Here is a 57,671-nt window from a genome sequence, read left to right as displayed (position 1 = left end):
GCCAGGCCGCGACGAACGGTTCCCGCGCGTTGATCCGGCGGTCGACGTCCCTGGCGACGGCGTCGCTGCCGGGCAGCCGGGTCAGCGGGCTGAGGGAGACGGCTTCCTCGACCTTCGCCTCCGCGACCCCGCGGACGACCTCGTTTACCAGCACCACGCCGAGGCAGCGGCCGCGGTCGTCGACCACCACGACGTCGTCACCGGTCCGGCTCCAATCCGCGTCGGTGACCAGTTCGAGGAACTCCAGCGCGCTCGCGTCGACGTGGATCGTGTGCGGCTGGTCGGCGAGCCGCGACGCGGGCCGTTTGGCGTGCAGGGCGTGCCCGTACAACCCGGTCACCGCGACCAGGAACCGCGTCCGGTCGATCGACCACTGTGGACGGTGCCGGTCGTCGATGCCGACGATGCCGCTCGGCCCGTCGGCGGCGGCCAGCACCTCGCGCACGTCGTCGCACGTCGCGTCTTCCGGCAGCGTGGTCGCGGGCCGGAGGAAGTCCCCGACGCGGCGCGCGCGGGCGGTGCCGGGGATGAACGGGCCGGGCGCGTCCGGTGCGGGCAGTGGCGCGTGGTTGCCGTCCGGCGGCGCGAGCAGGTTGCCCTGCGCGATCCGCACGCCGAGTTTGCGCGCGGACTCCAGCTGTTCGGTGGTTTCGAGCCCGGTGGCGACCAGCCGGTTGTCCGTCCGCGACGCGAAATGCAGCACCGACTCGACCACCGCGACGGCGGCTGGGTCGTGCGGCAGGCCGCGTAGCACGCTGCGGTCCAGTTTCACCAGGTCGATCGGCGCCGAGGCGAGCAGCGTGAGCGGGAGGTCGCCGCGGCCGAGGCCGTCGAGGGCGAGCCGGAAGCCGAGCTCGGTGAGCCGCCGCATTCCGCTGAGCAGCTGGTCGGCGGGTACCTGGGAGAAGGGCGGTCCGATCTCCAGCACGACGTCCCTCGTCCGGCGGCCGGACAGGCCGAGCGCGTCGGTCAGCGGCTCGAACCGCGACGGCGGCGCGGCCAGCGTCCGCGCGGACAGGTTCAGGTGCAGGGGAAGCGTGGTCTGCGGTTCGTTCTGCTGACGGACGGCTTCGGCGGCCAGGCCGATGTCGACCTCGGCCAGCCTGCCGCTGCGCCGGGCGTCGGCGAGCAGTTCGTGGGCGGTGCCGCGGCCCGGCCGTGCCAGGGCTTCGAACGCGACGACGCCACCGGTGTGCAGGCTGTACAACGGCTGGTAAGCGAAGCGGACCGCGATCTGCAACGTCACAAACGAATGTTCGCTGGAGATGTCGGGAAACGAAACACGTGTCAACTGATGTTCATCGTCAAGGCACCAGGGTTACCTAGAACGGCGTAGTGCATGCCACCCGATCAGGTGTTTCTTTACTCGCCATGGCGCTATTCGGAAAAGTGCCGACATCGCTTCGGCGGTACCCGAAACATCGTCGTGACCGGACGTGAAAGCCCGTTGGAGTCCAGTGGGCAAGGTGAAAAACAGCTCGAAGAACACCGGGACCAGTTCGGGCGGCATCCCGCACAACGCCCGCAGCCCGTGCCGCCGCAACCCGTGCACGATGCGGGCCGAGGACGGCCACAGCGCCCGGTGAGCGGCTGACGCGGCTTCCGCGGGCCCTCGCTCCCAGGACCGGGCGACGGCGTCGGCGACCGGATCCGCGAGCCGCACCGACGTCGCCACGCTGTACCCGGTCGCCGGATGCACCAGCCCGGCGGACGCCCCGAACGGCACCGCCGCGCCGCGCCGGGGCACCGGCACGTCGAGCACGATCCGGACTCGTTCTTCGCGCCCGCGTAACGTCAGTCCGGCGGCCGCCAGGCGGGCTCGCAGCCGTGCCGCCAGGACGTCGATGGCCAGACCGGGCCTGCCGGCCAGCGAGGTCTCCTCGACCAGGACGGTGCCGTCGCCGAGCGGCAGCACGTACAGGAAGCCCCCTTCGCCGCCGCGCCAGTCCATGAACACGGCGGTGTCCGGGCCACCGGCCAGCCGGAGCGCGTCCTCGGCGGGGAGGACGGCGCCGAACGCCGTCTGTTCGTACCGGTTTCCCCGGGGCCGGGCACCCGTGGCGTCGATGTACAGGCCAGCCGCGAGGACCCGTCCGTCTTCCAGGCGCACCGACGAGCCGTGCCGGCCGTGATCGACACCGGACACCGTCCCGGCGACGACGTCGTAGCCGCCGGTCAGCCAGTCGCGCAGACCGGCGTTGTCCACCACGAGGTACTGCCGGTCGAGGACGTGCGGGCCGGTCCCGAAAGCGAGTGTCGTCGACGGCGCGCAGGCGACGGCGCTCTCGGGCAGCGACGGCAGCTCGTCGGCCCACAGTCCGTAGGTCGCCCGCCAGCGCCTGCCCGGCGCCGGGTCGACCAGGACCGTCGTCAGGCCGCGTCGCGCGCAGGCACGCGCGAGCGCGCGCCCCGCCGGGCCGCCGCCCGCGATCACCATGTCCGCCACCTGGGCATCTCATCACGGCACCGCGACGGATACGGTGTGACGCATGGAACAGACGGACCCGAGGGCGTGGCGGCGAGACCCGGAGAGTGAGAGCGCCGGGTTCAGCGACCTCGCCACGAGCCCGTTCCGGATCGACCGGGACCGGATCGCGGCGTCGCCGTTCTTCGCCCGGCTCGGCGGAGTGACCCAGGTGGTCAGCGCCGGGGGCGCCGGACTGCTGCACAACCGGCTCACGCACAGCCTCAAGGTCGCGCAGGTCGCCCGCGCGATCGCCGAGCGGATCAACGCGAGCAGCGACTCCGCCGAACTCGCCGCGAAACTGGGCGGCTGCGACCCGGACGTCGCCGAGGCCGCCGCACTCGCGCACGATCTGGGACATCCGCCGTTCGGGCACCTGGGGGAGCAGACCCTCGACCGGATCGCCCGGCACCGGTTCGGCCTCGCCGACGGTTTCGAAGGCAACGCGCAGTCGTTCCGGATCATCACGACGACCGACGTCCGCGGGCCGTCCGCGTCCGGGCTCGACCTCACCACGGCGGTGCGCGCCGCGGTGCTGAAGTACCCGTGGGCGCGGCTGCACGTTCCCGACCCGCATCCGACGTCGATGGACGTCCAGCCGCGCGGCGCGGCCGAACCGGCCGACGCGCCCGGCACCGGCGCGAGCAAGTTTTCCGCCTACAGCACCGAACTCGACGACTTCACCCAGGCGCGGGCGCCCTTCGAGGGACGTATCGAGCCGTGGCAGCAGACCGTCGAAGCGTCCGTGATGGACACTGCCGACGACATCGCGTACGCCATTCACGACCTCCAGGACTTCCACCGGATCGGCGTTCTGCAGCACGCGCCGGTCGCGGCCGAGTTCACCGGCTGGGTCGATCACGCGGTGGTTCTGGCCGGGCTGGACGACGCGACGCTGACCGCCGAACGGAGGCTTCCTGGCCGTTCGCTGGAACGCCTGCGCCGCCGGATGCACGCCAAGGACGGCTGGATCGTCGACGACGACGCCTTCACCAGCGCTGTCGCCCGTGTCCGCGCCGAACTCGTCGACGGTCTGCTCGCCACCGGTTTCGACGGTTCCATCGAAGCCGAGCAGGCCACCGCCGCCTTCTCCTCGAAGTGGACCGCGCGGCTCGTCGACGGCGTGCAGGTGGTGCCGTCGCCCTCGACCCGGACCGGGCATCTCACGCTGCGGCCCGCGCAGTGGCACGAGGTGCAGGTGCTGAAATTCGTGCACCGGCGGTTCGTGCTACTGCGCCCGGAACTGGCGCTGCACCAGCGCGGACAGGCGAGCCTGGTGACCACTTTGGTCGACGCGCTCGACGCGTGGCTGCTCGACCGTGACGAGTTCTACCGGCTCCCGCGGCGGCTGCACGATCTCATGGAGCTGGCGCGGTCGGAGTTCAACGACCTCGCGCGGACGGCGCCGGAACTGCTCGTCGGCGCGACAGGGGAGCCGGTCACCGGTGCCGACGCCCTGCGCGGGCTCGCGCGCGGCCGGGCGGTGGTCGATTTCGTGGCTTCGCTGACGGACAAACAGGCGGTGACCCTTTTGGACGGCTTGTCCGGTCGCGCTTCGCAGCCTTGGTCGGACTCATTCGTCCTTTGAGGCCGGTCCCCGAGCACGCCGTGACCACACGATTACGCTGATCGGCCTACCTTTTGCGGCCGAAACGGAAATTCCCCTGCTGACGTCACTCGAACGGCCTCTCCCCACTGTGCACGTGCGGTACTTAGCTTGATCCAGCCGGTGATCGCCGGCATTGGTCAGCGTGAGTCGGGGCACGCGCCCAGGAATCGGAGGCGCACGTGCGTCCAACCCGTTCTAACAGAAGAAGAAGAACGATCCTGACCGCGGGCGCCGCGGTGCTCGTCACCGCGCTCGGCCTGGTCGGCCCGCCTGTCGCGGCGGCGGAAACCGGCCAATCCCCGGACGCGTTGTCGGAGAACACGGTCCGGCAGATCGAGGCCTTGCAATCGATCAAGAAGAGCCAGAACAGCGGTGAGTCCAAAGTGGACAGCCGGTTGCTCGTCGAACAAAAACTCCGCGCTCAGCGCATGTCGGCCTCCGCGGTTCCCGCACTGGGGTCTGGGGCGAATGTCTCCGCGGCCGGCACCGTGCTCGTGGACATCCGGGGCCAGGTCTCGGAAGAACTCCTGAAGGGACTTCGTGAATCCGGTGCGGGGATTCGCGCGGTCTCGCAGCGGTACGGCAGTGTTCGCGCCGAGGTACCGCTGAACGCGGTCCTGGCGATCGCGGGCCGTGCCGACGTCAAGAAGGTCGAAGCCGCCAACGAGGCGTTCACCGCCCGGCAGCTCGCCGAACCCGCCGTCGCGGGCAAACGGGAGAGCAAGCAGGAGAAGGCCGACCGGATCGCGGCCGAGCTGAAGAAGGCCGTCGAGGCCAAGGGACAGGCCGGCATCGCCGCCGGGCCGATCAACAGCGAAGGCGACCGCGCGCACAACGCGGACACCGCGCGCCAGCAGTTCGGCGTCACCGGGGTGGGCACCAAGATCTGCGCGCTGTCCGACGGCATCGATTCGCTCGCGACCTCGCAGGCGCGCGGCGAACTCCCGGCGGGCGTCGACGTGATCCCCGGCCAGGAGGGCGACGGTGACGAAGGCACCGCGATGCTCGAGATCATCCACGATCTCGCGCCGAACGCGTCGCTCGGTTTCGCCAGCGCCTTCAACTCCGACGCCAGTTTCGCCGACAACATCCGCAAGCTGCGCTTCGACGCGCACTGCGACGTCATCGTCGACGATGTCCTGTACTTCAAGGAATCGCCGTTCCAGGACTGGATCATCGCCCAGGCCGTGAACGACGTGACCGCCAACGGCGCGCTGTACTTCTCCTCGGCCGGTAACGAGGGCAACGTCGCCGACGGAACCTCGGGCCACTGGGAAGGCGACTTCGTCGACTCCGGCAAGAGCGTCGGCAAGTTCGCCGGCACCGCGCACAACTTCGCCGGCGCCGCGGGCAACCAGATCTTCGAGCCGATCTCGAACTCGTCCGGCGCCGTGCCGGTCACGCTGTTCTGGTCGGACCCGCTGGGCCGGTCGAACAACGACTACGACCTGTACCTGCTGAACGCGGCGGGCAACGTCGTGGACTTCAGCCAGGACAACCAGACCGGGACCCAGGACGCCTACGAGCGGGTGGACACCACGGGTGCCGCCGGGCTCCGGCTGGCGATCGTCAAGTTCTCCGGTGAGGGTCGCTACCTGTCGCTTTCCGCGCTGCGCGGCCGGTTCACCGATTCGGCCGACGGTCTCAAGGCCTACACCAGTCCCGGCGTGACCGTGGGCCACTCGGCCGCGCGGGACGCGTTCAGCGTCGCGGCGGCCCCGGCGGCCAAGGCGTTCCCGCGTGCCCTCGAACCGGGCGACCCGGCCAACCCGGCCGGCCCGTTCCCCGGCGCGTTCGGCGCGGCCACGAAGGTCGAACGGTTCACTTCGGACGGTCCGCGGCGGGTGTTCTACCAGGCCGACGGCACCCCGATCACCCCGGGGAACGTGTCCGGGACCGGCGGTGAGGTCCGCGCCAAGCCGGACATCACCGCGGCCGACGGCGTCTCCACCAGCGTCACCGGCTTCACCACGTTCTACGGCACGTCGGCCGCCGCGCCGCACGCCGCCGCGATCGCGGGCCTGGTGCTCTCGGGAAACCCGGGGCTGCCCCCGGCCGACGTGCGCGAGGCGCTGATCACCACCGCCGTCGACATCCTGAGCCCCGGCCGCGACAACTCCAGCGGCGCCGGAGTCATCCTCGCCGACAAGGTGCTCGCCTACACCGGTGCCAGCCCGCAGCCGCTCGCGACCGCGGGCCGTCCGACGGTCACCCCGGCCGACGGCGGTTCCGCGCTCGACCCGGGCGACACCGCCAAGGTGACCTTGCCGGTGACCAACCGGGGCGACGGTACCGCGAATTCGACCAGCGTCGTGCTCACCAGCCCGACCCCCGGTGTCACGGTGGCGCCGCGGTCGAAGTCGTACGGCGCGATCAGCCCGGGACAGACCGGCGTGAACGACTTCACCATCACCGTTCCCACCACACAGGAACCGGGTGTGCCGGTGGTGCTGAACGCTCGCGTGACCTTCGCGGGTTCGTTCTCGCCGAGCACGTCGACGTTCTCGCTGCCGGTCGGCACCCCGTCGCCGGTGACGCGGAACTTCGTCTACGCCGGTGACGCCGTGGCCATCCCGGACAGCGACCCGACCGGCGTGACCGTGCCGATCACGGTCAGCGGTGTCGGGCGCGCGTCGAAGCTGACGTTCTCGGTGGACGGGGCCACGTGCAACACCGACCAGACGTCGACGACGGTGGGCATCAACCACTCGTACGCCGGTGACCTGGTCGGCACGCTGACCTCGCCTTCGGGCGCCAAGGCGACCGTGTTCCAGCGCGGCGGCGGCTCGGGCAACAACCTGTGCCAGGTCGTCTTCGCCGACACCGCGGCGGCGCTGTTCAGCTCGGCGCCCGCGGGGGACGCGCCGTTCAGCGGCACCTACAAGCCGGTGCAGCCGCTCGGCGGCCTGACCACCGGTACGGCGGCCGACGGCACCTGGAAGTTCACCGCGGTGGACGTCGCCGGTGGCGACACCGGGTCGATCCGCTCGATTTCCTTGCACGTCAACGGTTTCGTTCAGCCCGGAGTGGCTGAGCGGCCCGCGAGCGTCGGGAAGTCGGTCGGGCGCGGTCCGGTGAAGCCGGTCTAGCCCGCACAAGTACATGAAGGCCCCCTTCCTTGCGCCTAGGTACCGGAAGGGGGCCTTCACACGCATGCGGGGCCTTGCCAGTGCGAGGGTGTGTCGCGAAAGCCACGTTCGCGACACCTCATGTCTCGAAAGTGGCTTTCGCGACACGGTCGCGTTACTGGTGTCGCCGCGAAACAGCACCGTAGGTTGAGCGCATGGCGAGGGAGCGGCAGGTAGCCGGAGGCGGCAGGGCGGTCGAAGTCGCCCCGGACCGCCTCGAAGGCTGGTACGCCCGCTTCGTCGTCCGTAACGAAGGTGTCCGCGAGACCGAGCTGAGCCCCGACACCGTCACGGTCACCGCGCACAACGGAGTCGTCGCCGTCGCGACCGTCCCTTTCGGACCACTGGGCCGGGAAGGAACCGTGGACGGACTCGCCGTCGCCCCGCTCGTCGAGCACGCGCTGATCTCGCGGAGGATCGCGCTCCTGCTGGTGCGCCGCGGTGGGCACAGCGTCGGGATCGCGCGCGGGAGAGTGATCGTCCAGTCCAGGACCGACCGGCATCTCGTGCAGGGCCGGTCCGCGGCGGGTGGCTGGTCGCAGCAGCGGTTCGCGCGGCGCAGGGAGGGGCAGGCGCGCGTCGCGCTTCGGTCCGCCGCCGAGGACGCGTTCGAAGTACTCGTGCCGCAACTGTCCGAAGTGGACGCTGTCGTGCTCGGCGGTGACCGCCGCGCTTTGGAAACACTGCGTGAGGACCGGCGGCTGGCGCCGTTGTTCGATCGTGCGGAACCCCGCGTCCTCGACATCGCCGAACCACGCCGCACGGTGCTCGACGACGCCGCCGAACGCGCGGTCGCGGTCGAAATCACCCTGTCCGGGCCGTGACGTCGGGCACGGTCGGATAAATTCGCTCGACAGCGGCCCGTACACTGATCGCGTGGACATCCTCTTGGAGTGAGCTCCTCGCCTGCCCGTCGGCAGGCGAGTCGAAGCTGTCCACTCATCCACCCCCTTTTACCGGGAGTTCCCGTGATCACGGCCTCTGGCCTGCAGTTGCGCGCCGGTTCGCGCATTCTGCTCGACGAAACCAACGTCCGCATCCAGCAGGGCGACCGCATCGGCCTGGTCGGCCGCAACGGTGCAGGCAAGACCACCTCGCTGAAGGTGCTGGCGGGGGAGGGCGAGCCGCACGCCGGCGAGGTCCGCCGCAGCAGTGAGCTCGGCTACCTGCCGCAGGATCCGCGTGAGGGCGACCTGTCCGTCACCGCGAAGGACCGCGTGCTCTCCGCCCGGGGCCTCGACTCGTTGATGCGCAACATGGAAAAGGCGCAGACCGCGATGTCGGAGCTGGTGGACGACAAGGAGCGCGACAAGGCGATCAACCGCTACAGCCGTCTCGAAGAGCGGTTCGCCTCACTCGGTGGCTACGCCGCCGAAAGCGAGGCCGCGCGGATCTGCTCCAACCTCGGTCTCGCCGACCGGGTGCTCGCGCAGACGTTGCAGACCCTCTCAGGTGGTCAGCGCCGCCGCGTGGAGCTGGCCAGGATCCTGTTCGCCGCGGCCGAGGCCGGTGCCGGCGGCAAATCCGAGACGATCCTGCTGCTCGACGAGCCCACCAACCACCTCGACGCCGACTCCATCAACTGGCTGCGCGGGTTCCTCAAGCAGCACGACGGCGGTCTCGTGGTGATCAGCCACGACGTCGAACTGCTCGGCGACGTGGTCAACAAGGTGTGGTTCCTCGACGCGACCCGCAGTGAACTGGACCTGTACAACATGGGCTGGCAGCGCTACCTCGACGCGCGGGCCACCGACGAGAAGCGACGCCGCCGCGAGCGTGCGAACGCCGAGAAGAAGGCGGCCACACTGCAGCAGCAGGCCGCGAAACTCGGTGCCAAGGCGACGAAGGCGGTGGCCGCCAAGAACATGGCCCGCCGCGCCGAGCAGATGCTCTCCGCGCTCGACGACACCCGCCAGGCCGACAAGGTCGCCCGGATCAAGTTCCCCGAGCCCGCGCCGTGCGGCCGGACCCCGCTCACCGCGGAAGGGCTTTCGAAGTCCTACGGTTCGCTCGAGATCTTCACCGGGGTCGACCTCGCCATCGACCGCGGTTCGAAGGTCGTCGTACTCGGATTGAACGGTGCCGGAAAGACGACTTTGCTCCGGCTGCTCGGCGGAATGGAAACTCCGGATACCGGCGAGACCATTCCGGGTCACGGATTGCGTTTGGGCTATTACGCACAGGAACATGAAACGCTCGACCATGATGCTTCCGTGTGGGAAAATATCCGGCATCTCGCGCCGGACACGGGCGCGCAGGAGTTGCGGAACCTTCTCGGGTCGTTCCTCTTCACCGGCGAGCAGCTCGATCAGCCCGCCAGCACGCTCTCCGGTGGCGAGAAGACCAGGCTCGCCCTGGCCGGTCTGGTGTCCAGCGCTGCCAACGTTTTGCTGCTCGACGAGCCGACGAACAACCTGGACCCGGCCAGCCGCGCCCAGGTCCTGGACGCCTTGCGCAGCTTCGCCGGAGCCGTCGTCCTGGTGACGCACGACCCGGGCGCGGTCGAGGCACTGGAGCCGGAACGCGTGATCCTGCTGCCGGACGGAACCGAGGACCATTGGTCCGCCGATTATCTGGAACTTGTCCAGCTTGCGTGACCTGTGCGTCCATTCGGGTGCTTGATCGATGCCATCCGGCCACTGAATTGGCCCAATGTGATCGCGGTTTCAGCAGTTTTGCGCTCGTCGTCTGGCATTCCGGCGCTCAGTGTTCGATCATTGCGGCGACAGGGGCCGCAATGTGGCCCAGAACACTCTCGGCGGGAAGGCGATCGACGTGGCTGATCTCAAGAAAGGCGCGCGGATCACCGGCAACACGCGTGACAAGCTGGCCGCTGACCTGAAGAAGAAATACGAGAAGGGCTCGAGCATCCGCGCCCTCGCGGAGTCCACGGGCCGCTCGTACGGGTTCGTGCACCGGGTCCTCTCGGAGTCCGGCGTCCAGTTGCGTGGCCGTGGCGGTGCCACCAGGGTCAAGAAGAAGTAGTCACGAAGAAGTAGCGGACTGCTGCGCGGGGGGCGCAGTTCCCTTTCCAGGGACCGCTGTTTCGCGGGATTCGCTGGAGGCGAAGGTCAGCCTGGCGCCGAGCAGGACCAGCGGATACACCAGGTAGCCGTACCTGGTCGCCGGAGTGAGCAGGATCAGCGCGCCGAGCCCGACGGCGATGCGCAGGAGTGCGTCCGAACCGGTCGTGGGAGGACGGCGCACCAGCCAGACCAGGATCGCGACGGCCGCGATCCCCAGCAGGGCGAAGGAAACCGCCGTGCCGACGGGACCGAGCGAGGCGATGAGGTGCCCCGGCAACGGGCTCGCCGCCGGTGACTTGATCACGCCCATTCCCAGCGGGAACCGGAAGACGTGCTCGACGAACGCCTTCGGGTCCACGAGATACACCGGTACGTGCAGGACCACTGTCGTCACCAGGAGTGCCGCGGCGTATCCGCCCAGTGCGCGAGGGCCACGCCGCGTGAGCAGGAGGACGCCCAGTACCACCGCCGCGGGAGCGACGATGAGTTTCGCGCTGATCACCAGCGCCAGCACCAGACCCGACAGGATCGTGCGGCCGGTCGTGGCCAACGCGACGGAAAGCACCAGCAGGCCGACGATGGCCAGATCCGGACCGGCGACCGCCCAGGTCAATGCGGTCAGCGGGCACGCGAGCGCGAGTTGTGCGGCGCTCACCGGGATTTTCGGCCACTTCAGCAGCCGCAGTGTCAGCAGGACGCACGCGACGGCGGCCAGCGCGAACATCCAGCGCGCGTCGGTGAGGGCGTTCGCGACCGGTCCGCCGCCGAAGAGCGCGCGTGGCAGGCCGAAGACGGTCATCACCGGACCGTATGGCGTGTAATCGTTTACTTCCGCCGCGCGACCGAGCGCGGTGACGTCGACGTACGGGGTTCCGTGCTCCAGAAGGAGTTTCGCCGACCGCTCGATCACCCAGACCTCGGGCTGAGCGGCCCACGAGTTCGGCGTGACGAGCCAGTCCACTCCGGTCAGACGGCGAATGACGAGCATTCCCAAGGGAAGGATCATCGCGAACAGTCCAATGGCCCCGATACCCACCCACCGAGAGCCGAGTGCGCCGGGTGGTCGCTTGCCGCGGCGGGCGGCCACCATCAGCCAGCTGGTGTGGACCACCGCGAGGCCGTAACCTGCGACAGCGAAATTAGCCCACACGTGATATCCGTAGAACTCCGCGACGGCCGTGTTCAGCCCGGCGAAGATCAGGCAGCCGGCGTAGAAGACCAAGTCGATGGTCAGCTGTCGCGAGTCCTTGGTCACCGGATCAGGCTACCGACGTGGCCGTGGCCGCTGAAAAGAGGACGCGGAAACCGGGAAGCATCCGGTGTTCTTCGGTGTTGGTGCTGGTTGTATCCGGAAGAAATCTCGACCAATATCGAGGTTTGCTGGGGGCGAGGAGAGAATCATGGACAACACCTGGACGCTGATGAACTCGGCGATGAAGTCGGCCGATGTTCCGAAAGGGCTGCACAAGGGGACGCTCCGCCGCGTCGCGAGGTTCGCCAGGCCGCACTGGCGAAGGTTGCTGATATTCCTGGCGCTCACCGTCATCTCGGCGGTGCTGGCGGTGAGCACGCCGGTGCTGGCCGGGAAGGTGGTCGACGCGATCATCGGCGGCCACGACGTCTCGCTGGTGGTGTGGCTGGCCGTGGTGATCGCCGCGCTGGCGCTGATCGACGCCGGACTCGGGCTGGCCGAACGGGCCCAGTCGTCGAGGATCGGTGAGGGCATCATCCTCGACCTGAGGGTCGCGGTGTACCGGCACGTCCAGCGGATGCCGGTCGCGTTCTTCACCCGCACTCGCACCGGTGCGCTGGTGAGCAGGCTCAACAACGACGTCATCGGCGCGCAGCGCACGTTCACCGCCACACTGTCCGGTTTGGTCACCAACGTGATCCAGCTGGCGCTGTCGCTGGTGGTCATGATGACGCTGTCCTGGCAGGTCACCCTGCTGGCGCTGGTGCTGCTGCCGGTGTTCATCCTGCCGACGCGGCGGCTCGGCCGGAAAATGGCCGGGCTGCAACGGGAAGCCGGGCAGCTCAACGCGTCGATGACCACGCAGATGACCGAACGGTTCTCCGCGCCCGGCGCGACGCTGGTTAAGCTGTTCGGCGACCAGGAGCGGGAAGCGGGCGACTTCGGCGCGCGGGCCGGGCGAGTGCGGGACATCGGGGTGCGGACGGCGATGCTGACGCGCTGGTTCCTGACCAGCCTGACCACGGTCTCCGCGCTCGCGCAGGCCCTGGTCTACGGGCTGGGCGGCTACCTCGCGCTGACCGGGGCGCTCGCGCCGGGCACCGTCGTGGCGCTGGCGTTGCTGCTGACCAGGCTGTACTCGCCGCTGACCGCGCTGGCGAACGTCCGGGTGGACGTGATGACCGCGCTGGTGTCGTTCGAGCGGGTCTTCGAGGTGCTCGATCTGAAACCGATGATCGAAGAGAAGCCGACCCCGCGTGCACTGCCGGAAGGCCCGGTCGCGGTGGAGTTCGCGGGAGTCCGGTTCGGTTACCCCGCGGCGGACCGGTACTCGCTGGCGTCGCTGGAGGACGTGTCCACTTTGGATCACCGGGGTGGCGAAGAGGTGCTGCACGGCATCAGCTTCCGTGCCGAACCCGGGCAGATGGTGGCGCTGGTCGGCTCTTCCGGCGCGGGCAAGTCGACGATCGCCTCCCTGCTGCCGCGCCTCTACGACGTCGACGCCGGTTCCGTCCGGCTGTCCGATGTGGACGTTCGTGAGCTGAGTTTCGCCGCACTGCGGGAAACCGTCGGTGTGGTGACGCAGGACGGGCACCTCTTCCACGAGACGATCCGGGCGAACCTCGAATACGCGCGGCCCGGGGTCACCGACGCCGAGATCTGGTCGGCGCTGGACCGCGCCCGGCTGGCCGACCTGATCCGGGAGCTGCCGGACGGGCTGGAGACCGTGGTGGGGGAGCGGGGCTACCGCCTCTCCGGCGGCGAACGGCAGCGGCTGACCATCGCCCGGCTCCTGCTGGCGCAGCCGAGGGTCGTCGTCCTCGACGAGGCGACGGCGCATCTGGACTCGCAGTCGGAAGCGGCTGTCGGCGAGGCGCTCACCGACGCACTGGAGGGGCGGACCGCGCTGGTCATCGCGCACCGGCTGTCGACGGTACGGGCGGCGGACCAGATCCTGGTCGTGGAACACGGCGAGATCGTCGAGCGAGGGACGCACGAAGAGCTTCTCGCGCGCGACGGGCGCTACGCGACTCTGTACCTGACGCAGTTCTCGGAGGAACCTGCGGCGGCGTGACCCTGGCGTGGTTCGTGCGTGGCGATTCGAATGGGAAACCGAATCGCCACTCACGACCACCGGGAGGTGAAGACGGCCGTCACCAGCGCCATCTTCCGCGGACCGTGACTACCGGAGGGCCGGAACCCGCGCGCCGTACTTGGCCAGCAGCGCGGCGTTGGCCTCGTCACCGCCGTCCACGTTGGAACTGCGCCACAGCGGGATGTCGACACCCTGCGCCGCACCGAGGTCCACGACCTCCGCGAGCACGAGGTTCCACAGGAACGCGTTGATCACCGTGGACAGTGGCGCGGTCCGCGGCGCGTCCGGCGGATAGCTCGAGTCGCCGGGGCGGACATGGGAGTCCAGCACGATGCTGGCTTCTTCGATCAACGTCGTCGCCGCGCGCTTCGGCGCCGCGGCCACGGACGCCGCCGAGCTCACCGCGATGACCGAGGCCCCGCGCGCCCGCGCACCGGCGGCCAGTTCGACCGGGTACGGGTTGACGCCCGAGGTGGAGAACACCACCAGCAGGTCGTCCGGTCCCGGTGCGCGCTCGGCCAGCACCTCTTCGGCCAGCCCGGAGCGGCGCTCGGTCTTGGTGCTGTGCTGCGCGCCGTGCAGCGGCAGCAGTTCGGGGTGGTACACCGGGTACACGCAGGCGAGTCCGCCCGCGCGGTAGAAGGTCTCGGCGACCGCGGCCAGCGAGTGCCCGGCTCCGGCGGTGAACACCAGGGCGTCGGCCCGGATGACCCCCAGGATCAGCTCGGCCGACTTCCGGATCTGCTCCGCGTTGCCCCGTTCGGCTTCCACGAGCCGCTCGGCGACGTCTGCATAACGTTCGGTGGTGCTCACCACATCCGCCCTTCCGTCTGGAGATCAGCGACGAATGTATCGCGTGGACCAATGGCGGAAGTGGAATGCATCGGGTCATGATCGAGGTTGACCCGATCGCTGCGGCCGGGTTTCGGGAGACTGGAGGGGCCAGGGTGAGCGAGGCTGATCCCGTGGTGCGGACTTGGCGAGCACGCGGCCGGGTAACCGCCGTGGTGCTGGTGCTGCACGGCGGCGCGGAGCACAGTCATGCCCGCGTGCCGCCGTGGCGGCTGGCGTATCAGCGGATGGTTCCGCTGGCGAAGGACGTCCACCGGGCGAGCCGGGAGCACGGGGTCGAGGTGCGGCTCCTGCGCAACCGGATCTACGGCTGGAACGACGACGGTACCGGCGCGCTCGCCGACGCGCGCTGGGCCCTGGAACGAATCCACGAAGACCATCCGGGTGTACCGGTGATCCTCGTCGGCCATTCGATGGGTGGACGGGTCGCGTTGCGCGTCGCGGACGACCCCGCCGTCGTCGGGGTGTGCGGACTGGCGCCGTGGACACCACCGGGTGAGCCCATCGGCGCCGTCGAAGGCCGTGCCGTGCTGATTGCGCACGGGACCAAGGACCGGATGACCGATCCGGTGGCCTCGCACGCCTTCGCGGAACGCGCCGAGAAGGTGACATCGAGGTCCGCGCGCTTCGAAATCGGTGGTGAGGGGCACGCGATGCTTCGAAGGTCTCGCGTCTGGAACCGTCTCGTGCGGGCTTTCACCTTCGAGTTGATCGAAGCCGGGGGAAACGACGAAACGCTGAGCGCGGCCTGGGACCGGCCGAGCTCCGAACGGCTGCGGATCCCGGTCTAGACCGGGCGGGAGGGAGCACCTTTATGTCCACATCGAGTATCGACCGGACCGCAGGCCCGTCCGGCCTGCCGACACCCGACGAAGCGCGGTGGCCAGGCCTGGCCACCCCGCCGCATTCGCCGTTCCGCGCGCGGATCGCCGAGCAGTTGTTCCGGCAGGCGGTGCGCCCGTTGAACGTCCGCGTGCGGATGCCCGACGGTTCCCAACTCGGCTCCGGCGGCCCGGACGCGCCCGAGATGCGCGTCAACCGTCCCGCGGCCTTCTTCCATCGCCTCGGCGTGGACGCGAAGATCGGCTTCGGCGAGGCCTACATGGTCGGCGACTGGACCAGTGACGCGCTCGCCGAGGTGCTGACCCCGTTCGCGGAACGGATGGCGACGCTCATTCCGCCGCTGCTGCAACGGTTCCGCCGATTCGTCGACCGCGGCCACCCGGCGGGGGAGGAGAACACCATCGAGGGGTCACGGGCGAACATCCACCGCCACTACGACCTGTCCAATGACCTCTTCGGCGCGTTCCTCGACCCGTCGATGATGTATTCGTCGGCGTTGTTCGGCCCGGACGACGACCTCACCACCGCTCAGCACCGCAAGATCGACAGCGTCCTCGACTACGCCGGTGTCCGCGAGGGCAGCACGGTGCTCGAGATCGGCACGGGCTGGGGCGAACTCTCGATCCGCGCGGCCGCGCGCGGGGCGCGGGTGACGTCACTGACCATTTCCGAGGAGCAGGCGGCGCTGGCGACCGAGCGCGTCGCGGCGGCGGGCCACGCCGACCGCGTCGACGTGAAGCTGTGCGACTACCGCGATTCCACCGGCGAGTACGACGCCGTGGTGAGCGTCGAGATGATCGAGGCCGTCGGCGAGTCGTACTGGCCGACGTTCTTCGAGACCATCGGGAAGCGGCTGAAGCCGGGCGGCCGGTTCGGGCTCCAGGCCATCACCATGGACCACGAACGCATGCTCGCCGCGGCCCGGTCCTACACCTGGGTGCACAAGTACATCTTCCCCGGCGGCCTCATCCCGTCGACCACCTCCGTCGAACAGGGCATGCTGGAGCACACCCGCCTGAAACTGCAAGGGGTGCGCGAGTTCGGCCAGGACTACGCCCACACGTTGCGGTTGTGGCGGGAAAGGTTCACCCAGCGGTGGGACGAAATCACCGAATTGGGCTTCGACGACGTCTTCAAACGGATGTGGGAGTTTTACCTCGCCTACTCCGAGGCCGGGTTCCGGTCGGGATATCTCAAGGTCCACCAGTTCGGATTCGCCGACAACGGGCGGTGAACGCCACCCAACCGATGCGGGGTGCCGCACGTCCTTCACCTAGGGTCTGCGGTTGACTGGGCCCACACGCGATATCGGGACGGGTGATTCGGCATGACGTATGGAGGCGACGACCGAGGGCGACGGATGCCGCCACAACGGCCGCCGTCCGGCCGCCCCAGGCAGCACCAGCCGGCGCAGATGATGCCGCTGCCTGGCCGGGGTAGCAGTCCGTACGACGAGCGGACGCGGCCGATGGGCACGCGGGGCGACGAACGCCCCGCGGGCCCGCCACCGCGCCGTCCCGGCCCTCCGCAGCCCCCTCTTGGGCGTCCCGCCGACGGTGCGCGCCCGCCGCGGCGGCGTAAGCGCTGGGGCTTCGGCAAGGTGCTGCTCACCCTGCTGACCGTGTTCGTGGTGTTCCTCGCCGGTGTGTGGGTGTACCTGGAGTTCTCGATCAACCGCGTCGACGCGCTGGGCTACTCCGACCACCCCGCCGCGGCCGAAGGCACCAACTGGCTGATCGTGGGCTCCGACAGCCGGGACGGGCTGACCCCCGAGGAGCAGGAGAAGCTGGTCACCGGCGACAGCAAGGCGGCGGGCGGTGGCAGGCGGACCGACACCATCATGATCGCGCACGTCCCGGACAACAGCACCAAGCCGACCCTGCTGAGCCTGCCGCGCGACTCCCAGGTGAAGATCCCCGGCCACGGTACGAACAAGATCAACGCCGCGTTCTCGATCGGCGGCCCGGCGCTGCTCGCGCAGACCGTCGAAGGCGCCACCGGCCTGCGGATCGACCACTACGCGGAGATCGGCTTCGGCGGGTTCGCCAAGATCGTCGACGCGATCGGCGGCGTCCACATGTGCGTCGACAAGCCGATGGAGGACACCCTCACCGGGATCAAGATCGAGCCGGGCTGCCAGGACCTCCAGGGCCCGCAGGCGCTCGGGTTCGTCCGCATGCGGCACAGCGCGGCCACCCCGCGCTCGGACCTCGACCGCGTCGCCAACCAGCGGAAGTTCATCGGCGCGCTGGTCAGCGAGATCGGCAGCCCCGGCACGCTGCTGAACCCGTTCTCACTGTTCCCGCTGCTGTCGACCGCGCCCGACGCGCTGACGATGGATTCGGGTGACCACGTGCACAACCTGGTGGGACTGGCGCTGGCGATGCGCGGGATCTCGTCGGGCGGCGTCGTCACCACGACGGTCCCGGTGACGAACGGGTCCGCGGAGAACTGGGACAAGACGAAGTCGAAGCTGCTGTTCGACGCGCTGAAGAACGACACGGAGATCCCGGACAGCGCGATCCTGACCTGATCCGGGGGCGGCGGAAAACCGGAGGCGCCCGGAGTTCCGGTGAGTCACCATGGACCGATGGAAGCGCCAGCCGAGACCCTCACCGACGACGTCGTCGTCCTGCGCCGCTGGAAGCCGGAACAGCTCGGCACGCTGGCGGCTGTCGCGGGAGACTCCGCGGCGCACCTCGGTGCCTGGCTGAGCTGGGCCACCGGCGGCTACGGCGAGCCCGAGGCCAAGGAGTTCCTCGAGCACACGGCCCGCAACTGGGCCGAAGGCACGAACTACGACTTCGCGATCTTCGCCGGCGGTGAGGTCGTCGGCGGCGCGGGCATGATGACGCGGCCAGGCTGGATCGAGATCGGTTACTGGCTCGGCCGCCACCACATCGGGCGCGGTTTCGTGACCAGGGCGGCGCGGCTGCTGACCGCCGAGGCCTTCCGCCTCGGCGCGCCGGAGGTCGAGATCCGGCACGACGAGAAGAACCTCGCGAGCGGGGCCGTGCCCGCGCGGCTGGGGTTCACGATGATCGGCGAAGAGGCCGCCGAACCGCCGCTCGCCCCCGCCTGCGCGGGGGTCAGCCGGATCTGGCGGCTCAAGCGTCCTTGATCTTGCGCTCGCGCAAAGCCGCCAGTGCCTTGTCGGCGTGCACGGTGAACTTCAGTTCGCTCTTGATCACTTCGAGCACCTTGCGGTCGGTGTCGATGACGAAGGTGTGCCGTTTGGCGTGCAGCGGGCTGAATTTGCGCCAGACGCCGAACCGCCGGGCCACCACACCGTCCACATCGGACAGCAGCGGGTAGTCGAAGCCGTGTTTCGCCGAGAACTCCTGCTGTTTGGCGACGGCGTCCGGGCTGATCCCGACGCGGTGCGCGCCGACTTCGGCGAAGTCCGCGGCGAGATCGCGGAAGTGGCAGCTTTCCGCCGTGCAGCCAGTGGTCATCGCGGCGGGGTAGAAGAACAGCACGACCGGACCGGACGAGAGGAAGTCCGACAGCGTGCGCTCTTCGCCCTTGTCGTCGGGCAGGGTGAAGTCCGGGGCGAGGTCACCTTGGTCCATGGACGGATCCTGTCACGTCAGTGGGCGTGCCGTTCGATGAGCTCGTCGACCTCGTCCCCGGTCGCGGAATCGGCGACGAACGAGCCGCGCGCCGCGAGCACGCCGTGCCGCCGCAGCCGCTCGGCCTGTTCGTGACCGCGGACGCCTTCCGCGCCGATGCGCAGCTTCAGTTCCTTGGCCCTGGCGACCAGCTGGCACAGGTGGCGGACGTCCGACTCGTTCTCGCCGTCGGCCAGCGCGTCGACCACCGCGCCGGACAGGACGACGTGCCGGACCGGCAGCCGATGCCGGGGGATCAGCTCCAGATCGGCCGAACCGGAGATGGTCAGCACCATCTGGGCGCCCAGATCGGCCAGCACGGCGAAGGAGTCCAGTACCTCACTGCCCCGCGGGCCGAGCACGGACTCGCGGTCGGTGCACAGCCGCAGCGCCTGTGCGGGGAGATTGTGCCGGTCGAGCTGTTCTTTGATCAGCAGCACCAGATCGGGGTCGATGGCCAGCCGGTTCGGCAGCCGCACACAGACGTCCGGGGCGGCCTCGCCGAACCGGTTCCGCCAGCGCGCGGTGGCGGCGAGTGATTCCGCCAGCAGCCACCGGCCGAGCGGGATGGTCATCCCGGTGGTCTGCGCCAGCGGATAGAACTCGTCGGAATCGAGTTCGCCCCGTTCCGGGTGGTTCCAGCGCAGCCCCGCGTTGACCGCGGCCAGCTGGTCCGGGTTCGCGAGCTTCACCGTCGGCTGGTAGATCAGCGAGAACTCGCCGTTCTCCAGCGCGCCCGCGATGACCGCGCCGAGCTGATAACGGCCGCGGTCGCGCGCGTCGAGTTCCGGGTCGAACAGCATCCACTGCGCCTTGCCCGCTTCTTTGGCGCGGTGGAGGGCGATCTCCGCGGCCCGGAGGAGGTCCTCCGGTCCGCCGTCGGCGACCGGGCGGACGACGATGCCCGCGCTCGCGCTGACCCCGATGCCGTGCCCGCCGAGGTAGATCGGCTCGACCAGCTCCTCCAGTGCCTGCTCGACCAGCGCGATCACCTGCGGCGGGGTGAACTCACCGCGCAGCAGGACGGCGAACCCGTCGCCGGACAGCCTGGCGACGGAACCGTCGTGCCTGCCTGCGAACACGGATTTGAGCTTGGTGGCGACCCCGCGCAGCACCTGGTCGCCGACGCCCGCGCCGAGCCCGTCGTTGATCACCTTGAAGCCGTCGACATCGAGGTAGACGAGAGCGATCTGCTCGCCGCCGTCCCCGGCCAGCGCCGCTTCGAGGGCGTTGCCGAACGCGGTGGCGTTCGGCAGGCCGGTCAGCGGGTCGTGCACGTTCTGGTGCAGCAGCTGCTCCTGCAGCAGGTGGATCTCGTTGGCGTCGGCGACCATCAGCACGGGGTAGGCCGAGCCCGGCCGGTCACCGGGTAGATCGGTCAGGGTCACGTCGACCCAGAGCGCCCCTTCCTCGCCGTGGTCCAGCAGCATGCGCTCCTGCTGCGTCGGCTGACCCAGCGTCATCAGCTGGGAGAGCCCGTTCCGCAGCCGGGTGACGTCGTGCCCGGTGGAGCCGAGTTCGGGAATGGTCCGACCGCGCAGCGTCGAGGGGCGGCATCCGAGGAGTTTGCCGAGCGCGGTGTTCGCCTCGACGATCCTGCCTTCGGAGTCCGCGAGCGCGATCCCGACAGGAGAGGCGGAATAGAGCTTGGAGAAGCGCAGCAGCGCCGGTTTGTGGTCGGGCTCGGTCCGCACGGCGTCCTTGGCGACGCCGAGCAGGAGCTGTTCGAGTTGCTCTTGGGGAAGCGATACTCCTTTAGTGTCAGCGAGCGTCGCGGCCCATCTCCGAGCGACGTCCACCAACCCTGGCGCGGCACCAGGCTCAGGCACACTTCACCTCTTCATGCGCGGTCGATGGCCAGCTCAGACCAGGCGTCCGAGCCCAAGAGCCCACACCAGGCATGAGCCGACCGGGAGTAGTGCCACGGCATCATGCGCGATACGGGGTGTCTACCGGCTGAAAGGGTGATCGCCGCTACACAAGTGGTGACCGGAAGTTACCAAGAGTACTCGATCGTGGTCGCTCTTCCGGCGGGGTTCAGCGTGCCGACAGCCGGATCGGCAGGCCGTCCGCCGGGACGGGCAGCGAGACGTTGTCCCAGCGCGTGGTGTAGTCCGCCGGGACCGACCACCGGTACGCCCGTAGCATCTCGTGCAGCAGCGCCTTCACCTCGAACGTCCCGAAATGCAGGCCGATGCACTTGTGCGCGCCGCCGCCGAACGGCATCCACGCGTAGCGATGCGACTTGTCCTCGCGGCGTGCCTCGCCGAAGCGGTCCGGGTCGAACCGCATCGGGTCGGTCCAGTGCTCCGGGGAGAAATGGTTGACGGTGGGGGAAACCCCGACGAGTGTCCCTTCGGGAATGAAATGCCCGAGAACCTCGGTGTCCTTCACGGTCTTCCTGGTCAGGGAAGGAACCGGGGCCACCAGCCGCAGGGCCTCCTTGATCACCAGGTCCAGCGTCGTCAGGGTCTCCAGCGCTTCGATGTCCGGCACGTCGTCGCCGAGCGCGACGGACTCCTGGCGCGCGCGTTCCTGCCACTCGGGGTTCTTGGCGAGGTGGTAGACGGCGGCGGCGCTGGTGATGGTCGACGTGTCGTGCGCGGCCATCATCAGGAAGATCATGTGGTTGACGACGTCGGAGTCGGTGAACCGGTCACCGTCTTCGGTGGTGGCGTGGCACAAGGCGGTGAAGAGGTCGTCGCCGTCGCTTCGCCGCTTCGCGGGCAGATTCGCCGAGAAGTAGCGTTCGAGGACCTTGCGGCCGTGCAACCCCGCCGCCCAGCGGCCGCCGGGAACGGGCAACCGCACGATGGCCGTGCCCGCGCGCACGGAATTCACGAACGCGCGGTTGATCGCGGCCGAGTCGTCGCCGGATCGCATGCCCATGAACACGCGTGTCGCGACGTCGAGCGTGAGTTGCTTGAGGGACCAGTAGATCCGCGGGTTCGGCTTGCCCGCCCAGGCCGCGACGCCTTCGCGCAGCGCCGGTCCCATCTGGTCGACGTAGCCGGTGAGCCGTTGCCGGGTGAACGCCGCCTGCATGATCCGGCGGTGCAGGTGATGCTCGCCGAAATCGAGCAGCATCAGGCCGCGGTCGAAGAACTGCTCGATGAAGAACTTCCAGCCCTCCTGGGAGAAGGCCTTGTCCTTGTTCACCAACGCGATCTGGGTGGCCTCGGGGCCGGAAAGGGCGACGATGCGGCGGCCGAACGCGCCCATCCACGAGACCGGGCCGTAGGTCTCGTAGCGTTTGAGGCCGAACTCGATGCCGAAGCGCATGAAGTCCAGCGCGTGCCCGATGACCGGCGGGCCCTCGTCGCCGAGGACGGGTTTGAGACCCGGTGGGGCGGGCGCGAGTTCGCGGACCGGCCAGGTCGCGCCGAGCCAGCGCTGGTCGACCGCACGCGGCAGGGGGATCGAGGTGAGCGGCGGAACCCGCTCGCGCAGTGCCCCGGTGACCTTTTCGACAGCGTTCGTCATGGCGACCATCTCCGGTGTTGAGATCGGCTACCGCTCCACCTTCGCACCCTTATTGACGTTCTGACAATACCCCGGCGGATGTACATGAAGGCCCCCTTCCTGTACCTAGGCGCAAGGAAGGGGGCCTTCATGTACTGATCAGCCCAGCTCGGACCGGACCGCCTTCGCGGCCGCGACCAGGTTCCGCAGGGCGGGCTCCACCTCGGCGTAGCCGCGGGTCTTCAGGCCGCAGTCCGGGTTGACCCAGATCCGCTCGGCGGGCACGGCGCCGACGGCGGTCCGCAGCAGCCCGCTGACCTCATCGACGCCGGGAACGCGCGGCGAGTGGATGTCGTACACACCCGGCCCGACACCGCGGCCGAAGCCCGCCGCGCCGAGGTCGGTGACGACCTCCATCTTCGACCGCGCGGCCTCGATGCTGGTGACGTCGGCGTCGAGCGCGTCGATCGCCTTGACCACCTCACCGAACTCCGAGTAGCACATATGCGTGTGGATCTGCGTCGCGTCGTCGATGCCGGACGTCGCCAGCCGGAACGACGAAACCGCCCACGCGAAGTACGCCTCATGCGCCGAGGCACGCAGGGGGAGAAGCTCCCGCAGCGCCGGTTCGTCGACCTGGATGACGCGGATGCCCGCCGCTTGCAGGTCGTGCACCTCGTCGCGGATGGCCAGCGCCACCTGGCGGGCGGTCTCTCCCAGCGGCTGGTCGTCGCGGACGAACGACCACGCCAGGATCGTCACCGGCCCGGTCAGCATCCCCTTGACGGGTTTGCCGGTCAGGCCCTGCGCGTAGCGCGCCCACGCGACGGTCATCGGCTTCGGGCGCGAGACGTCGCCGTACAGGATCGGCGGCCGGACGCAGCGTGAACCATAGGACTGCACCCAGCCGAAGTCGGTGGCGGCGAACCCGGCCAGCCGCTCGGCGAAGTACTGCACCATGTCGTTGCGCTCGGGCTCGCCGTGCACCAGCACGTCCAGGCCGAGGTCCTCCTGCAGCCGGATGACGCGCTCGATCTCCGCCTTCATCGCGGCTTCGTACCCGGCGTCGTCCAGCGAACCCGCCTTGTGCGCGGCGCGGGCCTTACGGACGTCGGTGGTCTGCGGAAACGAGCCGATCGTGGTGCTCGGCAACGGCGGCAGGTCCAGCGCGGCCTGCTGGGCGGCCGCACGCCGCTCGTAGGGCGAGCGGACGGTGTCCTCCGGGCGCAGTGCCTCCAGCCGGGCGCGCACGCCGGCGTCGGCGAGGCCGGCCGCCGTCGCGCGGTCCGCGGCCGTGGCACGGGCGGCGGAAAGGTCGACACCGTCCTCCTTCAGTGCCCGGCCGAGCAGGACGACCTCGTCCACCTTCTGCTTGGCGAACGCGAGCCAGCCCTTGAGGCGCGGGTGGAGTCCGGCCTCCCGCCCGACGTCGTAGGGCACGTGCAGCAGCGAGCACGACGTCGAGACGCTGACCGACTTCGCGGTGCCGAGCAGCGTCGCCGCCCGGCTGAGCGCGCGGGTCGGGTCGGTGCGCCAGACGTTGCGCCCGTCCACGACTCCGGCCAGGACCTCCTTGTCACGCAAGGCGGGCTCGGCCGCGACAGCGTCCACAAAGGACTCATCGGTGACGAGGTCGACGGCGAGCGCGTCGATCGGGGAGCGGGCGAGCACACCCAGCCCGCGGCCGAGGCCGCCGAAGTACCCGGCGACCAGGATCTTCGGCCGCGCGGTCTCCTTCGCGAGCCGGTGGTACGCGCGAATGAGCGCGTTGAGTTCCTGCTCGGTGCGGTCGGCGGCGAAGGCGGGCTCGTCGAACTGGACCCACTCGACGCCTTCGTCGTGCAGGCGCCGCAGCAGTTCGACATAGCCGTCGAGGAGGTTGTCGAGCAGGTCCAGCGGGCGGAAGCCCTCCGGAGCACCCTCGGTGGCCTTGGCGAGCAGCAGGAACGTCACCGGGCCCACCAGCACCGGCCGGGTCTCGACGTCGATCGCGCGGGCCTCGCGGTACTCGTCGAGCGGCTTGGTGCCGGTGAGCGAGAACGTCGTGTCAGGGCCGAGTTCGGGGACGAGGTAGTGGTAGTTGGTGTCGAACCACTTGGTCATCTCCATCGCCGCCGCGTCCTGCACCCCGCGCGCGGCGGCGAAGTAGGTGTCGAGTGGCGAAAGGCCGAGCCTCGTGAAGCGCTCCGGCAGCGCTCCGAACAGCTCGGTGGTGTCGAGCACCTGATCGTAGTGGGAGAACGTGTTGGAGGGGACGGAGTCCAGTCCGGCGTCCTTGAGTTCCCGCCAAGTCCGGGTACGCAGCGCGCGGCCGGTCTCCAGCAGCGCGGCTTCGCCGATCTTGCCCGCCCAGTAGCGTTCGAGTGAACGCTTGAGTTCCCGGTCCGGTCCGATCCGGGGGTAGCCCAGCACAGTGGTGCCGATTTCGGTCACTAGCTCTCTCCTCGCGAGCTTGTTGGCAGAGCCCGGAGCGCGCGCGGGAGTGACCGCCCTTCGGTCGTGCCCATCCCACGAGGCCCGGACTCACGCACGCCGTCGGCGCGCGTACCACGGGCAGGTCTTCGGACTCGTGGGCGACTCGCTCGCTCCTACCGGCCGTCGCTTCCCGGGAGCCATTCCCAGTGCTTTACCGTGTCTCGCACGGTGACGGCTTTCGTTCCCACATACCGCTGCGGGGCAGTCCCGGATTCACACCGGGTTCCCTGTTACCTCGACCGGCCTGGGAGGCCGGGCGAACCAGTAGCACCCCGGAGCGTACCGGACCGAAGTACATGAAGGCCCCCTTCCGGTACCTAGGCGCAAGGAAGGGGGCCTTCATGTACTACAGGGTTCAGTCCCAGTCGAGGGCTCCGCCGGACTGGTACTCGATGACGCGGGTCTCGAAGAAGTTCTTCTCCTTCTTGAGGTCCATCGCCTCCGACATCCACGGGAACGGGTTCTCCGTCTCGCCGAAGATCGGCGCGAGGCCGATCTGCTGCGCCCGCCGGTCGGTGATGAAGTGCATGTACTGCTCGATCAGCTCGGCCGACAGCCCGAGCATGCCGCGCGGCATGGTGTCACGGGCGTAGGCGACCTCGAGTTCGCACGCCTCGGTCAGCATGCCGCGGATCTCGGCCTGGAACTCCTCGGTCCACAGGTGCGGGTTCTCGATCTTGATCTGGTTGATGCAGTCGATGCCGAAGTTCAGGTGGATCGACTCGTCGCGCAGGATGTACTGGTACTGCTCGGCGATGCCGATCATCTTGTTCCGGCGGCCGAGCGAGAGGATCTGCGCGAAGCCGGTGTAGAACCACATACCCTCGAAGATCACGTAGAACGCGACCAGGTCACGCAGGAAGTTCTGATCGGCCTCGGGGGTGCCGGTCTCGAAGTCCGGGTTCTCCAGGTTCTGCGTGTACTTCAGCGCCCACGCGTCCTTCTCCGAGATGGAGGGGACCTCGCGGTACATGTTGAACAGCTCGCCCTCGACCAGGCCGAGGCTCTCGCAGATGTACTGGAAGGTGTGCGTGTGCACGGCCTCCTCGAACGCCTGGCGCAGCAGGTACTGGCGGCATTCGGGGTTGGTGATCTGCCGGTACACCGCGAGCACGATGTTGTTCGCCACCAGGGATTCCGCGGTGGCGAAGAAGCCGAGGTTGCGCTTGAGCATGGTGCGCTCGTCCTCGGTGAGGCCGTCGGCCGACTTCCACAGCGCGATGTCGGCCTGCATGGCGACCTCGGTCGGCATCCAGTGGTTGTTGCAGCCGGCGAGGTACTTCTCCCACGCCCAGGTGTACTTCATCGGCAGCAGCTGGTTGACGTCGGCGCGGGCGTTGATCATCCGCTTGTCGTCGACGTTGATCCGGGCGGCGCCGACTTCGATCTCACCGAGGCCGGTGGCGTCGGCGGAAGCGTCAAAGGTGGTCATGGAGGCTCACTTCAAGCTTGGGTCGTGAGTGGCGATTCGGGTGGGAACCCGAATCGCCACTCACGACCGGGTGGTCACTGGCAGGCTTCGCAGTCGGGGTCGTCGATGCGGCAGGCGGCGCCGTCGGTGGCGACGAAGTCGACGTCGGAGACCTGCGGGACCTCCTTCGGGTCCGGGGCGGTCACCGGAACGGCCGGAACCGCGGCGGCGGGCGAAGGCGAAACCGCGGCGGGAGCCGGAGCCGGGGCGGCGGGCTTGGGGGTGGCGGGGGCCGGGGTGGCCGAGACCGCGTTCAGCTTGCCGTCGGTGCCGCGCAGGGTGCTCTTCTCCACGTGCGTCGCGGACCGCGCCCGCAGGTAGTACGTGGTCTTGAGGCCCTTGTGCCAGGCGTAGCGGTACAGCTCGTCGAGTTTGCGGCCGCTGGGCGCCGCGATGTACAGGTTCAGCGACTGCGCCTGGTCGATCCACTTCTGACGACGCGAGCCCGCGTCCACCAGCCACTTCGACTCGATCTCGAACGCGGTGGCGTACAGCGCCTTCAGGTCGTCCGGCACGCGGTCGATCTGGCCGAGGCTGCCGTCGAAGTACTTCAGGTCCGACACCATGACCTCGTCCCACAGCCCGCGCTCCTTGAGCGAGCGGACCAGGTGCGGGTTCACCACGGTGAAGTCGCCGGACATGTTCGACTTGACGAACAGGTTCTGGAACAGCGGCTCGATCGACTGCCCGACCCCGCAGATGTTGGAGATCGTCGCCGTCGGCGCGATCGCCATCACGTTGGAGTTGCGCATGCCGACGGTCTTGACCCGCTCACGCAGCGGCGCCCAGTCCAAAGTGGACGAGGTGTCGACGTCGAGCGCGTCGCCCTGCCGGGCGTCGATCAGCAGCTGCAGCGAGTCGATCGGCAGGATTCCCTTGCTCCACAAGGAACCCTCGAACGTCTGGTACTGGCCGCGCTCCTCGGCGAGGTCGGTCGAAGCCGAGATCGCGTAGTAGCTGATGTGCTCCATGCTGGTGTCCGCGAACTGCACGGCCTCGTCCGAGGACAGCGGCACGCCGATCTCGAACAGCGCGTCCTGGAAGCCCATCAGGCCCAGCCCGATCGGGCGGTGACGCAGGTTGGAGCGGCGCGCCTCCGGGATCGTGTAGAAGTTGATGTCGATCACGTTGTCGAGCATGCGGACCGCGGTGCGCACGGTCTTCTCGAGGCGCTGAGTGTCCAGGCCGTCGGGGGTGACGTGCTTGAGCAGGTTGACCGAACCGAGGTTGCAGACCGCGACCTCGTCGGTGGTGGTGTTCAGGGTGATCTCGGTGCACAGGTTGGACGAGTGCACGACACCCACGTGCTGCTGCGGCGAACGCAGGTTGCACGGGTCCTTGAAGGTGATCCACGGGTGACCGGTCTCGAACAGCATGGTCAGCATGCGGCGCCACAGGTCGACCGCGCGAATCTTGCGGAACACCTTCAGCTCACCGCGTTCGGCGGCGGCCTCGTACTCGCGGTAACGCTCGGCGAACGCGGTGCCGTAGAGGTCGTGCAGATCCGGGGTCTCGTTCGGCGAGAACAGCGTCCACTGCGCGTCGGCCTCGACCCGGCGGAGGAACTCGTCCGGCACCCAGTTCGCGGTGTTCATGTCGTGCGTACGGCGACGGTCGTCACCGGTGTTCTTGCGCAGGTCGAGGAATTCCTCGATGTCGACGTGCCAGGTCTCGAGGTACGCGCAGGCCGCGCCCTTGCGCTTGCCGCCCTGGTTCACCGCGACCGCGGTGTCGTTGGCGATCTTGAGGAACGGCACGACACCCTGCGACTGGCCGTTGGTGCCCTTGATGTGCGCGCCGAGGCCGCGGACCGGGGTCCAGTCGTTGCCGAGACCGCCCGAGTACTTCGCCAGCAGCGCGTTGTTCTTGTACGCCTGGAAGATCGAGTCCAGGTCGTCGTCGACCGTGGTCAGGAAGCAGGACGACAGCTGCGGGCGCGTGGTGCCCGAGTTGAACAGCGTCGGGGTGGACGCCATGAAGTGGAACGACGACAGCAGCTCATAAAACTCGATGGCACGGGATTCCCGATTGTCCTCGCGGATCGCGAGACCCATGGCGACGCGCATGAAGAACGCCTGCGGCAGCTCGAACCGGACGCCGTTGTGGTGCTGGAAGTACCGGTCGTACAGGGTCTGCAGGCCGAGGAAGCCGAAGTCGAGGTCACGTTCGGCGTGGATGGCCGCGGTGATCTTGTCCAGATCGAACGTCTGGAGCTCGGGGTTGACCAGTTCCAGCTCGATGGCGCGCTTGAGGTAGTCCCGGAAGTACTGCGGGTACCGGGCGGTCATCTCGTCCTGGCTGGCCAGCTGCGGCGAGCCCGCGAGATAGCTGAGCGCTTCGCCGCGGAGCTTGTCCGCGAGCAGCCGGGCGCTGACGTAGGAATAGTTCGGCTCCTGCTCGACGAGCACGCGCGCGGCCATGATCTGGGCGAGGGCGAGTTCGTCGGCGCTGATGCCGTCGTAGAGGTTGCGCTTGGCCTCGGCCAGCACCGGCTCCGCGGAGACGTCGTCGAGTCCGGCGACGGCCTCGCCGACCACGTGCGAGACGCGGGCCCAGTCGAGCGGGCGGATCGAGCCGTCGGCGGCCTTGACGCTGATGGCGACGTCGGACGAGGCGGGCTTCTCGGACTCGCGGGCCTTCGCGCGCTCATCGCGGTAAAGGACGTACGCGCGGGCGACCTTGTGGTGCTCGCCGCGCATCAGCGCGAGTTCGACGATGTCCTGGATCTGCTCGATGTGCAGCGCGGTCTCGGGACCGGCGTGGCGGAGCAGGGTGGCTTCGATCTGCTCGGTCAGTTCGTTGACCAGGTGGTGGATCCGCGACGAGGCGGCCGCGTCACCTCCTTCGACGGCGAGGAAGGCCTTGGTCACGGCGACCGAGATCTTGTTCGCGTCGAAGGGGGACACGCTGCCGTCCCGCCGGATGACTCGCACGGTCGCGGGCGTGGTGTCCGAAGACGAAGGTGGCCGCTGACCGGTTTCCACTGACATGCGTGTCTCCAATGGGCGCGTTGAAGCACCGCAAGGCCGCACAAGGCCATGCGCTGCACGTTCACAAAGCTGTCCGGCAACCGCTCCCGAGCGGTCTCCCCGTCGCTGGGCGGTGCCGGTTCCCAGAGACTACATGTAGGGGTTGGAGGCTGCACGTGCCCCAATGGGTGGCGTGTCGCGGTCTCACCCTGGCGGGTTAGGCGATCACGCTCAGCGGCTGCTCAGCCGCCGAAAACGATCTTGAAATCACGCAGGCTGGCGCTCAGAACGGGCCGCTGACCGGCCAGGAAGCCCAGTGGTCCGGCCTCGTTGATCCGCCACTCCGCGGCCGCCGGGTGAGGGCGCGCCTTCGCCCGGACGGGGCTCCTTTTGAGACGTCCGTCCAGGATCTGGACGACGTCGAAGGCGGCGGGCAGCGTCACCGGGAGGGTCGGGCGAGCGGTGAAGGCGGCCGTCGCGATCCAGTCCTCCTGAGTGGCCGCGGAGGCGGTGAAGGTCCGCCCGTGGGTGAAGTCGAGCGCGGCGAGATCCTTGGGGATGCCCCACAGCGCGCGCCCGCCGGCGAGCGAGACCTCGCTGTCGACCCAGATGCCGGTGATCGAGCTGGACAGGCGCTTGCCGCGGACGGCGACCGTCACCAGCAGCTCGTGATACTGGAGCTGTCCCGGCTCCTGGTAGTCGACCCAGGCGGCGAACACCTGCGCGCGGCCACCCGCGACGGCCGGTTCGACGCCGTCGGGCAACTCGGGCAGTTCGCTCACCGGAACACGCCAGAAGGACAGGTACGCCTGGCCCGCCAGGTTCCACGGCTCCGGGGGATAGGCGGTCACGCGTTCCGCCACGGCAGGTAAGCGGGCTGATCGGTGTCGACGCGCATGGAGAACTCCGGTGGTCGTTTCTGCAGGAAGGACATGACCCCTTCGACGGCGTCCGGGCTGCTGCCCAGTCCGCCGATCAGCCGGGAGTCCAGTTGGTGCACGGGGAACGGCGATTCGGCGCTCGCCATCCGGTACAGCAGTTGACGGGTCACCGCGACCGAAACCGGCGAGGTGGTCGTGGCGATTTCGAGAGCCAGTCCGCGTGCCTTGGCGAGGACTTCTTCGGGGTCGTGAACACTGTGGACCAGTCCGGCGGCTTTCGCTTCCTCGGCGCCGAACACGCGGCCGCTGATCATCCAGTCGAGTGCCGTGCCCATCCCGACCAGCCGGGGGAGGAACCAGGCGGACGCGCCTTCCGGGTAGATCCCCCGGCGGACGAACACGAAGCCGAAGCGCGAATCCGTGGACGCCAGCCGGTAATCGCACGACAGCGTGATCGTGACACCGCCGCCGACGGCCGCGCCCCGCAGGGCGGCGATCACCGGTTTGTTCATCGTGAAGATCCGCTTCGAGCAGCGTCCCGCCGGCTCCTGCCACGCCGCGTCCGGGCCGGACTCCGGATCGAAGTCGAAACCGCCCTGCGAAAGGTCTGCGCCCACCGAGAAGTCCTTGCCGCTGCCGGTCAGGATCACCACTCGGACGTCCTCGTCGCGGTCGGCCCGGTCCATCGCGTCGCCGAGTTCGTCGGCCATGCGGATGGTGTAGCCGTTGCGGGCCTCCGGCCGGTTGAGCGTGACCGTCGCGATGCGGTCGGAAACCTCGTAGGTGACTTCGGCGTACGCGCTCATGACGTGAAAGTAAGGCTACGTTGACAAGGTGTCAATAAGGCTCACTCGACGTCGTCCCGGTGCATGTCTGTCCTCTGTGGACAGGCCGTCACCGCTGAGTGCCCGCTTGCAGAAGGGGGCCGCTGCCGTCGAAAGGCGGGTAGGTCTCGCCGCCGACTCGCTCGGCCACGACGATGTAGTCGGCGAGCGCGTCACGTGAACGGGCGAGTTTGGCCAGCTGCTCGTCCAGGCGTCCGAGCCGCTCCCGCATCGCGGCCAGCAACTCGGGGCAGCCGATCAGCTCGGGTTTCTCGCCGATCGCGCAGGGCAGCAGATACGCGATGTCCTCGGACGACAGGCCGGCGGCGAGCAGATGCCGGATCTGCTTCACCCGCAGCAAGGCCGTCTCGTCGTACTCGCGATAGCCGTTCGTCCCGCGGCCCACCTCCAGCAGGCCTTGGGCCTCGTAATAGCGCAGCTGATGGGCGTGGACGCCCGTCCGATGGCTCAGTTCCCCGATCTTCATCGCTTTCCCCACTTGACCTTCATACCGGTATCAACGTTGACGATGGTGCCATGACCGACACCACGAATACCCCGATCACGGTTCTCGGCCTCGGCCTGATGGGCCAGGCGCTCGCCCGCGCGTTCCTGAAAGCCGGGCATCCCACCACGGTATGGAACCGGACGGCAGCCAAGGCCGACTCGCTGGTGGCCGAAGGCGCGCGGCTCGCCCCCTCGGTCGGCGACGCGCTCGAGGCGGGCGGCGTGACGATCGTATGCCTCACCGACTACCCGGCCGTGCGTGAACTGCTCGGCGACGCCAGGCTGGAGGGCACGACGCTGGTCAACCTGACCTCGGGCGACTCCGCTCAAGCGCGGGAAACCGCCGCCTGGGCCGAAAAGCAGGGCGCCCGCTATCTGGACGGCGCGATCATGGCCATCCCGTCGTCGATCGGGACCCCCGACTCGGTGATCCTGCTCAGCGGGCCTCGGCTCGATCCGGCGCTGGACGCGCTCGGAACGGTTTCGTATCTCGGCGAGGATCACGGCCTGGCTTCCCTGTACGACGTCGCGGGCCTGACGATGATGTGGAGCGTTCTGAACGCGTGGCTGCAAGGCACCGCGATGCTGCGGACCGCCGGCGTCGATGCCGCAACGTACGCGACCTTCGCACAGCAAATCGCCGTCGGCGTCGCAGGCTGGCTACCCGGCTACGCGGAGCAGGTCGACAAGGGCTCGTTCCCGGCCGAGGTGTCGGCCTTGGAGACCGACGCACGGGCGATGGCGCATATGGTCGAGGAGAGCGAAGCGCTGGGCGTGAACGCCGAACTGCCGAAGCTGATCAAGGCGATGGCCGACCGCGCGATCGCGGCGGGGCATGGCGGGGAGCAGTACCCGGTGCTGATCCGGGAGTTCGAGCGGTCGGAGGGATAACAGCGAGCCGGGTCAGGTTGGGCGCGGACATGCGTGCGATCGTGCTCGACGGACCCGGCCCGCCCGAGGCGTTGCGGATCAGGGATGTCCCGATGCGGGGCTGGTGAGGGATGGGTGCTGGTCAAGGTCGAGGCGTTCGGGCTGAACCGGCCCGAGTACCACCTGCGCACCGGTGTCGCCACGAACGCGACATTCCCGATCGTGCCGGGGATCGAGGCCGCGGGCGGAGCGTCATCGCGATGATGGGCGGGATGGGGCGCGCCTTCGACGACGGCTACGCGGAATACACCGTCGTGCCCGCGTCTTCGGTGATCCCCGTGCGCTTGAGACTCGACTGGGCGACGCTTGGGGCGCTGCCAAAGATGCTGCAGACCGCGCACGGCTCGCTGTACACCGGGCTCGACATCCGCGCGGGGCAGACGATCCTGATCCGCGGTGGGACGTCGTCGATCGGCGTGGCCGCGGCGGTGCCGGCGAAGGAACAGGGCCTGACCGTCCTGTCGACCACGGAACCCCGCTCGGTTGGATGCTCTGGGGAAGCTCGGCGTCGATCACCCGCTGGTGGACAACGATTCGATCGCCGACGCGGTGCGCGAGATCTTGCCGGGCGGGGTGAACACGGCACTGGAACTGGGGCGCTTCACCGAGATGCTCAGCGACGTCTGGTCGATCCCGGACTTCTACCCGATGGCGGTGATCCCGAACGGCGTCCGGCTCACCGCGTACGACGGCGAGAGCAGCGACCTGCCCGCCGAAGCGCTTCAGTGCTATGTCGACTTGGTCGAGGCCGGGGGAGCTGGTCGTCCGGGTTTCGTGACTATGGATCAGTGACGCGGCAGGTAATTCGTCGCGGCCATGACGCCGAAGGCTAGGAGGGCCATCACCAGCGCGATCATCGCGATCAGGACGAGCGGCGCGGCGAGGCCGCCGATCCCGTCCCGTTTGCGCATCTCGCCTACGGTAAGCCTGCCTGGGCCGCGTTCGTGATGGCCGCCGTCCAGTGCGGGAAGGCTTTCGGCCTATACCCGTAGGTGCATGGTGTTGCGTCTCGGTTCCCCGGTGGGGTCGAGGTAGGCGGGGGCGATGAATTCCGGGAGTCCGTCTTGGGCGAGCTGGACTTTCCACTCGCTTTTATGGATCAGCCGATGGTGCTTGGTGCAGAGCAGCACCAGATTGTCGATTTTCGTTTCACCACGGTGCCGCCAGAAAACGAGGTGATGAGCCGTGCAGCGCTGCACCGGCATATCGCAACCCGGGAACGTACACCCGCCGTCCCGGATTTTCAACGCGTGTTTCTGCGGGGTGGTGGCGGAGCGGCTGGAGCGTCCGACGTCGAGGGGTTGCCCGGCGCCGGAGAGGACAACAGGCCGGATCCGGGCATCGCAGGCGAGGATCCGGACGTCGGTCGCGGAGATCGGCCCGACGAGATCGAGGAGGCCGTCGCCGACCTCGTTCATCAAATCCTCGTAGGCCATGGTCACCAAAATCTGGGTGGACTCCCCGGCCTGGCCGGGGAGATCGGGGCTGGCGGTCTTCAACCGCACGTAGTCGGCGAACGCGTCCCCGTAGCGTTCGCCTTGACTGCGGGAGTCCCGGACCCCGTCGATGGCCTTGTGTGGTTTTGCCAGCGGGTCGAGGTCGGACTTCAACCGGGCATAGGTTTCCAGGTCCAAGGTTCCCGCGAAGCCGAGTGTGCCGTCACGGTGTTTGACGAACCGCAACTCCGGCCGGGCGTCTTTCGGATCCTTGTCGCGGGGTTCTTTGCCGTCGGGGTCCATCGTGTTCAGCATCCGGCGCCCGGCCATGACGATCTCCTTCGGCCCAGCCCGGCGAGCGAGATCGACCAGGATCTTCTCCCCGGCCCGCACCTCCTCGTCGGGTACGAAGGAGGGGACCTGGGCGAGAGCGCCGAGGATCACATCGATCTGCCCGCCACCGATCGCGCCTTCGGCAGCGGCTTCCGCGGTCAACGGCGCCAACGGCGGCACCACGCCCCCGCCGATGGCCACACCGGGATGCAACGCCAGGGCCCGATCAGCACGGGCCGACGCTTCCTTCTCCGACACCAGGAAATCCTGAAAAATCAACCCCATCAACGTCGAATGCCCACTGCACCCACGAATTCCGCGCGTATTCAACTCCGCGAGGATCGCATACTGCTCGGCATCCAACTGACGTTTCAAGACTTCGATTTCCTGCTTACGGGCATGCAGCGTCGCAGTATCAGCACGCCACCACTCGGTACGCGCTCCCTGGAGACTGTTGTCGCTGGCCACGACACCAACAATACCCCTGATCGAACACCTGTGCTAGTGCACTGACTCTAGTTTGGCAGAATTTTGCTGAACGCTCTGATTGGCTTAAGTCGTCCCAGTGTCTGCTGTTGTCGGCCTTGGGGAAGTATTGGCGCAGCTGCATTGGCGCCCACTTCTTTGGTTACCCCCGTCCGTCGCACCGACCTCACTCCACGCTCACCAACTATTCGGTGACAGCTGGACGGACCAGCCCGACGAACCCCGCTTCAAGGCCGTCGGCTGGACCTGCCGACAAAACAATCAGGCGTGCTTGATTTTTCTGACGAGGGGTGCGAGCCTGGTGAAGACGCGAGGAGGCGGGCATGGCTGACCTTGGCGTGATCCTTGGGGATCTCGCGGCGGAATCGCAGGCCATCGACGACGTGGTGGCGGAGCTGCCCGCGTCGGATTGGGCGCGGCAGACCCCGGCCGAAGGCTGGACGATCGCCTATCAGATCGCTCATCTGGCCTGGACGGACAAGAAGGCGCTGATCGCGGCGCGGGGGTCCGAAGCCGAGTGGCAGGCCGAGATCGAAGGGCTGCTCGCGACGGGGGAGAGCTACGTCGACGACGGCGCGGCCGAGGGTGCGAAGGCGCCGCCCCGGGAGTTGCTGGCCGAGTGGCGTGCCGGTCGCGCGGAGCTGGCCGAAGCGCTCGCCGCGGTGCCCGACGGGCAGAAGGTCCCCTGGTACGGGCCGCCGATGAGTGCCGCGTCGATGGTGACCGCGCGCCTCATGGAGACCTGGGCGCACGGCCAGGACATCTTCGACACGTTCGGTGTCGCGCGCGAGAACACCGGCAGGCTCTGGCACATCGCCCGGTTCGGCACTCGCACGCGCGACTTCGCCTACAAGCTCAACTCGCTCGCCCCGCCCGGCGAGGAGTTCCGGGTCGAGTTGACCGCGCCCGACGGCTCCACCTGGGCTTTCGGGCCGGAGGACGCGGAGCAGCGGCTCACCGGGAGCGCCGTCGACTTCTGCCTCGTCATCACCCAGCGCCGTCATCCTGACGACACCGACCTCGTCGCCACCGGCGCCGACGTCGAGGAATGGCTCGGGATCGCGCAGGCCTTCGCCGGACCTCCCGGCGCGGGTCGGCAGCCGGGGCAGTTCGCATGACGGCGCCGATCAGGATCGGCAACGCGTCCGGGTTCTACGGCGACCGGTTCTCCGCCGTCCGCGAGATGCTCACCGGCGGCCCGCTCGACGTGCTGACCGGTGACTACCTGGCCGAGCTGACCATGCTCATCCTCGGCCGAGACCGGATGAAGGACCCGAACCGCGGCTACGCCAAGACGTTCCTCCGTCAGATGGAGGAGAATCTCGCGCTGGCCAAGGAAAAGGGTGTCAAGATCGTCGCGAACGCCGGTGGGCTCAACCCCGCTGGTCTCGCCGACGCGCTCCGTGAACTGGCCGCGAAGCTCGGGGTCGACGTCGCCATCGCGCACGTCGAGGGCGACGACCTGATCCAGCGCGCCGAGGAACTCGGTTTCGGCAAGACGTTGACCGCCAACGCCTATCTCGGTGCGTGGGGGATCGCGGAATGCTTGACCGCGGGTGCCGACATGGTGGTGACCGGGCGCGTCACCGACGCGTCGGTGATCGTCGGCCCGGCCGCCGCGCACTTCGGCTGGGCGCGCGACGACTACGACGCGCTCGCCGGCGCGGTCGCGGCCGGGCACGTGATCGAATGCGGCACGCAAGCCACCGGCGGCAACTACGCGTTCTTCACCGAACACGAGGTCGGTGTCCCGGGTTTCCCGATCGCCGAGATCTCCGCCGACGGCTCCAGCGTGATCACCAAACATCCCGGAACCGGCGGCTTGGTGAACGCCGGAACCGTGACCGCGCAACTGCTCTACGAGATCACCGGCGCCCGTTACGCCGGGCCGGACGTCACGGCGCGGTTCGACACGCTGACCCTGACCGACGACGGCCCGGATCGCGTCTGGATCACCGGCGTCACCGGCGAGCCACCGCCCCCGACGCTCAAAGTCTGCCTGAACGGGCTCGGCGGTTTCCGCAACGAGACGACGTTCGTCCTCACCGGACTCGACATCGAAGCGAAAGCCGCGCTGGTCAAGGAACAACTCGAAGGCGCGCTCGAAGCGCGACCGCCCGCCGAGGTCCGCTGGACGCTGGCCCGCACCGATCGGGCGGACGCCGAAACCGAACAGCAGGCGAGTGCGTTGCTGCACGTCGCGGTGAAGGACGCCGATCCGGAGGTCGCCGGGCGCGCGTTCAGCGGTGCGGCGATCGAACTCGCGCTGGCGAGTTATCCCGGCTTCCACGTCACCGCGCCGCCCTCGTCGGCATCGCCGTATGGCGTTTACCGAGCCGCTTTCGTGGACGCGCAGGAGGTTCCACACGTCGCCGTCCTACCGGATGGGACGCGCCGCGACATCGCGCAAGCCACCGACACCCTGGCGCTGTCCGATGTGGACGAATACGGGCTGCCTGCCCCGTTCACCCAGGCGCGGGTCCGCCGGGCGCCGCTGGGCAAGGTGATCGGCGCCCGCAGCGGGGACAAGGGCGGCAACGCGAACGTCGGCGTCTGGGCGCGTTCCGACGAGGCGTGGCGCTGGCTCGCGCACCGGCTCACCGTCACCGAGTTCAAACTGCTGCTCCCGGAGACCGTCGGCCTGGAGGTCCGGCGGCAACTGCTGCCGAACCTGCGGGCGATCAACTTCGTCATCGAAGGCATCCTCGGTGAGGGCGTCGCGTCGCAGGCGCGGTTCGACCCGCAGGCGAAGGCACTCGGGGAATGGCTGCGCTCCCGCGAGATCGACATCCCGGAGGCTCTCCTGTGACCGACCTCTTCGCCACGCCGGAACGCGCCGAGCTGCGCGAGACCGTCCGGCGGTTCGCCGAAACCGAGATCCTGCCGCACCTCGACGGCTGGGAGCGCGAGGGCGAACTGCCCCGCGACCTGCACCGCAAGGCCGGGGAACTCGGGCTGTTGGGCGTCGGCTTCCCCGAGGAGGTCGGCGGCGGGGGCGGCGACTATCTCGACGCCGTCGTCATCGCCGAGGAACTGCACTACGCGGGCGGCTCCGGCGGGCTCTTCGCCTCGCTGTTCACCTGCGGTATCGCCGTTCCGCACATCGCGGCGGCCGGGGATCCGGTGCAGATCGAACGCTGGGTCCGGCCGGCCCTGGAGGGAGCCAAGATCGGCTCACTCGCGGTCACCGAACCCGACGGCGGCTCCGACGTCGCCGGGATCCGCACCACTGCGGTGCGTGAGGGCGACGAGTACGTCATCAACGGTGCCAAGACGTTCATCACCTCGGGCTGCCGCGCCGACTTCGTGACCACCGTGGTCCGCACCGGCGAATCCGGCGCCCACGGCATCTCGCTCATCGTGGTCGAACGCGGCACGCCGGGTTTCACCGTCTCCCGCAAACTGGAGAAGATGGGCTGGCTCTGCTCGGACACCGCCGAATTGTCCTATGTGGACGTCCGGGTGCCCGCGGAGAACCTGATCGGTGCCGAGAACAGCGGGTTCGCGCAGGTCGCCACCCAGTTCGTCACCGAGCGGGTTTCGCTGGCGGTGCAGGGTTACGCGCACGCGCAGCGGGCACTCGACCTGACGCTGGACTGGTGCCGCCTGCGGGAGACCTTCGGCCGTCCGCTGATCTCCCGTCAACTGGTACAGCACAAGCTCACCGAGATGGCGCGCAAGATCGACGTCGCCCGGACCTACACCCGCCAGGTCGCGCTGCGGCACGTCGCGGGCGAAGAGGTCATCGCCGAAGCCTGTTTCGCGAAGAACACCGCCGTCGAGACCGCCGAATGGGTGGTCAACGAAGCCGTCCAGCTACACGGCGGACTCGGCTACATGCGGGAGGCCGAAGTGGAGCGCCACTACCGTGACGTCCGCATCCTCGGCATCGGCGGCGGTACCAACGAGATCCTCACCGGCTTGGCCGCGAAGCGATTGGGATACACCGCATGAGCACGATCAGGTCCACCGTGGACAATCGAGGCGAGGAGTTCGCCGCCAACCGTGAGTCCATGCTCGGCAAACTCGCCGAGATCGACGGCGAGCACGCCAAGGCGATCGCCGGTGGTGGTGAGAAGTACGTCACCCGGCACCGCAAACGCGGCAAGCTGCTCGCGCGCGAACGGATCGAACTCCTCCTCGACGAGGACTCGCCGTTCCTGGAGCTTTCCCCGCTGGCGGCCTGGGGTTCGGACTACCAGGTCGGCGCCAGCGTGATCACCGGCATCGGGGTGGTCGAGGGCGTCGAGTGCATGATCTCGGCGAGCGACCCCACGGTCAAAGGCGGGGCGAGCAACCCGTGGACGGCCAAGAAGAGCTACCGCGCCGCGGACATCGCCGCGCAGAACCGCCTGCCGGTGATCAACCTCGTCGAATCCGGCGGCGCGGATCTGCCGACGCAGAAGGAGATCTTCATCCCCGGCGGCCGGATCTTCCGTGACCTCACACGGTCTTCGGCGGCGAAGGTGCCCACGATCGCGCTGGTGTTCGGCAACTCCACCGCGGGTGGTGCGTACCTGCCCGGCATGTCGGACTACGTCGTGATGGTCAAGGAGCGCGCGAAGGTGTTCCTCGGCGGGCCGCCGCTGGTCAAGATGGCCACCGGTGAGGAGTCCGACGACGAATCGCTCGGCGGCGCCGAAATGCACGCCCGCACGTCGGGCCTCGCCGACTACCTGGCCGCGGACGAAGAGGACGCGATCCGGCTCGGCCGCGGCATCGTCAAGCGGCTCAACTGGACCAAACAGGGGCCGACGCCGAAACCGGACTACGCCGAGCCGCTGTACTCCGCCGAAGACCTGCTCGGCATCGTGCCCACCGACCTCAGGGTGCCGTTCGACCCGCGCGAGGTGATCGCCAGGGTCGCCGACGGTTCGGACTTCGACGAGTTCAAACCCTTGTACGGAAGCAGTCTCGCCACCGGCTGGGCGAGCATCCACGGCTACCCGGTCGGCATCCTCGCCAACGCCCAAGGCGTGCTCTTCGGCGAGGAATCGCAGAAGGCCGCGCAGTTCATCCAGCTCGCCAACCAGATCGACACGCCGCTGGTCTTCCTGCACAACACCACCGGCTACATGGTTGGCAAGGAATACGAGCAGGGCGGCATCATCAAACACGGCGCGATGATGATCAACGCCGTGTCGAACTCGAAGGTCCCGCATCTGTCGGTGCTCATGGGCGCCTCGTACGGGGCCGGGCATTACGGCATGTGCGGCCGTGCCTACGATCCCCGGTTCCTGTTCGCCTGGCCCAGCGCGAAATCCGCGGTCATGGGGCCGCAGCAGCTGGCTGGCGTGCTGTCCATCGTGGCCCGTGCCGCCGCCGCGTCGCGGGGTCAGGACTACAACGAGGAGCACGACGCCGCCATGCGCGCCATGGTGGAGGGGCAGATCGAGGCGGAGTCGATGCCGATGTTCCTCTCCGGGATGCTCTACGACGACGGGATCATCGATCCCCGCGACACCCGCACGGTGCTCGGGCTCAGCCTGTCCGTGATCCACAATGGACCAGTGAAGGGCGCCGAAGGCTTCGGCGTCTTCCGGATGTAGGGGCCGAACGTGATCGAGAAACTTCTGGTCGCCAACCGTGGTGAAATCGCCCGCCGCGTGTTCCGCACCTGCCGCGACACCGGGATCGGCACGGTCGCGGTGTTCTCCGACGCGGACGCCGACGCACCGCACACGGCCGAGGCGGACGTCGCCGTCCGGCTGCCGGGCAACGCGCCGTCCGACACCTACCTGCGGGCCGAACTGCTGATCAAGGCGGCCGCCGAGACCGGCGCCGACGCGATCCACCCCGGTTACGGTTTCCTGTCCGAGAACGCCGGGTTCGCCCGTGCCGTGCTCGACGCCGGGCTCACCTGGGTCGGCCCGCCGCCGGAGGCCATCGAGAGCATGGGCTCCAAGGTCCAGTCCAAGCGGATGATGGCCGACGCCGGTGTCCCGGTCCTGTCCGAATTGGACCCGGCCGAGGTCACCGAGGACGATCTTCCGTTGCTGGTCAAGGCATCCGCCGGGGGTGGCGGGCGCGGGATGCGCGTCGTGCGCTCGCTCGGCGAACTCGCCGAAGCGGTCGAGGGAGCGAGTGCGGAGGCCGCCTCGGCCTTCGGTGACGCGACGGTGTTCTGCGAGCGGTATCTGGAGACCGGGCGCCACATCGAGGTCCAGGTGCTCGCCGACACCCACGGCACGGTGTGGGCGGTGGGGGAGCGGGAATGCTCGATCCAGCGCCGTCACCAGAAGGTCGTCGAAGAGGCCCCGTCGCCGTTCGTCGACGACGCCATGCGGGAAGCCCTGTTCGACGCCGCGCGCAAGGCCGCGCAGGCGATCGACTATGTCGGTGCCGGGACGGTCGAGTTCCTCGCCGGTCCGGACGGGCGGTTCTACTTCCTGGAGATGAACACCCGGCTCCAGGTCGAGCATCCGGTCACCGAGGCCACGACCGGCCTCGACCTCGTCTCCTGGCAACTGCGGGTCGCGGAAGGCGAGCACCTCCCGATCGAAGAGCCGGAGACGCGGGGGCACGCGATCGAGGTCCGGCTCTACGCCGAAGACCCGGCCGCGGGCTGGCAGCCGCAGAGCGGAACCCTGCACCGGTTCGAGGTCCCCGCCGCGCAGCGGGAATTCGAGGTGGGCCCGGGTGTCCGGCTCGACTCCGGCTTCGTCAGCGGCCAGGCCGTCGGCGTGCACTACGACCCGATGCTCGCCAAGGTGATCGCCTTCGCCCCCGATCGCCGGAGCGCGGCACGGGCGCTGGCCGGCGCGCTGGCCGGTGCGGAGATCCACGGCGTGGTGACCAACCGCGACCTCCTGGTGAACGTCCTGCGGCACGAGGCCTTCCTCGCCGGTGAGACCGACACGGCGTTCTTCGACCGGCACGGGCTCGATACCTTGGCGCGCCCACTGGCCACTGTGGACACCGTGCGGATTTCCGCGCTCGCCGCGGCTTTGGCGGGCGCGGCGGGGAACCGTGCGGGCGCCCAGGTGCAGGGACGGCTGCCCAGCGGATGGCGCAACGTCCACTCCCAGGGGCAGCGCAAACGTTTCCTCGCACGCGAAGACGAGATCGAGGTCGTCTACACGCTCACCCGCGACGGTCTGCGCGCCGACGGATTCGACGGCGTGGAACTGGTTTCCGCCGCGAGCGACCGTGTCGTCCTGGAGGCCGCCGGGGTGCGGCGGACGTTCGCTGTCGCCCGGTACGGCGACGCGGTGTACGTCGATTCGCCCGATGGCGCCGTCGAACTGAGCGTGGTGCCGAGGTACACCGATCCGGACGCCGCGCTCGCCGCCGGTTCGCTCGTGGCGCCGATGCCGGGCACCGTCGTCCGGCTCGCGGTCGAGGCCGGTGACACCGTCAAGACCGGTGATCCGTTGCTGTGGCTGGAAGCGATGAAGATGGAACACCGGATCGCGGCGCCCGCCGACGGCGTCGTGACCGAACTCCCGGTGGTCGTCGGACAACAGGTCGAAGTGGGCACGATCCTCGCGGTGGTAGGAGAGAACGAATGAACGCGATGAACTTCACCGAACCCGAGGAGCGCGTCGCGCTGCGGGCGGCTGTCGCCGAACTCGGCAAGAAGTACGGGCACGAGTACTACGCCAGGCAGGCCCGCGCCGGACTCAAGACCGAGGAACTGTGGGCCGAGGCCGGACGGCTCGGCTACCTCGGCGTGAACCTGCCCGAGGAGTACGGCGGCGGGGGAGCGGGTATCGCGGATCTCGCCGCGGTGCTGGAAGAACTCGCCGCGGCCGGCAGCCCGCTGCTGCTCATGGTCGTCTCGCCGGCGATCTGCGGCACGGTCATCTCGCGCTTCGGCACCGACGAGCAGAAGAAGCGCTGGTTGCCGGGTATCGCCGACGGCAGCAGGCGGATGGTCTTCGCGATCACCGAACCCGACGCCGGGTCGAACTCGCACAAGATCACCACCACCGCCCAACGCGACGGCGGTGATTGGGTCCTCAGTGGACGGAAGGTCTACATCTCCGGCGTCGACGAGGCGGACGCCGTCCTGGTCGTCGGCCGCACCGAGGACTCGAAGACCGGCAAGCTCAAGCCCGCGCTGTTCATCGTCCCGACCGACGCGCCCGGCTTCGAGTACAAGCAGATCGAGATGGACCTGATCTCGCCGGAGAAGCAGTTCGGCCTGTTCCTCGACGACGTCCACCTGCCCGCCGACGCGCTGGTCGGCGAGGAGGACGCGGCGATCGCGCAACTGTTCGCCGGGCTCAACCCCGAACGCATCATGGGCGCGTCGTTCTCGCTCGGCATCGCGCGGTACGCGCTGGCCAAGGCCGTCGCCTACGCCAACGAGCGCAAGGTGTGGGGCGGCGCGCCGATCGGCAGCCACCAGGGGCTCGCGCATCCGCTGGCCGAGATCAAGATCGAGCTGGAACTGGCCAAGCTGATGACGCAGAAGGCGGCTTCGCTCTACGACTCCGGCGACGACTTCGGCGCGGGCGAGTCGGCGAACATGGCGAAGTACGCGGCCGCCGAGGTCGCCATCCGCGCGGTCGACCAGGCCGTGCAGACCCACGGCGGCAACGGGCTCGCCAGCGAATACGGGCTGGGCACGCTGGTCACGGCCGTCCGGCTGGGCCGTATCGCTCCGGTGAGCCGCGAGATGGTGCTCAACTTCGTCGGCCAGCACAGCCTCGGGCTGCCCCGGTCCTACTGAGAGGCGAGCGATGAGCACGCTCCACGGCAAGACGATCATCATCTCCGGCGGCAGCCGCGGCATCGGCGAGGCCATCGCGGTCCGCGCCGCCCGCGACGGGGCGAACATCGCGCTGCTGGCCAAGACCGCCGAGTCGCATCCGAAACTGCCGGGCACCGTCTACACCGCGGCCAAGGCGATCGAGGACGCCGGTGGGCAGGCGCTGCCGATCGTCGGCGACGTCCGGGACGACACGTCGGTCGAGGCCGCGATCGCGCGGACGGTCGAGCAGTTCGGCGGGATCGACACCGACTTCTCGAAGTACCGTGTCGGCGGGTCCGAGGAAGACCCGCAGCTCGATTTCTGGGTCGAAGACCGGCGATGATCCGCGAACCGCAGCAGGAGCGCAGCCGCACGACCCGGCGGCGGCTGGTCGAGGCCGCCGTCGAGACGATCGGCGAGCTGGGCTGGAACGGGACCACGGTCGCGATCATCGCCGAACGCGCCGGGGTCTCGCGTGGTGCCGCGCAGCACCACTTCCCGACCAGGGAGGACCTGGTCGCGGCCGCGGTCGAGCACGTCGGCGAGATCCAGATCGTGGAACTGCGCGCCCGCGCGGCGGAACTGCCGTCGGGGCGGTCGCGGATCGAGCGGGCCGTCGACATGGTGCTCAACCTCTACAGCGGGCCGATGTTCCGGGCCGCGCTCCACCTGTGGGTCGCCGCCTCGACCGATGAAGGGCTGCGCGCGACCCTGGTGCCGCTGGAAGCGCGAGTGGGCAGGGAAGCACATCGGGTGACGGTCGAACTCTTCGGTGTCGACGAGTCCCACCAGGGCGTTCGTGAGCTGGTCCAGGCCACTCTCGATCTTGCCCGCGGCCTGGGACTGGCGAATCTGCTGACCGATGACACGAAGCGCCGCAAGCAGATCGTCGCGCAGTGGGCCAGGGTCCTGGAGCCCACGCTGGCAGTGGCAAAAGCAAGAAGATCGAACGGAACGTAGAGATTCCCGGGAACGTCTGAGATCTTGTTAACACTGATGGAGCAGCGACCGATAACACGGTGTAAGTGCTGCCGATTCAGGTAGCTGATCGAGAGAGGTCAGTCCGGTGTCCGGTTCAGAGGTCGAGTTGTCCCATCGAGCCATGGCGATGCTGCGAGCGGTCGCGGCCCGCCGCGCCCAGATGTCGTGCAGCTGCGAGCCGGACCTCTTCATCGATGGGTTCGCCTGTTGTGACCAGATGACCGCGCACGCCCTCGCCCACGGTGGTTACATCCGCCCCGCCGAGTCCACCGGCCTCTCCGCCGTCACCGGCCGCGTGCCCGCTGAGCTGACCGAGGCAGGCGAGGCCGCGATCGCGGTCACCGCGGCTGCCTGACCCTTCACCGCACCGACTGTCCGGTGTGGACGAGATCCGTTTACAACCGCCTCCCGCGTTCCTAGGATCCACCCCTGGACGAGGCCGTCGCGCTGCGCGACGGACCGGGTTGGGAGGTGCCGATGGCACGCACGGCTCGCCGCCACGGCGGTGGGGACGCCCTGAGCGCACTGATGCGGGAGGCGGGTGCGGCACCCCGTCGCCGGGGACCGCGCGGGCCGAGGCACCGGGCGCCGAGCACCACCACTCCCGGCATCGGGAGGGTCCGGCGGATCTCCGCGCTTTCGGCGGGCGGTCTCGTCGTCGGCGGCCTGCTCGCCGTGCTGCTCACCCCGGCCGACTCGGCCGACCTCATCCCGGGAACGCCGCTCCCGCCACCGTCGCTGATGATTGCCCCGCAAGCGGTCGAGGTCCCGGACGACGCGGTGCCTTCCCCCGTCCCGTCGGGGCCGCCGGGGGGCAGTGTCGCGCCCCCGCCCCCGCTGACCGCGGCGATGCACGGCTCGGAGAGGCCGTCACCCACGCCGCCGCCGGTCACCACCCCGGAACGGCAGGATCCGCGCGCCGGTCACCACGACCACGAGTGGTACCACGACTGGTATCGAGGTGGCGGTCGCCTGCCGCACTGGGGCGGGTAGCGCCGCCCGGGTGATCGGCGGTATCGCTCACCGTCGAACAAGAAGCCAGCCGTTCTCCGGGAGCAACGCCGACCACCGGCGGGTCGCCGCCGAAGAGATCGTCGCCGTGGCCCAGCGCATCGTGGCGGTCACCGCTGTCGGCACGGTTCGGAGAACAGCCGGGCTGGTGGCCGAGCTGTCCCGGCATCGCCGATCGGCGCGACGCATTCGACGTACAAGAAGAATCACGACGACTTCGTCGCCGAATTCACCGGAACCCACGGTTTCCCCAAGGCGGAACTGTGGGAGGACGCCGCGATGATCGAGCACGTCACCGTCGCCGCCGATCCTTTCCATCGCCCCGGACCGGTGCGGAGGTGTCGCGAAAGCCACTTTCGGGACACCCGATGTCCCGAAAGTGGCTTTCGCGACAGCCTCCCGACGGGCCATGCCTACGAGACCGCTGAGCGGTAGTACGGTGAAGGCCTCCTTTTCTGCTTTGAGGCAGGCAAGGAGGCCTTCACGGGCTGACGCCGGTGGGGAACGGAAGTCAGCCGGTGTAACCCGCCACGATCTTCGTGTAGTCGTACTTGCCCTGTGCGATTCCCGCGCAGTTGTTGCAATCGCGGTTCACCGCCCAGAACGACAACCGGGCGAGATGTTTGCTCGCCGCGTAGTCGCGGATCGCGCGGAAATCGGCGACGCTGACCGTCTCGCCGGCCACGTCGGTCTTCCCGTTCATCGACGAAAGCCCACTGCGCCGGTAGGCCGCGTCGTCGCTCAGGCCGAAGGTGGATTTCACGACGTTCTTCAGCCCGTCGACGGCACTGCGGGTCTTGCCTGCCATGTCACCACCGCTGGAGAAATTGAACGGCATGACCGACCAAGCGTCGACGCCCGCGCCGAGTGCCTTCGACTGGTTGATCAGCCGCTTTCCGTGCGAGTTGGGGCCGCCGACATCGGTCGGGATGGTGATGACCACGCGCAGACCGGGATTCTTCTGCTTCGTGAGCTTGACGGCGTTCAGGATCCGGTCCTGGACGGTGTGGTTCTCGAATTCGTCGGTGTTCTCGATGTCGAGGTCGATCGCCTTGAGTTTGTAGGCGTCGATGACCTTCTGGTACGCGCCGGCGAGTGCCGCGGGGGTGCCGCATTTCGGGCCGAGCTTCGTACCGGACCAGCCGCCGAACGAAGGGATGACGTCGCCGCCCTTGGCCCGGATGTTGGCGATCATCGTGGCGTCGGAGCCGGTGAGGGAACGGTTGCCGTCCCATTTCGGGTTGCAGCCGCCGTCGGAGAGGATGAACGCGAGGGTGAAAGCCTTGACCCCGGTGGCGTTCATCGCGGCGATCGGGTCCGTCTGTCCCGACCACTGGTACAGGTAAGGCGAGGCGAGCACCGTGTCCGGGGCTGCCGAGGCGACGGGGGCGAGGCCGGCGGCCGTGGCGAGAGCGGCGCCGACGGTGGTGGCCAGTGTTGCCCAGCGTCGTAAGGATTTCATAGGTCCTCCAACTGGTACGCGCGCATCGCGGCGCGCAGGTGTGGAGCACCTCCGTCTTGACGCGGCGTATCAACCGGGAGGGTGCACTCGACTCACGGTGGACTAGACCATTGAAGGCTGTCAAGAATTCACCGGATTTACCGGCCGAAACGACCGACCTTAGTAGGGGGTCACTACCCGGAAAGCGGATCGACAGCTCCGCGGTTTCCGGCTAGTTTGCCGAAATGGTGGGGGACTCCCTGATGGCGACCGGAAGCCGCGGCCGAAGAGACCGGCTCGGCTCGCCGCGGCGGATACTGGGGGCCTGGAGCCTGTGGGAACTACCCAGGCGGGGCCTGATCGGGTACCTGCTCCTCGTCGACGCGGCCGCCTTGGCCGCCACCACCTACCTCTTCGTGTTACGGCCGCCCGCGTCGTCGTCGCTGCTCCCGTTTTCCGCCCTGCTGGCGGGAATGGTCGTCAGTTCGGAGCTTTCGCGGCCCGTCGAGCGGTCCCGCGCCGACACCCGGCTCGGCGCCGGACTGGACGCGGCCTGGATCTTCGCGGGCGCGCTGCTGTTGCCACCCGCGCTGGCCGCCGTGCTCGTCGTCGCTTCGGCGGGGTACCGCTGGTTCCGGATCCGGCGCGGAATCCCGCATCGCCAGGTGTTCGCGGCCTCCGCCACCATGTTGTCAGCACTCGGTGCTTCGCTCATTCCGCTGTTGCTGCACGCGCCCCCGTTCGCCGACGCGACAAGGGATTTCGAAAGTTTCGCGCTGGTTTTCGCGACCGGCCTGGTATTCCTGTCCGTCGACGCCGCCTTGGCCGCCCCCGCCGCCGAATTCGGGGCGGAGCCGTCGGGATTCGCCTTCGACGCGGCGATGGTCGCGTTCGGCCTGTTGCTCGCGTGGTCGGCGGTGGACTGGCCGCTCGTCACCGTGGTACTCGCCGGTGCGCTGGTGGTGCTGCACCGGGCGGGGACGATGCGCGCCCTGCGCGGCCACGCGGGCACGGACTCCGGCACCGGTCTGCTGACCGCTTCGTCCTGGTTGGACGGTGCCCGCACCCAATTCGACCTGCTTCGCGGGCGTGGCGCCGATCTTTCGCTGCTGATGCTCGATCTCGACCATTTCGCCCGGCTCAACGACCGGCACGGCAGGCACGTCGGAGACGACGTTCTCCGCGCTGTCGCGGACACTCTGCGCGCGGAGGTCCGCGCGGCGGACCTGGTCGGCCGGTTCGGCGGCGAGGAGTTCGTCGTCCTGCTGCCCGGTACGAGCCGGTTCGACGCGCACGCGATCGCCGAACGCATCCGGTTGCGGATTTCGTCGACGTTCGTCTCACTCGGTGGGACGTTCGCCGGGGCGACCGTGTCGATCGGGGTCTCGTCACATCCCGCCGGCGGAGAGACACTCGACAGGCTCGTCGGTGCGGCGGATCAGGCGTTGCGTGCGGCCAAGGGGGCCGGCCGCAACCGGACCTTCGTCTTCGAGGCCGACGAACCGCTCGGCTAGCGCCGAACTGGGTCGCGGCTCGCCCGATGAGGTCGAATGCCGACGTCAAGGTGGCGTCGGCGATCAACGGTACGGGATCGTCGGCGCATGACGTCCGACGTGCTGGTTCGCCCGACTCAACGAGGGCCTCTCTCCGCAGAATACGGCGGACATCGGCTGGTTTCTCTTCATGCCGGCGATCCCGTTGTCCGTCGGCTTCCTGGGAAGACAAGGCGGGGGCCTGACCCGCGAACGTTCGACTAGTTCTCGGTCGGGACCCCGATGTCCTCGAACCACAGTTCCGGATGGTCCTGGACGAACTCGGTCATCAGTGCGGTGCACGCCGGGTCGTCGAGAAGGGTGATCCCCACGCCGTTCTCCTCGAGCCAGCCGTGCCCGCCCTCGAACGTGGCGGCCTCGCCGATGATCACCCGGCCGATGCCGAACTGGCGCACCAGCCCGCTGCAATACCAGCAGGGGGAGAGGGTGGTGACCATGATCGTGTCGCGGTAGTGCGGCCGCCTGCCCGCGTTCCGGAAGGCGGTGGTCTCGGCGTGCATCGACGGGTCGCCGTCCTGGACCCGGCGGTTGTGCCCGCGGCCGAGCAGGACACCGGCGCTGTCGAACAACGCGGCGCCGATCGGGACCCCGCCCTCTGCCTTGCCGAGTTCGGCCTCTTCGCGGGCGACGGACAGCAGCTGCGCGGGATCGATCACCCGGCCACTTTACGGCTTCGTGAGTGAAGGGGACGGTGTTGCCCGACTTGCCACTCACGACCCACTCGGCCCACTTGGCACCGGCACCGCTTGAAGTACATGAAGGCCCCCTTGCTTGCGCCTAGGTACAGGAAGGGGACCTTCATGTACTTGGGGGATAGGGGTGAAGGTCGAGTGGCTTTCGCGACACGGCACCTGCTGCTCGCGAGCCCAATACGGACCGGACCTGTCCTCGATATCTGCCACACTCGTTCCCATGAAGCGAGCGAACCGATGACCACGGGTACGTCGGCACGGCTGCTGAGACTGCTGTCCCTGCTGCAAGCGCGGCGCGACTGGCCGGGCCCCGACCTGGCCGACCGGCTGCGGGTGGACGTGCGCACGGTCCGGCGTGACGTCGAGCGGTTGCGGGAGCTGGGTTACCCGGTGCACGCCACGCCGGGGGTCGCGGGCGGCTACCGGCTCGGCGCGGGGGCCGCGCTGCCGCCGCTGCTGCTGGACGACGACGAAGCCGTCGCGGTCGCCGTCGGACTCCGCACGGCCGCGAACGGGACGGTGTCGGGCATCGAGGAGACCTCGGTCCGCGCACTCGCGAAGCTGGAGCAGGTGCTGCCCGCCCGGCTGCGGCATCGGGTGACCGCGCTGAACTCCGCGATGATCCCGCTCGGTGGCGTCGTCCCGGTCGTCGACGCGGAAGCGCTGACGGTCATCGCGTCCGCGTGCCGCGACCATCAGCGGCTCCGGTTCGGGTATCGCGGCCACAAAGGTGACGTCACCGAGCGGTGCATCGAGCCACTGCGGATGGTGCACACCGGGCGCCGGTGGTACCTGGTCGCGTTCGATCTCGACCGCGAGGACTGGCGGACTTTCCGCGTCGACCGCATCGACGGTGTCCCGGCCACCAGTTTCCGCTTCACGCCGAGGGAACCGCCCGCCGAGGACCTCGCGGCCTACGTCTCCCGCGGGATCACTTCGTCGCCGTATTCGCACCAGATGGTGTTGCGGGTGAACACCTCGGCGGCCGCGCTCGCCGAACACGTGTCCCCGACCGTCGGGACGATCGAGGCGATCGACGAGCACACCTGCCGGGTCAGGGTCGGCTCCAACGACCTTTCCGTGATGCCGTACTACCTCGCCCACTGGGACGTCGACTTCGTCGTGGAGGAGGCGCCGGACGAGGTCAAGGAGCGGCTACGGCTGGTCGCCGACCGTTTCGCGCGCGCGGTCGTTTGAGTCCGAAGTGGACTTCGCGGCTCGCTTGGCCAAGAGAGCGATCGAGCCGAGTGAGATCAGCGCCAGCACGATGATGTAGAGCGAGACCGACATCGAGGTCCCGGTGGATTCCAGCAGCAGCACCATGATGAACGGTGCGAGCCCGCCGCCGACGACCGCGCTGATCTGGTAGCCGAGCGAGGCGCCGGTGTAGCGCATCTCGGCGGTGAACAGTTCGGCGAACAGCGCCGCCTGCGGGCCGTACATGATGCCGAGGAACAGCGACCCGACGAACGAGGCGACCACGAACAGCGGCAGCGAAGCCGTGTCGATCAGCAGGAACATCGGGATCGCCCAGAGCGCGACACCCGCCGCGCCGAAGGTGTAGATCTTGAGCCTGCCGATGCGGTCGGACAGTTTCGCCGACAGTGGGATGATCGCCAGCTGCACCGTGCTGATCAGCAGGGTCGCGACGAGCACGGTGGTGCGCGACATCCCCAGATGGCGGGTGGCGTAGTCGAGGACGCCGTTGAGCAAAATGTAGAAGGTGGCGGTGTTGACCATGAACGAACCGCCCGCCAGCAGCACGGTGCCCTTGTGGTCGCGCAGGACGTCGCGCAGCGGCGACTGGGCGCGGCCGCGCTGCTCGGCGGTGAGTTTCGCCTCGGCACGGCGGTATTCCGGGGTCTCGTCGATCTTGACGTGCAGGTACCAGGCCAGCCCGAGCACGAGAACGCCGACCAGGAACGGAATGCGCCACGCCCAGGTGAGGAAATCCGACGGCGGGGCGACCCGCGCGGCGATCAGGAACACCGTGTTCGCCAGCACCACGCCGATCGGGACGCCGAGCTGGACCAGGCTGCCGTAGAGGCCGCGTTTGCCGGGCGGCGCGTACTCGGTGGCGAGCAACATCGCGCCGCCCCACTGCGCGCCGACCGCGACCCCCTGCACGAGCCGCAGCAGCACCAGGAGGATCGGCGCGGCGATGCCGATCGTGTCGTAGGTCGGGAGCAGTCCGATCAGCGTGGTCGCCGTGCCCATCAGCGCGATCGCCAGTACCAGCACGGGCTTCCGGCCGCGTTTGTCGCCGAGGCTTCCCGCGATGATCCCGCCGAGCGGCCGGGCGAGGAAGCCGACCGCGAAGGTCGCGAACGAGGCGAGGACACCGGCCGCCGCGTTGGTGGTGGGGAAGAAGATCTTCCCGAAGACCAGGGCGGCCGCGATTCCGAAGACGAAATAGTCGAACCACTCGGCGGTGGAGGCGAGCGCCGCGGCGGTCGCGGCCCGCCTGCGCTGGGAGACGGTGATCGTGGGTTCCGGGGCGTGCTGTGCGCTGTCGGCCATCGGTGTGCCCTTCGCTCGGCGCTGCGGGTCCGGGCAAGTTAACAACCGCTTAGTATGTGGTCAACGTCTCAACGGGTATTTCTCGATACCGACCGGTTGGTATGTCACTCTGGTGGCGGTATCGCCGACGGAGGCCGACTTCAGTGCCGGTCAGGAGAGTTTCGTGCCGAGCATGCGGAGCACCAGCTCGCTGTACTCCTGGCCCAGCTTCTTCGGGGTCTGGCGGGCGCGGTCGCTGTACCAGCGGGAGACGTCGACGCCGAGCGAAAGCACGGCGCGGGCGGCGGTGTGCGGGTCGCCGACGGTGAACACCCCGGCCGCCGAGCCTTCGGTGATGACCTCGCGCACGATCTGCTCGATGCGGCGGCGCAGCTTCGCGACGATCTCGAACTCCTCGTCCGGGAGCGCGTGCAGTTCGTACTGCACGACGCGCGCCACGGTGTGCCGCCGGGCGTGCCAGGCCACGAAGTCCTCGACCAGCAGCCGGATCCGCTCGACCGGGTCGGTCTCCCGCGCGACGACGCTCTCGACGAGTGAGAGGGTCTGCTCGTGGCCGTACTTGGAGATCGCGAACAGCAGTGCGGCCTTGGACGGGAAGTGCACGTACAGCGCCGCGGGGCTCATCCCCGCCGCCGAGGCGATGTCCCGGGTGGTGGTCGCGTGATAGCCACGCCGCGCGAAGGATTCGACTCCGGCCAGCATCAGCCGCCGTGCCGTCTCCGGCTGGACGTCGGGCCACAGTTCGGCCGACAGCGACATGGTCATCCGCAGATCCTCCCAGAGCCTCGTACCGGATGGTGGGCTTGACACCGCCTCCGGACCTTTCCATTGTAAGTGAGCGCTCGCTTAGTGATTGCGCTCGCTGGTGAACACAGAGGAGATCGACAGAGTGAACTCGTTCAAAGATCGCGTCGCGATCGTCACCGGCGCGAGCCGGGGTATCGGCTTCGGGATCGCCAAGAACCTGGTCGAGCGCGGCGCGAAGGTGTGCATCACCGCCCGTAAGCCGGAGCCGCTGGCCGAGGCCGTCGCCGAACTGGGCGGCGATGCGGTCGCGATCGCCGTCCCCGGCAAGGCCGACGACACCGCGCATCAGGACGAGGCGGTCGCCAAGACCATCGAGACCTTCGGCAGGCTGGACATGCTGGTCAACAACACCGGCATCAACCCGGTCTTCGGGCCGACGCTGGACATCGAGCCCGAAGCCGCCGCGAAGATCCTCGCTGTCAACGTGCTCGCGCCGCTTTCGTGGACCCGCCGGGCGCGGGACGCGTGGATGGGCGAGCACGGCGGTGCGGTGGTGAACGTCGCGTCCATCGCCGGGCTCGGCGCGTCGCCCGGGATCGGCATGTACGGCGTCAGCAAGGCCGCGCTGATCCGGCTCACCAAGGAACTCGGCTTCGAGCTGGGCCCGAAGATCCGCGTGAACGCCGTCGCGCCGGCCGTGGTCAAGACCAAGTTCGCGACCGCGCTGTACGAAGGCCGCGAGGAAGAGGTCTCGGCGTCATACCCGATGAAGCGCCTCGGCGTGCCTGCCGACATCGCTAGCGCCGTGTCGTTCCTGCTCTCGGAGGAGTCGGGCTGGATCACCGGGCAGACGATCGTCCTCGACGGCGGCGTGACGCTGGCAGGTGGCCTGTGACCGCGTCGTTCACCGGATCCGGTGTCGTCATCACCGGCGGAGGCGCCGGTATCGGCGCCGCCCTCGCCCGCCGGTTCGCCGCCGAGGGCGCCAAGGTCGTCGTCGGCGACCTGAACGGGGACGCCGCCGCCGAGGTCGCGCGGGAGATCGGCGGAACGGCCGTCGCCGGTGACGCCGCCAGTGAGGCGGGTGTCGCGTCGCTGATCGAGGCCGCACGCGAAACCCTCGGTGAGATCGACGTTTTCTGCGCCAACGCCGGGATCGCGCCGATGGGCGGCGTCGACGCGCCCGAGGAGGACTGGGCGCGGATCTGGGACGTCAACGTGATGGCGCACGTGCGCGCGTCGCGGCTGTTGCTGCCGCCGTGGCTCGAACGCGGCCGCGGGCACTTCATTTCGACGGTGTCGGCGGCGGGACTGCTGACCACCCTCGGCTCGGCGTCGTACTCGGTGACCAAACACGGCGCGCTCGCCTTCGCCGAATGGCTGTCGGCGACCTACCGGCATCGCGGGCTCACGGTGCAGGCGATCTGCCCGCAAGGGGTGCGGACGGCGATGTTGGAGAGCACCGGCGCCGCGGGCGAACTGCTCATGGGCGCGTCGGCGATCCAGCCGGAGCAGGTCGCGGACGCGTTGTTCGAGGCCATCGAGGCCGGACGTTTCCTGGTGCTGCCGCACCCCGAGGTCGCGGACTACTACGCCGCGCGGGCCGCCCAGCCCGACCGCTGGCTCGACAAGATGAACAAACTCCAGCGCAAGGTGGAGCAACTCCCCGGTGAGTGATTTGCGGGGCCGCGCACGGTTTCGCCGTGCGCGGCTCTTCCGCGGTCAGACGACTTCGTCCAGCTTTCCGGTGGCCACGTCGAACACGAAGCCGCGGACGGAATCCTTCTCGGGGATGAACGGGCTGTTCTTGATGCGCGCGATCGACTGACGGACGTCCGCGTCGAGGTCGCTGAAGGCTTCGGCGGCCCAGGTCGGCTTGACGCCGACCTCCTCCTGGATGGATTGCTTGAAGCCGTCGTCGGTGAAGGTCAGCATTCCGCAGTCGGTGTGGTGGATGAGGATGATCTCCCGCGTGCCGAGCAGGCGCTGGCTGATCGCGAGGGAGCGGATCTCGTCCTCGGTGACGACGCCGCCCGCGTTGCGGATGACGTGGGCTTCGCCTTCCTGGAGGCCGAGGACGCCGTAGACGTTGATACGGGCGTCCATACAGGCGAGTACGGCGACGTGCTTGGCTGGCGGCAGGGGGAGTGGTCCGGAGAAACGTGCCGCGTAATCCGCGTTGTTGGTCAGGAGTTCGTCGGTGACCGACATGGTGATCCCTTCCGATCGGCGTGGGCGACGAGTGGACCGTTCGCCCGCGCGCGGGCGCAACCGTGCCCAGGAGCTGGGATCGGAATGGGCTGATCAGGTGGTCGACCAAGCCGGTGGGCCCGGCGTTTCGAACGGGCGCGGGTGAGGGTTCCCAGCTGGTACCGAAGACCTGCGACCCCCGGTACCGATGAGTCCGTGGCACGTGCTTTCGCGCAAGGTGTTGATCTTCGCCGGGAGATCGGCCACTGTGGGTGTGGGGTCTTGCTCGCGGTAAGGAAAACTCAATGAGCAAACGCTTCGTGCTTCGTGGCGCCGTTCTCGCCGTCACCCTCGCGGGTTCGGTGCTCACCGCGGGATCGGCGATGGCGAGCACGGCGGAACCGTGTGCCGCCGAGGCGTCGGGTGACGTCGCGGCGGCTTCGTGTACGCCGTACCGCAAGCAGAGTGAGGGCTGGAGCAGCAAGACCGCCTGCAACCGCGCCGGCAACGAGGGCGCGCAGGCGATGCGCTGGACCGGCTGGAACTGCAACCAGGCGCTGCGCGGCTGGGAGCTGTGGGTGCGCACGTGCACCGCGCTGGCCGCCGAGAACGACGCGGTGACCACGCGCGAAACCGTCTGATCCGCGCGGGGTCGCCCCGGGTGCGAAACGCCCGGGGCGGCCCCGTCTCTCTTTGAGGTCCGCAGTAGACAGTCTGATCGGTTCCGGCCAAGCGAACGCTTTGGCGGGGAATCGGGATTTGCCGATCGACGGAGCCCGGTGGACCGTCACCCAACCGTATGAACCGGGCGGTCAAGACCGTGCTCAGTGCTCGATGAAGTGCCCAGTGGCCGGTAATTCGCGCCGGTCCGGGCTGCGACAAACCGGCCGGTATGCTGAGTGTCCGCACGAGAAGGAGCCGGAATGACACGAGCGACCACCCGCAAGGCGGGGACGGCCGAGGCGAGCGGGGACGACCAGGCCGCCGTGCCGCGCCGTCTGCTGTCGCACGCCACGAAGCTCTTCGCCAAGAAGGGTTTCGACCGCACCTCCGTGCAGGAGATCGTCGAAGCGGCCGGGGTCACCAAGGGCGCGATGTATCACTATTTCGGCTCCAAGGACGACCTCCTTTACGAGATCTACGCCCGCGTGCTGCGCGCGCAGACCGAGCAACTGGAAAAGGTGGCCTCGAGCGAGGCGCCACTGCGGGAGAGGCTGCGTTCCGCCGGCTCCGACGTCGTCGTCAGCACGATCGACAACCTCGACGACAACACGATCTTCATGCAGTCCATGCACCAGCTCGGCGTGGAGAAGCAGAAGGCCGTCCGCGCGGAACGCCGCAAGTACCACGAGCGGTTCCGTACGCTGATCGAAGAAGGCCAGGAGTCCGGCGAATTCCGCGCGGACAAACCGGCCGACGTGATCGTCGACTTCTTCTTCGGTTCGGTGCACCACCTCGGTTCCTGGTACCGGCGTGGCGGCGCGCTCTCGGCCCGCCAGATCGGTGACCACTTCGCCGATCTCCTGCTGGCCGCGCTGCGACCCGAATAAGTTCAGCCTGGTGGCGCGGGCACGAGCCGTTCCGCGAACCATTCGCTGCGGCGTTCGAGCACCGTTCCCACGTCCCACCCGGCGGTGAAGGCGAGCAGTCCTGTCGCCACTTCGTCGGCGGCGTCGGCGGGCCAGCCCTGTGCGGCCAGACTCGACCACAACGCTTCGGCGTAGTCGAAGTAGGTGAAGTCGGGTAGCTCCGCGACGAGTGCCGTCGTCGTCCCACGGTGCGAGTTCAGCCCGGCGAAGGATCGGCTGCATCCGCATTCGGAATCGGGTGAGTCTTCGCCGTCGTCGCAGCACGGGGCGATCCAGATCAGTTCGCCCTCGATGCAGTGGTTGAAGTCGTTCTCTCGCGCACCCTGGGTCTTCGAGGTGGCCACGAGCAGTTTCATGATGACTCCCTGTTCGATCAACTGTTCGAACAGGTATACCGGCGGGGTCCGACACTTTCCGGGGCGGACCCCGCCGGGAGGATCAGGCGGGCAGGCCGATCAGTGGCGCGAGGGCCGCGCGATGCCGTCCAGGAGTGCCTAAAGCGATCTCGTCGCTCTTCGCGCGCTTCAGGTACAGGTGGGCGGGGTGCTCCCAGGTCATGCCGATCCCGCCGTGCAGCTGGATCGCTTCTTCGGCGGCATGGACGGCGATGGGGGAGTTGCGGGCCTGCGCCACCGCGACGGCGATCGCGATGTCGTCACCGGAAGCCAGGCAGTCGGCGGCGTAGCGCGCGGTCGCCCTGGCGTTGACCAGATCCGTGTACAGGTTCGCCAGCCGGTGCTTCAGTGACTGGAACGAGCCGACCTGACGGCCGAACTGGTAGCGCTCCTTGAGATAGCGCACCGTTTCGGCCAGCGCCCATTCGGCGATCCCGAGTTGTTCCGAAGCGAGCAGTCCCGCCGCGGTCGTGAGTGCCGTGTCCAACGCGGTCGCCGCCGCCGAGGAGTCGGCGACGCGCTTCGCCGCCGCGTTCTCCAAGGTGACGTCGGCGATGCGCCGGGTCAGGTCCAGCGAGATCGCCTCGATGACCGTCACTCCCGCTGAAGCCGTGTCGACGGTGTAGAGGCCGGGGCCGTCGGGCCCTACCGCCGGAACGACGAGCAGTTTCGCCACCGAAGCGTCGACGACGCTGCGGATCTGGCCGCTGAGCGTGCCGTCCGCGGCCACGCTGACCGCCGAGGGGAACTCGGCGCCGGGACCGGTCGACAGCGGGACGGCCAGCGCGCCGACGAGCGTGCCCGAGGCCAGTTTCCCGAGCCTTTCCGCCACTTCCGCTTGCGACGTGTCGGTCGCCAGCAGGGCCGACGTCGCCAGGACAGCGCTGCCGAGATAGGGGACGGGGGCGACGCTGCGCCCGAGTTCCTCCATCACGACGGCGACTTCCCGCGCCGAAGCGCCGTGCCCGCCCAGCGCCTCCGGCACGGCGAGGCCCGCCGCGCCGAGGTCGGCGGCGAGCGTGCGCCACAACTTCAGGTCGTACGGTTCCGCCGTCTCGGTCCTGGCGATCAGCGCGGCCGGTTCCGCCCGGTCCTTGAGCAGGTCGCGGACGCTGGCGCGAAGGTCCTCTTCGACCTCGGAGTACAGCAGGTCGCTCATCGGGGCAGGTCCTTCCAGGCGACGTCCTTGTCGATCCGCGGCTCGGACGGCAGTCCCAGTACGCGTTCGGCGATGATGTTGCGCAGGACCTCCGAGGTGCC

At 68.8% G+C, this 57,671-nt stretch carries 51 protein-coding genes, 1 pseudogene and 1 riboswitch (2 of these 53 cut by a window edge); of the genes and pseudogenes, 29 read left to right on the top strand and 23 right to left on the bottom strand.

Annotated features, from left to right (window positions below):
• On the bottom strand, positions 1-1,246 hold the 5' portion of the coding sequence (locus tag BS329_RS32565) for a GGDEF domain-containing protein (protein ID WP_076165716.1). Its footprint begins 443 nt before the window's first position; 1,246 of the gene's 1,689 nt are visible here — the first part of the coding sequence; the start codon lies at positions 1,244-1,246; its stop codon lies beyond the left edge, outside the window.
• Positions 1,247-1,318: 72 nt separating this feature from the next.
• Positions 1,319-2,446, bottom strand: coding sequence for a lycopene cyclase family protein (locus tag BS329_RS32560; RefSeq protein ID WP_076165713.1), 1,128 nt, complete (start codon positions 2,444-2,446; stop codon positions 1,319-1,321).
• 43 nt (positions 2,447-2,489) lie between these two features.
• Here BS329_RS32560 and BS329_RS32555 point away from each other — a divergent pair, with 43 nt between their 5' ends.
• The 5 genes from BS329_RS32555 to BS329_RS32535 all read left to right on the top strand — a co-directional run bounded on the left by BS329_RS32555 (position 2,490) and on the right by BS329_RS32535 (position 10,186).
• The gene (locus tag BS329_RS32555; RefSeq protein ID WP_076165711.1) at positions 2,490-4,052 is read left to right on the top strand and encodes a deoxyguanosinetriphosphate triphosphohydrolase family protein; all 1,563 of its coding nucleotides are present in this window, start codon (positions 2,490-2,492) and stop codon (positions 4,050-4,052) included.
• Between the two features lie 236 nt (positions 4,053-4,288).
• A complete protein-coding gene (locus tag BS329_RS32550; protein ID WP_076165777.1) occupies positions 4,289-7,162 on the top strand; it encodes a S8 family serine peptidase in 2,874 nt (957 codons plus the stop codon).
• 194 nt (positions 7,163-7,356) lie between these two features.
• A complete protein-coding gene (locus BS329_RS32545) occupies positions 7,357-8,025 on the top strand; it encodes an acVLRF1 family peptidyl-tRNA hydrolase (RefSeq protein ID WP_076165708.1) in 669 nt (222 codons plus the stop codon).
• A 144-nt stretch (positions 8,026-8,169) separates the two neighbouring features.
• Positions 8,170-9,798 (top strand): ABC-F family ATP-binding cassette domain-containing protein, encoded by a 1,629-nt coding sequence (locus BS329_RS32540; protein WP_076165705.1) that lies wholly within the window; start codon positions 8,170-8,172, stop codon positions 9,796-9,798.
• A gap of 178 nt (positions 9,799-9,976) precedes the next feature.
• Positions 9,977-10,186 (top strand): helix-turn-helix domain-containing protein, encoded by a 210-nt coding sequence (locus BS329_RS32535; RefSeq protein ID WP_003071237.1) that lies wholly within the window; start codon positions 9,977-9,979, stop codon positions 10,184-10,186.
• Here BS329_RS32535 and BS329_RS32530 read toward each other — a convergent pair whose 3' ends face one another.
• On the bottom strand, positions 10,187-11,482 hold the full coding sequence (locus BS329_RS32530) for a glycosyltransferase family 87 protein (RefSeq protein ID WP_076165702.1): 1,296 nt from the start codon (positions 11,480-11,482) through the stop codon (positions 10,187-10,189).
• 145 nt (positions 11,483-11,627) lie between these two features.
• Between BS329_RS32530 and BS329_RS32525 the strand changes: the two genes are divergently transcribed.
• Positions 11,628-13,493 carry an ABC transporter ATP-binding protein gene (locus BS329_RS32525; RefSeq protein WP_076165699.1) on the top strand — a complete coding sequence of 622 codons (1,866 nt, stop codon included), beginning with the start codon at positions 11,628-11,630 and terminating at the stop codon, positions 13,491-13,493.
• A gap of 108 nt (positions 13,494-13,601) precedes the next feature.
• Here the strand turns inward: BS329_RS32525 and BS329_RS32520 are convergent, their stop codons facing one another.
• Positions 13,602-14,330 carry a sugar isomerase domain-containing protein gene (locus tag BS329_RS32520; RefSeq protein ID WP_076165697.1) on the bottom strand — a complete coding sequence of 243 codons (729 nt, stop codon included), beginning with the start codon at positions 14,328-14,330 and terminating at the stop codon, positions 13,602-13,604.
• A gap of 131 nt (positions 14,331-14,461) precedes the next feature.
• On the opposite strand from BS329_RS32520, the gene BS329_RS32515 reads away from it, so the two are divergent.
• From BS329_RS32515 to BS329_RS32500, 4 genes are all read left to right on the top strand, one after another.
• Positions 14,462-15,157 carry an alpha/beta hydrolase gene (locus BS329_RS32515; RefSeq protein ID WP_076165694.1) on the top strand — a complete coding sequence of 232 codons (696 nt, stop codon included), beginning with the start codon at positions 14,462-14,464 and terminating at the stop codon, positions 15,155-15,157.
• A gap of 23 nt (positions 15,158-15,180) precedes the next feature.
• The gene (locus BS329_RS32510; protein ID WP_076165691.1) at positions 15,181-16,443 is read left to right on the top strand and encodes an SAM-dependent methyltransferase; all 1,263 of its coding nucleotides are present in this window, start codon (positions 15,181-15,183) and stop codon (positions 16,441-16,443) included.
• Between the two features lie 126 nt (positions 16,444-16,569).
• Positions 16,570-17,742, top strand: a complete 1,173-nt coding sequence (locus tag BS329_RS32505; RefSeq protein WP_244197385.1) for an LCP family protein — start codon at positions 16,570-16,572, stop codon at positions 17,740-17,742.
• A gap of 57 nt (positions 17,743-17,799) precedes the next feature.
• Complete coding sequence (locus BS329_RS32500; RefSeq protein WP_076165685.1) at positions 17,800-18,330, top strand: GNAT family N-acetyltransferase; 531 nt, start codon at positions 17,800-17,802, stop codon at positions 18,328-18,330.
• On the opposite strand, the gene BS329_RS32495 is transcribed toward BS329_RS32500, so the two are convergent.
• From BS329_RS32495 to BS329_RS32455, 9 genes are all read right to left on the bottom strand, one after another.
• Positions 18,317-18,781 (bottom strand): peroxiredoxin, encoded by a 465-nt coding sequence (locus BS329_RS32495; protein WP_076165682.1) that lies wholly within the window; start codon positions 18,779-18,781, stop codon positions 18,317-18,319. The genes BS329_RS32500 and BS329_RS32495 overlap by 14 nt on opposite strands.
• Before the next feature lie 17 nt (positions 18,782-18,798).
• Complete coding sequence (locus BS329_RS32490; RefSeq protein WP_244197384.1) at positions 18,799-20,649, bottom strand: putative bifunctional diguanylate cyclase/phosphodiesterase; 1,851 nt, start codon at positions 20,647-20,649, stop codon at positions 18,799-18,801.
• A 208-nt stretch (positions 20,650-20,857) separates the two neighbouring features.
• Positions 20,858-22,303, bottom strand: a complete 1,446-nt coding sequence (locus tag BS329_RS32485; protein ID WP_167480041.1) for a cytochrome P450 — start codon at positions 22,301-22,303, stop codon at positions 20,858-20,860.
• Between the two features lie 138 nt (positions 22,304-22,441).
• Positions 22,442-24,715, bottom strand: coding sequence for a 5-methyltetrahydropteroyltriglutamate--homocysteine S-methyltransferase (metE, locus tag BS329_RS32480; RefSeq protein ID WP_076165673.1), 2,274 nt, complete (start codon positions 24,713-24,715; stop codon positions 22,442-22,444).
• Between the two features lie 102 nt (positions 24,716-24,817).
• Positions 24,818-25,038, bottom strand: a riboswitch (cobalamin riboswitch).
• A 74-nt stretch (positions 25,039-25,112) separates the two neighbouring features.
• On the bottom strand, positions 25,113-26,189 hold the full coding sequence (locus tag BS329_RS32475) for a ribonucleotide-diphosphate reductase subunit beta (protein ID WP_076165670.1): 1,077 nt from the start codon (positions 26,187-26,189) through the stop codon (positions 25,113-25,115).
• Positions 26,190-26,263: 74 nt separating this feature from the next.
• The gene (locus tag BS329_RS32470; RefSeq protein WP_076165667.1) at positions 26,264-29,218 is read right to left on the bottom strand and encodes a ribonucleoside-diphosphate reductase subunit alpha; all 2,955 of its coding nucleotides are present in this window, start codon (positions 29,216-29,218) and stop codon (positions 26,264-26,266) included.
• A gap of 221 nt (positions 29,219-29,439) precedes the next feature.
• On the bottom strand, positions 29,440-30,048 hold the full coding sequence (locus tag BS329_RS32465) for an acetoacetate decarboxylase family protein (protein WP_076165774.1): 609 nt from the start codon (positions 30,046-30,048) through the stop codon (positions 29,440-29,442).
• On the bottom strand, positions 30,045-30,884 hold the full coding sequence (locus BS329_RS32460) for an enoyl-CoA hydratase-related protein (protein WP_076165664.1): 840 nt from the start codon (positions 30,882-30,884) through the stop codon (positions 30,045-30,047). The genes BS329_RS32465 and BS329_RS32460 overlap by 4 nt, the downstream gene beginning before the upstream one ends.
• Positions 30,885-30,972: 88 nt before the next feature.
• Positions 30,973-31,389: a MerR family transcriptional regulator gene (locus tag BS329_RS32455; RefSeq protein WP_076165661.1), complete on the bottom strand. Its 417-nt coding sequence runs from the start codon at positions 31,387-31,389 to the stop codon at positions 30,973-30,975.
• A gap of 50 nt (positions 31,390-31,439) precedes the next feature.
• Between BS329_RS32455 and BS329_RS32450 the strand changes: the two genes are divergently transcribed.
• From BS329_RS32450 to BS329_RS44215, 3 genes are all read left to right on the top strand, one after another.
• A complete protein-coding gene (locus tag BS329_RS32450) occupies positions 31,440-32,300 on the top strand; it encodes an NAD(P)-dependent oxidoreductase (RefSeq protein ID WP_076165658.1) in 861 nt (286 codons plus the stop codon).
• 114 nt (positions 32,301-32,414) lie between these two features.
• The gene (locus BS329_RS45240; protein ID WP_279628217.1) at positions 32,415-32,543 is read left to right on the top strand and encodes an alcohol dehydrogenase catalytic domain-containing protein; all 129 of its coding nucleotides are present in this window, start codon (positions 32,415-32,417) and stop codon (positions 32,541-32,543) included.
• 279 nt (positions 32,544-32,822) lie between these two features.
• A complete protein-coding gene (locus BS329_RS44215) occupies positions 32,823-33,131 on the top strand; it encodes an MDR/zinc-dependent alcohol dehydrogenase-like family protein (protein WP_076165653.1) in 309 nt (102 codons plus the stop codon).
• Here BS329_RS44215 and BS329_RS45235 read toward each other — a convergent pair.
• Both BS329_RS45235 and BS329_RS32435 read right to left on the bottom strand, forming a co-directional pair.
• Positions 33,125-33,250, bottom strand: a complete 126-nt coding sequence (locus BS329_RS45235; RefSeq protein ID WP_279628216.1) for a hypothetical protein — start codon at positions 33,248-33,250, stop codon at positions 33,125-33,127. The two genes, BS329_RS44215 and BS329_RS45235, sit on opposite strands and share 7 nt — an antisense overlap.
• A gap of 69 nt (positions 33,251-33,319) precedes the next feature.
• Complete coding sequence (locus tag BS329_RS32435) at positions 33,320-34,576, bottom strand: HNH endonuclease signature motif containing protein (RefSeq protein ID WP_076165650.1); 1,257 nt, start codon at positions 34,574-34,576, stop codon at positions 33,320-33,322.
• 341 nt (positions 34,577-34,917) lie between these two features.
• Here BS329_RS32435 and BS329_RS32430 point away from each other — a divergent pair, with 341 nt between their 5' ends.
• The 10 genes and pseudogenes from BS329_RS32430 to BS329_RS32385 all read left to right on the top strand — a co-directional run bounded on the left by BS329_RS32430 (position 34,918) and on the right by BS329_RS32385 (position 45,266).
• A complete protein-coding gene (locus tag BS329_RS32430; RefSeq protein WP_076165647.1) occupies positions 34,918-35,712 on the top strand; it encodes a TIGR03084 family metal-binding protein in 795 nt (264 codons plus the stop codon).
• On the top strand, positions 35,709-37,403 hold the full coding sequence (locus BS329_RS32425; RefSeq protein ID WP_076165644.1) for an acyclic terpene utilization AtuA family protein: 1,695 nt from the start codon (positions 35,709-35,711) through the stop codon (positions 37,401-37,403). The genes BS329_RS32430 and BS329_RS32425 overlap by 4 nt, the downstream gene beginning before the upstream one ends.
• Positions 37,400-38,548 carry an acyl-CoA dehydrogenase family protein gene (locus BS329_RS32420; protein WP_076165641.1) on the top strand — a complete coding sequence of 383 codons (1,149 nt, stop codon included), beginning with the start codon at positions 37,400-37,402 and terminating at the stop codon, positions 38,546-38,548. Before BS329_RS32425 ends, BS329_RS32420 begins: the two co-directional genes overlap by 4 nt.
• Positions 38,545-40,143, top strand: coding sequence for an acyl-CoA carboxylase subunit beta (locus tag BS329_RS32415; RefSeq protein WP_076165638.1), 1,599 nt, complete (start codon positions 38,545-38,547; stop codon positions 40,141-40,143). Before BS329_RS32420 ends, BS329_RS32415 begins: the two co-directional genes overlap by 4 nt.
• A 9-nt stretch (positions 40,144-40,152) precedes the next feature.
• Entirely contained in the window at positions 40,153-42,105 is a 1,953-nt protein-coding gene (locus BS329_RS32410; protein ID WP_076165636.1) for an acetyl/propionyl/methylcrotonyl-CoA carboxylase subunit alpha, read from the top strand.
• The gene (locus BS329_RS32405) at positions 42,102-43,271 is read left to right on the top strand and encodes an acyl-CoA dehydrogenase family protein (protein WP_084750473.1); all 1,170 of its coding nucleotides are present in this window, start codon (positions 42,102-42,104) and stop codon (positions 43,269-43,271) included. Before BS329_RS32410 ends, BS329_RS32405 begins: the two co-directional genes overlap by 4 nt.
• 10 nt (positions 43,272-43,281) lie before the next feature.
• Positions 43,282-43,557 (top strand): annotated as a pseudogene (locus BS329_RS32400) (SDR family NAD(P)-dependent oxidoreductase); the annotation flags it as partial.
• A 74-nt stretch (positions 43,558-43,631) separates the two neighbouring features.
• Complete coding sequence (locus tag BS329_RS32395) at positions 43,632-44,252, top strand: TetR/AcrR family transcriptional regulator (protein ID WP_076165633.1); 621 nt, start codon at positions 43,632-43,634, stop codon at positions 44,250-44,252.
• 106 nt (positions 44,253-44,358) lie between these two features.
• Complete coding sequence (locus BS329_RS32390) at positions 44,359-44,628, top strand: hypothetical protein (protein ID WP_101606846.1); 270 nt, start codon at positions 44,359-44,361, stop codon at positions 44,626-44,628.
• 122 nt (positions 44,629-44,750) lie between these two features.
• Positions 44,751-45,266, top strand: a complete 516-nt coding sequence (locus tag BS329_RS32385; RefSeq protein ID WP_244197383.1) for a hypothetical protein — start codon at positions 44,751-44,753, stop codon at positions 45,264-45,266.
• A 529-nt stretch (positions 45,267-45,795) separates the two neighbouring features.
• Here BS329_RS32385 and BS329_RS32380 read toward each other — a convergent pair.
• A complete protein-coding gene (locus tag BS329_RS32380) occupies positions 45,796-46,746 on the bottom strand; it encodes a chitinase (RefSeq protein ID WP_076165630.1) in 951 nt (316 codons plus the stop codon).
• Between the two features lie 224 nt (positions 46,747-46,970).
• Here BS329_RS32380 and BS329_RS32375 point away from each other — a divergent pair, with 224 nt between their 5' ends.
• Complete coding sequence (locus tag BS329_RS32375) at positions 46,971-48,239, top strand: GGDEF domain-containing protein (RefSeq protein ID WP_084750470.1); 1,269 nt, start codon at positions 46,971-46,973, stop codon at positions 48,237-48,239.
• Positions 48,240-48,478: 239 nt separating this feature from the next.
• On the opposite strand, the gene BS329_RS32370 is transcribed toward BS329_RS32375, so the two are convergent.
• The gene (locus tag BS329_RS32370; protein WP_076165627.1) at positions 48,479-48,934 is read right to left on the bottom strand and encodes a nucleoside deaminase; all 456 of its coding nucleotides are present in this window, start codon (positions 48,932-48,934) and stop codon (positions 48,479-48,481) included.
• A 273-nt stretch (positions 48,935-49,207) separates the two neighbouring features.
• On the opposite strand from BS329_RS32370, the gene BS329_RS32365 reads away from it, so the two are divergent.
• Positions 49,208-50,167, top strand: coding sequence for a helix-turn-helix transcriptional regulator (locus tag BS329_RS32365; RefSeq protein WP_076165624.1), 960 nt, complete (start codon positions 49,208-49,210; stop codon positions 50,165-50,167).
• Here the strand turns inward: BS329_RS32365 and BS329_RS32360 are convergent.
• Together BS329_RS32360 and BS329_RS32355 are read right to left on the bottom strand one after the other, a co-directional pair.
• Positions 50,126-51,490: an MFS transporter gene (locus tag BS329_RS32360; protein WP_076165621.1), complete on the bottom strand. Its 1,365-nt coding sequence runs from the start codon at positions 51,488-51,490 to the stop codon at positions 50,126-50,128. The genes BS329_RS32365 and BS329_RS32360 overlap by 42 nt on opposite strands.
• Before the next feature lie 150 nt (positions 51,491-51,640).
• Positions 51,641-52,255, bottom strand: coding sequence for a TetR/AcrR family transcriptional regulator (locus BS329_RS32355; RefSeq protein WP_076165617.1), 615 nt, complete (start codon positions 52,253-52,255; stop codon positions 51,641-51,643).
• 124 nt (positions 52,256-52,379) lie between these two features.
• On the opposite strand from BS329_RS32355, the gene BS329_RS32350 reads away from it, so the two are divergent.
• Together BS329_RS32350 and BS329_RS32345 are read left to right on the top strand one after the other, a co-directional pair.
• On the top strand, positions 52,380-53,132 hold the full coding sequence (locus BS329_RS32350; protein ID WP_076165614.1) for an SDR family oxidoreductase: 753 nt from the start codon (positions 52,380-52,382) through the stop codon (positions 53,130-53,132).
• Entirely contained in the window at positions 53,129-53,914 is a 786-nt protein-coding gene (locus tag BS329_RS32345) for an SDR family oxidoreductase (RefSeq protein ID WP_076165611.1), read from the top strand. Before BS329_RS32350 ends, BS329_RS32345 begins: the two co-directional genes overlap by 4 nt.
• A gap of 45 nt (positions 53,915-53,959) precedes the next feature.
• On the opposite strand, the gene BS329_RS32340 is transcribed toward BS329_RS32345, so the two are convergent.
• Positions 53,960-54,448 carry a beta-class carbonic anhydrase gene (locus tag BS329_RS32340; protein ID WP_076165609.1) on the bottom strand — a complete coding sequence of 163 codons (489 nt, stop codon included), beginning with the start codon at positions 54,446-54,448 and terminating at the stop codon, positions 53,960-53,962.
• A 284-nt stretch (positions 54,449-54,732) separates the two neighbouring features.
• Here BS329_RS32340 and BS329_RS32335 point away from each other — a divergent pair, with 284 nt between their 5' ends.
• Together BS329_RS32335 and BS329_RS32330 are read left to right on the top strand one after the other, a co-directional pair.
• Positions 54,733-55,068 (top strand): hypothetical protein, encoded by a 336-nt coding sequence (locus tag BS329_RS32335; protein ID WP_076165607.1) that lies wholly within the window; start codon positions 54,733-54,735, stop codon positions 55,066-55,068.
• 282 nt (positions 55,069-55,350) lie between these two features.
• Entirely contained in the window at positions 55,351-55,977 is a 627-nt protein-coding gene (locus BS329_RS32330; protein WP_076165605.1) for a TetR/AcrR family transcriptional regulator, read from the top strand.
• A gap of 2 nt (positions 55,978-55,979) precedes the next feature.
• Here the strand turns inward: BS329_RS32330 and BS329_RS32325 are convergent, their stop codons facing one another.
• The 3 genes from BS329_RS32325 to BS329_RS32315 all read right to left on the bottom strand — a co-directional run.
• Positions 55,980-56,372: a DUF7715 family protein gene (locus BS329_RS32325; RefSeq protein WP_084750476.1), complete on the bottom strand. Its 393-nt coding sequence runs from the start codon at positions 56,370-56,372 to the stop codon at positions 55,980-55,982.
• An 82-nt stretch (positions 56,373-56,454) separates the two neighbouring features.
• On the bottom strand, positions 56,455-57,570 hold the full coding sequence (locus BS329_RS32320) for an acyl-CoA dehydrogenase family protein (protein WP_076165603.1): 1,116 nt from the start codon (positions 57,568-57,570) through the stop codon (positions 56,455-56,457).
• Positions 57,567-57,671, bottom strand: partial view of an acyl-CoA dehydrogenase family protein gene (locus tag BS329_RS32315; RefSeq protein WP_076165601.1) — the 3' portion only. The gene runs 1,077 nt beyond the window's last position; the window shows 105 of its 1,182 coding nt (coding positions 1,078-1,182); its start codon lies off the right edge, out of view; it ends in the stop codon at positions 57,567-57,569. Before BS329_RS32315 ends, BS329_RS32320 begins: the two co-directional genes overlap by 4 nt.

This window comes from Amycolatopsis coloradensis, assembly GCF_001953865.1.
Lineage (GTDB): Bacteria > Actinomycetota > Actinomycetes > Mycobacteriales > Pseudonocardiaceae > Amycolatopsis > Amycolatopsis coloradensis.
This window is presented reverse-complemented; position numbering and strand designations above follow the sequence as displayed.

Bases quoted from the DNA above. Each gene is read 5' to 3' on its own strand.
- BS329_RS32555 (WP_076165711.1), top strand. From the start codon at position 2,490: ATGGAACAGACGGACCCGAGGGCGTGGCGGCGAGACCCGGAGAGTGAG.
- BS329_RS32545 (WP_076165708.1), top strand. From the start codon at position 7,357: ATGGCGAGGGAGCGGCAGGTAGCCGGAGGCGGCAGGGCGGTCGAAGTC.
- BS329_RS32525 (WP_076165699.1), top strand. From the start codon at position 11,628: ATGGACAACACCTGGACGCTGATGAACTCGGCGATGAAGTCGGCCGAT.
- BS329_RS32510 (WP_076165691.1), top strand. From the start codon at position 15,181: ATGTCCACATCGAGTATCGACCGGACCGCAGGCCCGTCCGGCCTGCCG.
- BS329_RS32505 (WP_244197385.1), top strand. From the start codon at position 16,570: ATGCCGCCACAACGGCCGCCGTCCGGCCGCCCCAGGCAGCACCAGCCG.
- BS329_RS32500 (WP_076165685.1), top strand. From the start codon at position 17,800: ATGGAAGCGCCAGCCGAGACCCTCACCGACGACGTCGTCGTCCTGCGC.
- BS329_RS32495 (WP_076165682.1), bottom strand. From the start codon at position 18,781: ATGGACCAAGGTGACCTCGCCCCGGACTTCACCCTGCCCGACGACAAG.
- BS329_RS32485 (WP_167480041.1), bottom strand. From the start codon at position 22,303: ATGACGAACGCTGTCGAAAAGGTCACCGGGGCACTGCGCGAGCGGGTT.
- BS329_RS32475 (WP_076165670.1), bottom strand. From the start codon at position 26,189: ATGACCACCTTTGACGCTTCCGCCGACGCCACCGGCCTCGGTGAGATC.
- BS329_RS32470 (WP_076165667.1), bottom strand. From the start codon at position 29,218: ATGTCAGTGGAAACCGGTCAGCGGCCACCTTCGTCTTCGGACACCACG.
- BS329_RS32460 (WP_076165664.1), bottom strand. From the start codon at position 30,884: ATGAGCGCGTACGCCGAAGTCACCTACGAGGTTTCCGACCGCATCGCG.
- BS329_RS32455 (WP_076165661.1), bottom strand. From the start codon at position 31,389: ATGAAGATCGGGGAACTGAGCCATCGGACGGGCGTCCACGCCCATCAG.
- BS329_RS32450 (WP_076165658.1), top strand. From the start codon at position 31,440: ATGACCGACACCACGAATACCCCGATCACGGTTCTCGGCCTCGGCCTG.
- BS329_RS45235 (WP_279628216.1), bottom strand. From the start codon at position 33,250: ATGCGCAAACGGGACGGGATCGGCGGCCTCGCCGCGCCGCTCGTCCTG.
- BS329_RS32430 (WP_076165647.1), top strand. From the start codon at position 34,918: ATGGCTGACCTTGGCGTGATCCTTGGGGATCTCGCGGCGGAATCGCAG.
- BS329_RS32425 (WP_076165644.1), top strand. From the start codon at position 35,709: ATGACGGCGCCGATCAGGATCGGCAACGCGTCCGGGTTCTACGGCGAC.
- BS329_RS32415 (WP_076165638.1), top strand. From the start codon at position 38,545: ATGAGCACGATCAGGTCCACCGTGGACAATCGAGGCGAGGAGTTCGCC.
- BS329_RS32405 (WP_084750473.1), top strand. From the start codon at position 42,102: ATGAACGCGATGAACTTCACCGAACCCGAGGAGCGCGTCGCGCTGCGG.
- BS329_RS32395 (WP_076165633.1), top strand. From the start codon at position 43,632: ATGATCCGCGAACCGCAGCAGGAGCGCAGCCGCACGACCCGGCGGCGG.
- BS329_RS32385 (WP_244197383.1), top strand. From the start codon at position 44,751: ATGGCACGCACGGCTCGCCGCCACGGCGGTGGGGACGCCCTGAGCGCA.
- BS329_RS32380 (WP_076165630.1), bottom strand. From the start codon at position 46,746: ATGAAATCCTTACGACGCTGGGCAACACTGGCCACCACCGTCGGCGCC.
- BS329_RS32375 (WP_084750470.1), top strand. From the start codon at position 46,971: ATGGTGGGGGACTCCCTGATGGCGACCGGAAGCCGCGGCCGAAGAGAC.
- BS329_RS32365 (WP_076165624.1), top strand. From the start codon at position 49,208: ATGACCACGGGTACGTCGGCACGGCTGCTGAGACTGCTGTCCCTGCTG.
- BS329_RS32360 (WP_076165621.1), bottom strand. From the start codon at position 51,490: ATGGCCGACAGCGCACAGCACGCCCCGGAACCCACGATCACCGTCTCC.
- BS329_RS32355 (WP_076165617.1), bottom strand. From the start codon at position 52,255: ATGACCATGTCGCTGTCGGCCGAACTGTGGCCCGACGTCCAGCCGGAG.
- BS329_RS32340 (WP_076165609.1), bottom strand. From the start codon at position 54,448: ATGTCGGTCACCGACGAACTCCTGACCAACAACGCGGATTACGCGGCA.
- BS329_RS32335 (WP_076165607.1), top strand. From the start codon at position 54,733: ATGAGCAAACGCTTCGTGCTTCGTGGCGCCGTTCTCGCCGTCACCCTC.
- BS329_RS32330 (WP_076165605.1), top strand. From the start codon at position 55,351: ATGACACGAGCGACCACCCGCAAGGCGGGGACGGCCGAGGCGAGCGGG.
- BS329_RS32325 (WP_084750476.1), bottom strand. From the start codon at position 56,372: ATGAAACTGCTCGTGGCCACCTCGAAGACCCAGGGTGCGCGAGAGAAC.
- BS329_RS32320 (WP_076165603.1), bottom strand. From the start codon at position 57,570: ATGAGCGACCTGCTGTACTCCGAGGTCGAAGAGGACCTTCGCGCCAGC.